Raw genomic sequence first — 55,226 nt, 5'->3', positions numbered from 1 at the left:
GCCGCCGGCTACGATGCCGATTTCACCATTGTCGACCTCCAGCGGCGCGAGACCATCACCAATGCGCAAGCCGGCTCCAGGGCCGGCTGGACGCCCTATGACGGCAAGGAAGTCACCGGCTGGCCGATCGGCACCATCGTGCGCGGCCGTCGCGTGATGTGGGAAGGCGAGATCGTCACGCCCGGGCAGGGCAGGCCGGTAGAGTTTTCCGAGGCGCTGCCGGCTTAGCGGTTTCTTGCTGCGTTGGATTTTTTAAGCGCTATCCACTACGTTAAGGGCATTATGAACGCAGATATCGCGCCCATGATTGTCCCTGCCGAGTTTCCGGAGCTCCAGGCGCTCGCCTGGAACCGCGATGCGGCACGCCCGATTCCGGCCGAAGAGGCATTTGCGCTGTATGAGCGTAATTGGCGGTTTGTCGATCAAAAGCGTCTTACTGTGCGTGAGAAGATGCTTATCCAAAGTTTGGCAGACAAATTCGGTCACGGCGTGCTCTTGACCGCCGGCTGATTTCCCTCACCTGATCGTTCCTCGCAGCCGGAATATCAACAGGACACACCGCGAGCGTCATGATGGAATTCAAGAGGCCCGAGCACCAGATCATTGCCGAAGCGCTCGGGTTGATGGATCGCCATTTCCTGACCGCAAACCAGTGCTGGTTCGGCGGTGGCACTGCGATCGTTATGAAATTCGGGGAATATCGCCGCTCACTGGATGTGGACTTCCTGTGTGCCGACAGTGATGGCTATCGCGAATTGCGGACCTCCGCAGCCGAACGTGGCGTCAGAGCATTCTTTCCTGAGCCGGTCGAGGCTGTTCGGGACTTCCAGATCGATCAATATGGCTTGCGGACGATCGTGCGGTTGAAAGGCCAAACGATCAAGTTTGAAGTCATACGCGAAGGCCGCATAAAACTGCGAGGCCATTTCGACGACGATCTGAATGTATCCGCCCTGGTCCCGGCGGATATGTTTGCCGAGAAGTTGCTGGCGAACGCGGATCGATGTCAGGACCGTGCAATTGCATATCGCGATGCCATCGATCTTGGAGTGCTGGTTGGCATCTATAAGGAAATCCCGAGCGACGCTGTTGGCAAGGCGAAGGCGGCCTATGGCGTGGATATCGAGCGCAAGGTGGCTTGGGTGGTAAACAGGCTGCGGGACAAGGAAGAATTGCGGCATGCCGCCGAGGTGCTGCAAATGGATCCCAACGCGGCGGTCGAAGCGATTTCGGCCCTTCGAAATGAAGGTATCCGCATATGGCCTGACACAGGCCTCGAGCTTTCTAGCCCTAGCCAGTAGCCATCCCTGGGGAATCGCCGTTCAATCCCCGGCGACGAAGAATGTCCACTGCCCGGCCGGCGTGATGCCGACGCGGTAGAAGATGTAGCCGCCGAACTGCTTCATGTCGTCATAGTCGCCGGCGGTGACGATCTTGAACAGTTCGACCCGCTGCCTGGCGTTGAGCTTGTCCAGCGGCAGGGCGAAGAAATATGGCCAGACATAGAGTTCCTGCGGTGTGCCGACGTCTACATGGACATAGCCGGCATTGAGCACCTCTTCCAGGATAGCGAGGATTTCCTGACCTTCCTTGTCGCCCGATAGCCCTTTCAGGAAGGCGATCGGGTCGCCCTCGATTTCGCCCAGCGACAATTGGGTCATGGTGTCGCCCTTGCCGATCAGCGGCCGCAGCTTCTCGATGTCGCCGCTTACGCAGGCCTCGACCATCAGATCGCGCATGCGCCTGACGGGCTCGGGCAATTTGGAAAGGTCATAGACGACTTCGGGCACCGGCGCTTCTGGATCGGCACGCGGGTTGGCCACGCCGCCATCGTTGGCGGGGGCTTCCGGTTGGCTTTGTTCGGGCTCCGTGGGCGATTTCGGCTGGCTGGCGGCCGGTGGCGCCGTGCCGGGCAGATCGGGCATTGGCACTGAATTTTCAGACGGCGCCGTCTCACCATTGGCTGGTGGCCCGGCAGGAGCTGGAAGCTCCTCGCGCTTGATCTCGCTCAGCGCATAGGCAGGGTTGCTGGTCAGGACAAGCGCCAGCGGAACCGCGGCGCAGGAAGCGGCAAGCCAGATGCTGAGGACCACGCCGCGAGGCCGGCCTGACATCGAAAAATTCACCGCTTGCCTCTCCTCGGGCCTAGGCTCTTCAGGCATGATGCCCAAACGACTCGCCGTCGTCAAAGAACCGGTAAGCTGGCAGTGCACCCTCTGAGACGCGCGACGCCTAGTGCCGAAACCGCTCCGGCTCGAAGGCGCCGGCGATCACCTTTTCACGCATGCGATCGAGCAGGGCAAGGGCCGAGGTTTCGCCATTGGCTCGCAGCATCTCGCCGAACGCGGTTTCAAGCGCTGCCTCGGCGATGATTTCAGGTTCTATGCCGGCCGACAGACCTTCCGCCCAGGCCTCGCTATGGCTTTCCACCGCGGTCAGGCGCTTTTCTTCCCTGACCAGCGCGTCGATGTCGTTGACGCCATGTTCCATTTGCGATGTCCACCTTTTCAAGCGGCGGTCCGACGGGTCGGATCCGGCTTGGGCTGCCCCTATCTCACGCAGGCTAAGTAAGTATCTGTAAATACGACATTTTTTTGATCGTCTTTACAAATTTCGTCGCCTGCGTTCGGTCCGATTCAAACTTAGCCGATTAGACCGGTGAGCGGGATGAAAACCTTCAGTTTGAGTTAATTCCGCATTCGCGCGCTAACGTTTCGTTAATACTGTTGCGCAAGTGCAACACCAAGATTGCATCAACGTGCCGTGGATACAAGGCGGATGCTCGAAAAGGCGTTGGCTAAACGCCGTCTGGCACGCGTCAGTTGCCGTAACGCGAGGCGATGTCGCGCGACAGCGTCTCGCCTTCCTTCATGTAGCGGCTGATGGCTTCGGTCGCTGACGGCGTGCATTGGGTATAGGTGCCGCCGAAGGAACGGTAACCGCGGTTGAAGCTGGCGATGAAGCGGGCACGCCGCTCCGGATCGGGATTTTCCGAATCGATCAGCTTTTCCATCTCGGTGCGCCACTGGTCGCCCTTTTCGCCGCACAGATTGCGCAGGAAATGCAGCGACCCCAGCACCTCGGCCAGTCGCATCAGCCCGGGCTCGAACGGCGACTCGGCGGCCAGCGCCGGCTGCACGCCAACAGCCGTGGCGGCGGCGAGGCATGCGGCAAGGAACAGCGAGGTGCGGGTCATAAGTCTATCTGGCGAAACATTTTGTCGCCTGCAAGGCGATTCACGGAGGGGCGGATACCGGTTTGCTTCAGGCCAAAAGCTCTTCAGCCACCTCCACGACGTCACCCGCGAGCGGCAGCGTCGCCATTTCATCAAGACTATAGAAGGCGGCGGTCTCGGCATCGTCGCTGGCCGTCGCTTCGCCGCCGGCATAAACGGCGCCGAACACGGTCAGCAGATAGTCGACCGGGTGATTCTCGCCGCTGCCGTCGATGTGGATGTCGCGAAGCGGACGATAGTCCTGCGCCCGCAGCCCGGTTTCCTCCAGCAATTCGCGCGACGCTGCTTCTTGCAGCGTCTCGCCGGGCTCGACCTTGCCGCCGGGAAAGGCATAAAGCCCCTGCGACGGCGGCCGCGCCCGCTTGACCAGCAGCACCGTCCTGCCGCGCACGACGGCGACCGAGACTGCGGGAAGTGTCTTGCGCTGCTCGTTCATCGATATCGATCCGCTTATGTGAGGCCCACCCTGTGGACCGGCTGGCAGCGAGCAGCTTTAGCGGTTGCGCAGCGCCGGTTCCATCGCCACGTTCGCGATCGGATCAATTCATCGAGCTTGCCAATGTGCGGACGCTTTGCCCTGACCGCGACGCCCGACCAGACCGCCGCCTTGCTCGGCCTGGCGGAGCTGGAGGATTTTCCGGCCCGCTACAACATCGCGCCGACGCAGCCGGTGCTGATGGCGCTGTCGGGGCCGCCGCGCATGCCGGGCTCGAAGTTCCCGGATCGCCAGGCGATGCTGGTGCGCTGGGGGCTGATCCCCACCTGGGTCAAGGACACCAGGGAATTTCCGCTGCTCATCAACGCGCGTTCGGAAGGCGCCATTGAAAAAGCCTCGTTCAAAGCCGCCATGCGCCATCGCCGTGCCTTGGTGCCGGCCTCCGGCTTCTATGAGTGGCAGCAATCCGGCAGCGGCAAGAAGGGCCAGCCCTACTGGATACGGCCGCGGCATGGCGGGTTGATCGCCTTTGCCGGGCTGATTGAAACCTATGCCGAGCCGGGCGGTTCGGAAATGGACACCGGCGCCATTCTTACCGTCAACGCCAATGCCAGCATCGCCCATATCCATGACCGGATGCCGGTGGTGATCGCGCCGGAAGATTTCGCCCGCTGGCTGGACTGCCGCACGCTCGAACCGCGCGTCGTGGCCGACCTGCTCAAACCCGCGCTGCCCGATTTCTTCGAGGCAATTCCGGTCTCCGACCTCGTCAACAAGGTCGCCAACACCGGGCCGGAGATACAGGACATGGGCATCGTCGAGCCCGGCAAGGTCAGGCGCCAGAAGCCCGGCGCGGACGACAGTCAGATGACGCTGTTTTAGAGCGCGTTCCCAAGAAGCCAGGTCCGGTCTTCGGGAAGAACCTGCTCAATAGGAAGAGCTGTTGTTTCAGGCGCGCTATAGGCGCCTCAGCCTTCCGTTCCGGCGCACGCCTTGTCGGCGGCCGGCACGATGCCTGTTCAGGCAGCGCGGGGCGAAGTGATTTTCGGCGCCGGCTTTTTATTCTTCGCGGTGTGGAGAAGGGCGGCGACGATCGCGGCCGGGCCGATCGCACGGTAGTGGTTGGCGAGCGCCGGTTGCTTGGCGCGGCTCGATTCCTGCTTGGTTCGTGACATCGATCTCTTCCCTGTAACATTTCCGTGTCTGCGTTTGCCGGCCGAATCTGACCGAATCGTGACCTATGGTGAACTAGCCGGCGAATGTTTCATGACTGTGCCGACATGTTTAATAAAATGTTTCAGCGGCTCCTGACCTATGAACCAGCGATGCTTTTGCCGGAAGTTGCGACTTGACGGCAACACCGGCCAAGGCGATAAAGCCGCCGATGAAAACGTTTTTCGCCATTTGTGGCATTTGCATTATTGGCTAGCTTCGCGCTGGTCCGGACGTTTTCGCCTCATCTTTCCCCAGAGTGGACAAACGCCCCGGCCAGCAGGCTGGAGCCCGATTTGTGCCTTGGCACAGGTAAGGCTCTCTCCAGAACTTAACGGACCGGAAGGGCACGCATGTCTGACGCATCGAAGGGTCTCAGCCTCTACAACACGCTAACGCGGACGAAGGACGTGTTCGTCCCGATCGACCCGTCGAATGTGCGCATGTATGTCTGCGGCCCAACCGTCTACGACTTTGCCCATATCGGCAATGCGCGTCCGGCGATCGTCTTCGACGTGCTGTTCCGTTTGCTGCGTCACCTCTATGGCGAGGCTGGTGTCACGTATGTGCGCAACATCACAGATGTCGACGACAAGATAAACGCCCGTGCGCTGCGCGATTTCGGCGCCGAGATCGCGTCGGGAAGCCTGACGCTCAACGAGGCGATCCGCCGCGTTACCGAAAAAACCGCCGACCAGTACCACAAGGATGTCGCCGCACTCGGCTGCTTGCCGCCGACGGTCGAGCCGCGCGCCACCGAGTTCGTCGCGCGCCGCGCCGACGGCAAGGTTGACATGATCACCCTTATCGAACGTTTGATCGAACGCGGCCACGCCTATGTCGCCGCCGGCGAAGTGCTGTTCGACACCGCCTCGATGCCGGATTATGGCGAGCTGTCGAAGCGCAATCTCGACGAACAGCAGGCCGGTGCGCGAATTGCCGTCGACGCTCACAAGAGGAGCCCGGGGAATTTCGTGCTGTGGAAATTGTCGTCACCGGAGGAGCCCGGCTGGGACAGCCCATGGGGCAGGGGCCGGCCCGGTTGGCATATCGAGTGCTCGGCCATGTCGGCCGCCTATCTCGGCGACGTCTTCGACATCCATGGCGGCGGCCTCGACCTGATCTTCCCGCACCATGAGAACGAGATCGCCCAGTCGCGTTGCGCCCACGGCACCGACGTCATGGCCAATGTCTGGATGCACAACGGCTTCCTGCAGGTCGAGGGCCAGAAAATGTCGAAGAGCGTCGGCAATTTCTACGCGATCGCCGAACTGCTGGAGACCGACACTTTCGGCGGCCGCAAATGGCCGGGCGAGGTGCTGCGGCTGGCGATGCTGATGACGCATTACCGCGAGCCGATCGACTTTTCCGTACGCAAGCTGGAAGAGGCCGAGAATACGCTACGCAAATGGAAGCGCGCCGCCGATCTCGCCCCGTCGGCAGGGCAAGTTCCGGCGGAGGTTGTGGCGGCGCTGTCTGACGACCTCGCCACCTATGCCGCCTTCCAGCAGCTCACGCAGCTTGTCGGTGAGGCCGCGGAGGGCAACGAAGCGGCCGCATCGCTGAAGGCATCGCTGTTGTTCCTCGGCTTCGATATCGGCGCGGCCGCCGTGGATGAGGACAGCGTTGCCAAGTCGATCGCGCAGCGCCTGGAGTTCATCGCCGCCAAAAACTGGGCCGAGGCCGACCGCATCCGCGACGAGCTTCTGGAGCAAGGCGTGCAGCTGAAGGACGGCAAGGATCCTGTCACCAACGAACGCGTGACGACGTGGGAGGTGAAGCGGTGAGGGTGGCGCGAGACACCGTTGTAAGATTGGCGAAGGCGGCAGCGACAGCCAATCTCCCCCCTTGCGGGGGAGATGTCCGGCAGGACAGAGGGGGGTGTGAAGGAACGCCAGCGTTCCTTCTTGCCCACTTTCATTTCGGCCACTTTCTGAGAACGCAATGGCTGCCGGTTGAGACGCTGGCGGGACAGCACCCCCCTCTGTCCTGCCGGACATCTCCCCCGCAAGGGGGGAGATCAGCTCTCGCCTCGGTTTTCGCTAATCGCCAGCGCGGAGTGGCCTGAGCATGGGTCACGACCTCGTTCCATCGCGTCAGCGCAAGAATGCAAAGTCCATGCGTCGCGTCATGACCGATGCCGAGCTGAAACTGTGGAATGAGTTGCGGGCTCACCGGCTGATGGGGATGAGCTTTCGCCGACAGGTACCGATTGGACCCTACATTGTCGACTTCGCCTGTTCGGCCCACCACCTCGTAGTCGAGGTTGATGGCAGTCAGCATGCCGACGTAGAAGATGCAGAACGCGACAAGGCACGCAGCGCTCAATTGAGTGCCAGTGGCTGGACCATCCTGCGCTTCTGGAACGACGACGTCATCCGCGATATCGACAATGCCTGCCAGCACATCGTCATCGGGGCCGGCTTGGCCGGCGCCGACGTGCCGGCGCCAGCAAGGGAGGAGCTTGTTGCATGATCGACCATCTCGGCATCAATGTCGCCGACTTCGACGCGTCGAAAGCCTTTTATGACCAGGCGATAGCGCCGCTTGGCGCCTCGCTGATCTACATGGTGCCACTGGAATATACCGGCGGCGCCAAGGTCGGTGGCTATGGCCGCGACCGGCCGGTGTTCTGGCTGCAGGCCAGCGATGACAGGCCGAGGACCCATCAGCACGTCGCCTTCACCGCGCGCAGCCGCGCCGAGGTCGACGCCTTCCATGCCGCGGCGCTCGCCGCCGGCGGCAAGGACAATGGCGGGCCGGGGCTGCGCCCGCATTATCACCCGGACTATTACGGCGCCTTCGTCTTGGATCCCGACGGCAACAATGTCGAGGCCGTCTGCCATGCGCCCGAATGACTATGAAACGGAGTGAGACGCCATGAGCCTCGACAACCGGCCGATCTACACCGGCGGCTGCCAGTGCGGCGCGGTGCGCTTTCGCGTCGAGGGTGCGCTGGGTGACGCCTCGATCTGCCATTGCCGCATGTGCCAGAAGGCGTTCGGCTCATTTTACGCACCCCTGGTCTCGGTGCGTGGCGCCAAACTCGACTGGACGCGCGGCGAACCGAAATATTTCGCCTCGTCCAGCCATGTCGATCGTGGCTTTTGCGCGAATTGCGGCACGCCGCTGACCTTTACCGCGCCCGACGGCATCGGCCTCGCCATCGGCGCCTTCGACGATCCGGCTGATATCGTGCCGCTGATCCAGTGGGGCACCGAGGCAAAACTGCCTTATGTCGACACCCTTCCGCAATTGCCGGGCGAGGACACGATGGCCGACATGTCGTCGGCGCCTTATCTTGCCGAGCTTGTCTCCTACCAGCATCCCGATCATGACACCGAACAATGGCCGCCAGAGGAAAAGTTATGACCGATGAAGTTCGAACCGGCGGCTGCCAGTGCGGCGCCGTGCGTTTCCGCATCAAGGGCAAGCTTGGCCGGGCGTCCATCTGCCATTGCCGCATGTGCCAGAAACAGTTCGGGTCGTTTTTCGGCGCCCTGGTGACAGTGCCCAAGGATGGCGTCGAATGGGTGCGCGAGGAGCCGACCTACTTCCAGTCGTCGGTCAACATCGATCGCGGCTTCTGTGCCCGCTGCGGTACACCGCTGACCTATCGCCAACCTGGCGCACTGGAGATCGCCATCGGCGCCTTCGACGACCGCTCCGATCTGGCGCCGCAGATCCAGGTCAACTACGCGGTCCGATTGCCTTGGGTGGAAACGATCTTCGACCAGCCCGTGCATCAGGATCCGGATTTCTACTCCCGCCAGGAGCAGATCATCTCGTTCCAGCATCCCGACCACGAAACCACGGACTGGCCCGCGCACGGCCTGAAGATATGAGCAATGAAATGAACAGTGAACTTCGTACTCTTTATCCCGAGATCGAGGCCTTCGAGTCCGGCATGCTCGATGTCGGCGACGGCCATCATATCTATTGGGAGCGCTCCGGAACCAGGGGCGCCAAGCCGGCCGTGTTCCTGCATGGCGGTCCTGGCGGCGGCTTCTCGCCAAAACATCGGCAATTGTTCGACCCGAAGCTTTACGACGTCATCCTGTTCGACCAGCGCGGCTGCGGGAAATCGACACCCAATGCCTCGCTCGAGGCCAACACCACCTGGCACCTGGTTTCCGACATCGAGCGGCTGCGTGAGATGTGCGGCTTCGAAAAATGGCTGGTGTTCGGCGGCTCGTGGGGCTCGACGCTGGCGCTGGCCTATGCCGAGACGCATCCTAATCGCGTCAGCGAGCTTGTCGTGCGCGGTATCTACACGCTGACCCGCGCCGAACTCGAATGGTACTATCAGTTCGGCGTCTCCGAAATGTTTCCCGACAAATGGGAGCGTTTCCAGGCGCCGATCCCTGAAGCCGAGCGCGGCGACATGATGGCCGCCTACCGCAAACGGCTTGTTGGCTCCGACCGCAATGCGCAGATGGAAGCTGCCCTTGCCTGGAGCCTGTGGGAAGGTGAGACGATCACGCTACTACCGGAGCCGGAGACCAGCGACAAGTTCGGCGAGGACGACTTCGCCATCGCCTTTGCCCGCATCGAGAACCACTATTTCGTCCACGCCGGCTGGCTGGAGGCGGGGCAGCTTCTGCGCGATGCCCATAAGCTCGCGGATATTCCCGGCACAATCGTCCACGGCCGCTACGACATGCCGTGCCCGGCGCGCTATGCCTGGGCCCTGCACAAGGCCTGGCCGAAGGCGGATTTCCACCTCATCGAAGGCGCCGGCCATGCCTATTCGGAGCCGGGGATTCTGGATCGGCTGATACGCGCGACGGATGGGTTTGCGGGGAAGAAATAGTTGATGCACGGCGTCCCGTCACACCCCCCTCTGGCCTGCCGGCCATCTCCCCCGCAAGGGGGGAGATTGGTTTTCGCCGCCGTTTTCGCCAATCGGCGACGTTGCAAGAGCAGCACCGTCGGCAAAGCTGCTGATCTCCCCCCTTGCGGGGGAGATGTCCGGCAGGACAGAGGGGGGTGCTCAAGCGCCTTGCCATCATGACAAAACAACGCCTCTATCTCTTCGACACAACCCTCCGCGACGGCCAGCAGACGCCGGGCATCGATTTTTCCGTCGAGGACAAGATCGCGATTGCCAAGCTGCTCGACGAGTTCGGCATCGACTATGTCGAAGGCGGCTATCCCGGCGCCAATCCGACCGACACCGCCTTCTTCCTGCAGAAGCGCACGGCTAAGGCAAAGTTCGTCGCCTTCGGCATGACCAAGCGGGCAGGCGTGTCGGCGTCCAACGACCCCGGGCTGGCGGCGCTCGTGCAGTCCAAGTCCGACGCCATCTGCTTCGTCGCCAAGAGCTGGGACTATCATGTCCGCGTTGCGCTCGGCTGCACCAATGAGGAAAACCTCGACTCGATCAACGCGTCGGTCGAAGCAGCTGTTGCCGCCGGCAAGGAAGCGATGGTCGATTGCGAGCATTTCTTCGACGGCTTCAAGGCCAATCCCGACTATGCGCTGGCCTGCGCCAGGACCGCCTATGATGCCGGCGCGCGCTGGGTGGTGTTGTGCGACACCAATGGCGGCACGCAGCCCTCGGAAGTGCGCGCCATCGTCGACAAGGTCATTGTTTCAGGCATTCCGGGCGGCCATCTCGGCATCCATGCCCATGACGACACCGGCCAGGCGGTGGCCAATTCGCTCGCCGCCGTCGAGGCCGGCGTGCGCCAGATCCAAGGCACGCTGAACGGTATCGGCGAGCGCTGCGGCAACGCCAATCTGGTCTCGATCGTGCCGACGCTGGCGCTGAAGCCGGCTTTCGCCGATCGCTTCGAAACTGGCATCTCGGTTGAAGCGTTGACCGGTATTTCACGGCTTTCCCGCGCCTTCGACGAATTGCTGAACCGCGCTCCGGAAGCGCAGGCGCCCTATGTCGGCGCCTCAGCCTTCGCCACCAAGGCCGGCATCCATGCCTCCGCACTGGCCAAGGAGCCGGCGACCTATGAACATGTGCCGCCCGAGGCGGTAGGCAACCGCCGCCGCGTTATGGTTTCGGACCAGGGCGGCAAGGCCAATTTCCTCGCCGAGCTGAAGCGGCGCGGCATCGATGTGCCCAGAGACGACCATCGTCTCGATGAGCTGATCTCGGTGGTCAAGGAGCGCGAGGCCGAGGGCTACGCCTATGAGGGGGCCGATGCCTCCTTCGAGCTGTTGGCGCGCAAAATGCTGCACGGCCTGCCGGAGTTCTTCAACGTCACTTCGTTCCGCTGCATGGTCGAGCGCCGCTTCGATGCCAACGGCCAGTTGAAGACGGTCTCCGAAGCCATCGTCAAGGTGATGGTCGAGGGCGAGGAGAAGATGTCGGTGGCCGAAGGCCACGGCCCGGTCAACGCGCTCGACATCGCGTTGCGCAAGGACCTCGGCAAATTCCAGAGCGAGATCGCCGACATGGAGCTCGCCGATTTCAAGGTGCGTATCCTCAATGGCGGCACCGAGGCGATCACCCGCGTCCTGATCGAATCGCATGACGGCACCGGCGCCCGCTGGTGGACGGTCGGCGTATCCGAAAACATCATCGATGCGTCCTTCCAGGCGCTGATGGATTCGATCGTCTACAAGCTGATGAAGAACCGCGACATGGCGGGATTGGTCGCGGCGGAGTAAGCTTGCAGGACTTGGGTTCCTCGCCCCCCGAAGTGGGGCGAGGAACTGGCCGCGCCCCTTGAACCATCAGCGGAAGTCCATTGATCCATCATAATTTTGCGATGGTTTTGGATGGCCCACTGGGCCATAGCGTTTGCCATGGCCAGCGACACGATCCAGCCCGACGCCGACTCCAAAGCCCGCAGCGGCTTTCTCCTCGCGCTCGGCGCTTATCTCTTGTGGGGGCTGTTGCCCTTCTACATGAAGGCGGTCGCGCATTTGCCGCTGATCGAGGTGATCGCCCACCGCATTATCTGGTCGGTGCCGATTGCCGCCGCGGTGCTGGTCTGGGCCGGTCGGACCGCCGATTTCAAGGCGGCAATCCGCTCACCACGCAGCATCGCCATGGCGGCGTTGACGGCGACCCTGATCTCCGTCAATTGGGCCATCTATGTCTGGGCGATCTCGGTCGACCGCACCGTCGAGACCGCGCTCGGATATTACATCAACCCATTAGTTAGCATCGTCGTCGGCGCGTTGTTGCTCGGCGAGAAGCTCGACCGGCTGCAGATCGCGGCCGTGTTGCTGGCGGCGGTCGCAGTTGCCGTTCTGACCGTCGATGCCGGCAAATTGCCTTGGGTGTCGTTGGCGCTGGCGTTTTCCTTCGCTGCCTATGGGTTCTTCCGCAAGACGCTGCCGATCGGCCCGAGCCAGGGCTTTCTGCTCGAAGTGCTTTTGCTGTCGGTGCCGGCGCTTGCCTACATCGTCTTCCTGGTCGTCAACGGCCAGGACCATTTCATCTCCAGCAACGGCACCGATATGGCTTTGCTCATCGGCTGCGGCCCAGTCACCTCGGTGCCGCTGCTTCTGTTCGCCTTCGGCGCCAAGCTTCTGCGCCTCTCCACCATCGGCATCATGCAGTACATTGCACCGACCATGGTGTTCCTGATCGCCGTGCTGATTTTCGACGAGCCGTTCGGCACCACGCAAGCAATTGCCTTCGCGCTGATCTGGGCGGCATTGGCGATGTATTCCTGGTCGATGTTTCGTGGCCGTGAAATCCGCCCGGTGGCGTTGGCCCCGAAGTAGGGAGCCTTGCATATCGCCAACAAGAACTATTCGTCATGGTCGCTGCGGCCATGGTTGCTGATGCGCACCCTCGACATTCCGTTCGAGGAGCAATTGACGCCGTTTCCGACCGGGCCTAGTTTCGATCTCTACCGGGCGTTCTCGCCCAGCGGGCGCGTGCCTTGCCTGGTGGATGACGGCTGGGCTGTCTGGGATTCGCTGGCTATTGCCGAGTATCTCGCCGAGCGCCACCATGGTGTGTGGCCTGCCGAGGCCAAGGCGCGAGCCTGGGCGCGCTCGGCCGCCGCCGAAATGCATTCTGGTTTCACGGCCTTGCGCGGCGCATGCCCGATGAATTGCGGCTTGCGGGTAAAACCGTTGCCGATGTCGGACGCGCTTAAGCAGGATCTGTTCCGTTTGGGCGATCTCTGGAACGATGGCCTTGCCCGGTTCGGCGGGCCGTTCCTTGCCGGCGGCCATTTCACCGCAGTCGATGCCTTCTTCGCCCCGGTGGCGTTCCGCGTCCAGTCCTATGGATTGTCTTTCGAAGGTGCTGCTGCCGCCTATCCCGCGCAATTGCTCGGCCTGCCGGCGATGCAGGACTGGTATGCGGCGGGTCTCGCCGAGACCTGGCGGGAGCCGGACCATGAAGCGGAGGTCGCTGCCTCCGGCACTATCGTCGAGGATCTTCGCGCTACGGCGTGATGGGCAGCGGGGCCTCTCTCACTATTCACTATCACATCTTATCAATCACCGACTGCACGCCTTCCGTCGGGGCATCGACCGACGACCCCGCCACCATGATGGCGGCGACGATTGCCTCGGGGTCTTCGACCACCAGCGGCCTGACCCGCTGTGCGGTGTGGATGAAGCCTTCGCTGGCCATATGGTCGAGCAGCGCCAGCATCGGATCCCAGAACCCTTGAACGTTGGCGAAGACGATCGGCTTGCGGTGATGGCCGAGCTGGCCCCAGGTCATGATCTCGACGATTTCCTCGACCGTGCCGATGCCGCCGGGCAGCGCCACAAAGGCGTCGGATTTCTCGAACATCTTGTGCTTGCGCTCGTGCATGTTGTCGGTGATCAGCAACTCGTCGAGCCGGTCAAGCGCGGTTTCGGTCGCCTCCTTGTTGATGAGGAAGCGCGGAATGATGCCCGTTACCTTGCCGCCGGCCTTGAGCGCGCCTTCGGCGACTGCGCCCATAATGCCTTTGGTGCCGCCGCCATAGACCAGCCGCAGGCCGGCTTTGGCGAGCGAGCGGCCAAGCAGGTGCCCGGCCTTGGCATAGATTTCATCGCGGCCCGGAGACGAGCCGCAATAGACGCAGACGGATCGAATCGTGTTCATTCGTGATTGGTGATTGGGTCTGAATGCGGGGTCAAGCCCCAAGGGCTGACAAGCCCGGGCTTTTTCTTGTCGGTGCCGGCAAAACACGCTAGACCGGCTTCAGGTGGCTAAGGGGTAGGGGAAATATGGCTGTTAATCCATTGAAGGCGTTTCTGTTCGCGGCGGGTGGGACCGTCGCGGTCGTCGGAACCGCCTATGTATCGGGCGCACTCGACCCGTATCTGAATCCCACGCCGCCTGCGGCGATTGCATCGCTGACGCCGCCGGCTGAAAAGCCGGCCGATCCGGGGACCGAGGGAAGGCTGCCGCCGGCGCCCGCCGCGCCCACCGATGCCAAGGCTCCCGCAGCACCCGCGCCTGCCGACGCAACGGCTCCCGCGACCGAAGCTGCGGCTCCGGCGGCACCTGCCGCGCCCGCTGCTGCCCCAACAACCCCAGCGCCGGCCGCGGCCGGCCCGGTTGCGCCGAGCTTCGACGTCGTGCGCGTCGAAAGCAACGGCTCGATCGTCGTTGCCGGCAATGCTGCGCCCAATTCGAAGATCGAGATCCTCAACGGCTCCTCGGTGCTTGGCTCGACTGTCGCCGGTCCGGACGGCGCCTTCGTCATCGTTCTCGACGATCCGCTGAAGCCCGGCGACTATACGATTGCGTTGCGCGCGACGGCCGGCGATGTGGTTACCCCTTCCGTGCAGACCGCCGTCGTTTCGGTTCCCAAGGACGCCGCCGGCCAGGTGCTGGCGATGGTCGAGGAACCCGGCAAGCCGGCCGAGCTGCTTAGCGTCCCGGCGCCTGAGACCAAGCCCGCGGCACCGGCCGCCGGCGATCAGGCCGCTGCCCCGGCCGCTGAGGTGCCTGCTACGGCTGCGCCTGCCGTGGCCACGGCAGCGCCTGCCGCTCCCGCTGAAACAGCACCTGCTGCTCCGGCTGTGGAAGCCGCAACTGCCCCTCCAGCGCCAGCAGTACCTGCAGCGCCGCCGGCGGCAGGCGTGGCTGCACCCAAGATCGTCGTCGAGGCGGTCGAGATCGACGGCAACAAGATCTTCGTCGCCGGTCTGGCTGACGCCGGCCGCAAGGTGCGCGCCTATGCCAATGATATCCTGCTTGGCGATGCGGTGACCTCGCCCGACGGTCATTTCCTGGTCGAGGCGACGCGCGACATCCCGGTCGGCAGCTACACCATCCATGTCGACGGTCTCGACGCCGACGGCGTGAAGGTCGTGGCCCGCGCCGCCGTGCCGTTCGAGCGCGAACCCGGCGAAGCGATCGCCGCCGTGGCGCCCGCGGAGGCCAAGCCCACCGAGACCAAGCCCGCCGAAGCAAACCCTGCTGAGCCGGCCGCACCGGCTGCTGCCGAAGCACCGGCCGCTCCGAAGCCTGCGGCGCCAGCCACTATCGCGGCTGCCCCTGCGAAGCCCGCACCGGCTGCTGCCGCATCCGCACCAGCCGCACCGGCAGCGCCCGCCGCTGAGGCTCCAGCCGTCGTCGCGGCGGCAACGCCCGACCTGCCCGAGACGGTGGCGCCAAAGCTCGAACATGCAGACGGCGCGGTCATCATCCGCAGGCACGACACGCTGTGGCGGATCTCACGGCGCGTCTACGGTCACGGTGTGCGCTTCTCGACCATTTATCTCGCCAACCAGGACCAGATCAGCGATCCCGACCGCATCTGGCCGGGGCAGGTGTTCAAGGTTCCGGAAAAGTCCAAGGAAGGCGAAGCCGCCGACCTCAAGGCGATGGGCGAGCAGGTGACAACGGCGCCGGTGAAGACGCAGTAGCGGCCGAGCGCTTGATCTCCTCCCTTGAGGGGGAGATGGCCGGCAGGCCAGAGGGGGTCGCCGCGCATAGAACGCCGACCTTCTCTTTGCTGCAAACGACGTTGCATCAGGACGTACCGACCCCCTCTGTCGCCTTCGGCGACATCTCCCCCTCGAGGGGGGAGATTAGGTCGCTCTACCCATCGGGTTAGCTTGCCACGCACCCGTTCATCGTCTATCGCCGATGAACGATGGCAGACTCGCTCACTGAACCAGACCACGCAAACTGCGCACCGCCCCAAAGCCGCGCCGTTGCCGCGAGCTTCGCCGCACTCTCGCACCCGGCGCGCATCGAGATCCTTAGACATCTCTCGGCCAGCAATTCCTGCTGCTGCCGCGAGGTGGTCGATCATCTCGATCTGGCGCAGTCCACCGTGTCCCAGCATCTGAAGATCCTGGTCGAAGCCGGGCTGGTCCGCTTCGAGCCCGACCGCCAGCGCTCGCGCTATCAACTCGACCGCGCCGCGCTCGCCGACGTTTCCGCATCGCTGACCGCACTCGTCAATTCCTGCTGCTCCGGCCGCTGATTTCTCACCCAAAAGGCAAGACAAGTGGCAGAAAAAACCGTTTCCGATAGCTCGACCTTCAGCACCTTGCGCAATCTGTGGCCCTATATGTGGCCGGCCGACCGCGCCGATCTCAGGGCACGCGTCACCTGGGCAACGCTGCTTCTGGTCGTTGCCAAGCTGACACTGGTTGCCGGGCCGTACTTCTTCAAATGGGCGACCGATTCTCTGGCCGGTGACGCCAAATCGCCGCCGCCGCTGCCGTCCTTCCTGCTGGCGCCGGTGATGCTGGTCGTCGCCTACAATGTCGTGCGGCTGGTGCAACTCGGCTTCAACCAGCTGCGCGATGCGCTGTTTGCCCGTGTTGGCCAGTATGCGGTGCGCCAGCTTGCGTTCCGCACCTTCGTTCACATGCACCAGTTGTCGCTGCGCTTTCACCTCGAGCGCCGCACCGGCGGCCTGTCGCGCATCATCGAGCGCGGCACCAAGGGCATCGAGACGATCGTGCGCTTCATCATGCTGAACACGGCGCCGACCATCCTCGAATTCGCGCTGACCACCGGCATCTTCGCCTACACTTATGGCTGGAAATATGTGGTCGTGGTGGCGGCCACGGTGTGGCTCTACGTCTGGTTCACGGTGCGCGCCAGCGACTGGCGCATCTCGATCCGCCGCGACATGAACGACAGCGACACCGATGCCAACACCAAGGCGATCGACTCGCTGCTCAACTACGAGACCGTCAAATACTTCAACAACGAGGGTATGGAGGCTGAGCGCTTCGACCGTTCGATGGCGCGCTATGAAATGGCGGCGACCAGGATATGGACCTCGCTCGGCTGGCTGAATTTCGGCCAGGGCATCATCTTCGGTCTCGGCACCGTCATCGTCATGTGCATGTCGGCGCTGGAGGTGCAGGCCGGCACGCAGACGGTCGGCGATTTCGTCTTCATCAACGCCATGCTGATGCAGCTTTCGGTGCCGCTCAATTTCATCGGCTTCATCTACCGCGAAATCCGCCAGGGGCTGACCGACATCGAGCAGATGTTCGACCTGCTCGATGTGCCGCAGGAAATCACCGACAAGCCGGATGCCAAGCCGCTCACTGTTACAGCCGGCAAGGTCGAGTTCCGCGACGTGCACTTCGCCTACGACCCCAGCCGCAAGATTCTGAAGGGCGTCTCCTTCGAAGTTCCGGCCGGCAAGACGGTGGCCATCGTGGGCCCGTCCGGCGCCGGCAAGTCGACGATTTCGCGGCTCTTGTTCCGCTTCTACGACGTCCAGGGCGGTCAGGTGCTGATCGACGGCCAGGATGTCCGTGATGTGACGCAGGCGAGCCTGCGCGGCGCCATCGGCATGGTGCCGCAGGACACCGTGCTGTTCAACGACACCATCGCCTATAACATCCGTTACGGCCGCATCGGCGCCAGCGAAGAGGATATGCAGAAAGCCGCCGAGCTTGCCCAGATCGGCCCGTTCATCGAACGCCTCCCCGATGGCTATCGCTCGATGGTCGGCGAGCGCGGGCTAAAACTGTCGGGCGGCGAAAAGCAGCGCGTGGCGATCGCCCGCACCATCCTGAAGGCGCCGCCGATCCTGATGCTCGACGAGGCGACCTCGGCGCTGGACAGCCACACCGAACAGGAGATCCAGGCCGCCCTCGACCTGGTCAGCAAGGGCCGCACCACCATCGTCATTGCGCATAGGTTGTCGACGGTGATCACCGCCGACGAGATCATCGTGCTCAAGGACGGCGAGATCGCCGAACGCGGCACCCATGCCGAGCTGATGCGCCAACACGGCCTCTACGCCTCGATGTGGGACCGCCAGCGCGAAGCGACGGAAGCCGAGGAGAGGCTGCGCATTGCCAGGGAGAGCGATGAGCTGGGTGTGGTTGTGCGCAGAAGGACTTCGGAGGTGAACTAGGCGGCGAGCGCCAATCTCCCCTCTTGAGGGGGAGATGTCGCCGAAGGCGACAGAGGGGGTCACCGCGCGTGGAGCGCTAACCTTCATCGGTCGCAAGGGGGCCCATCCAGTCGACCGACCCCCTCTGGCCTGCCGGCCATCTCCCCCTCAAGGGGGGAGATACGCAGCGTCGTCGCCATCATCACCACCGAAAATTTCCCCTTGACCTCAACCTAAGTTGAGATCGCAAACCCGTTCCTGAGCCACCGAACCCAAGTCGTTCAAGAACGGAGACAGATTCAAATGGATAAACTTGCCGAGGCAGCCGTGTTCAGGGTCGACAAATTCGTCGTTCCTGCCGAGGCCCGCGAAGAAATCCTCAGCAAAGTTCGAGCGACTCATGAATTGCTGCGTCTGCAGCAGGGCTTCGTCCAGGATTTCGTGCTCGAGCAATTTTCGGGACCGGGCGAATTCAACCTCGTCACCATTGTCGAATGGGAAAACCAGGCGGCCGTCGACAATGTCGTGCCGATCGTCAAGGCGGCCCACGAGCGGGCGGGCTTCAACCCGCAGGAGACCATCGCCCGGCTGGGCGTGAAGGCCGATATCGCCAACTATCAGCGTCTGCCTGAACTATAGCCGGGCCAGCCCGTGCCAGGTGCTGGCGCCTCGACGCTCAGCACCTGGCCGGTGCGGGCATCGCTGATCATGTTCTCGAAACCACGCCATTCGGCGGCGACGATGAACAGTGTCGTGCCATCCGGCCCGCCCAGCATGCAGGCAAAGCAGCCGCGATCGGCATCGACTGTCTGCAAGACCTCGCCACCTTCGCGCACCCGCACACAGCGCTTGTTGGGAACATCCGCATACCAGGCAGTTCCTTCGGCATCGAGGCAGACGCCGTCGGGAAAGCCATCGAGATCGGCCCAGACCCGGCGGTTGGAAAGCCCGCCATCCTCCGCGATATCGAAGGCGGTCAGCCGGTTGGCATGCGACTCCGCCACGATCAGTGTCCTGTTGTCCGGCGTCACCGCCATGCCGTTGGCGAAAGCGATGTTCTCGGCCACTTGTCGAACCGAGCCGTCCGGCGTGATCAGCACGATGGTGCCCGGCCCGAAATGCTCGCCCGCAGCCGGCGCCGGCCCGCCGCCATTGACATAGATGTTGCCGCGCCCGTCGACGACGATCTCGTTCCACGGGCTTTTCGACAGCGTCCGAAGATCGGCATGGGTGACGAGGCTTCCATCCGCCTCCTGCCGCAACAGAAGCCCTTCCTGGCCCGAGACGATCAGCAGCCGCCCATCCGGCAACCAGTCGATGGAATAGGGCAGGATGGCCGGTATTTTGAGCATGATCTCGCTGTTGCCATCGGCATCGATGGCGACGATCTCGCCGGTGCCCCAGTTGCAGACCCACAGGCGTCCGTTATGCCAGCGCGGCGATTCCCCGAAAGCGAGGCCGGTGGCAACAAGACGCGTTTGGTTCTGCATTTGGGGAAACTCCTTGTTGGGAGCGCAATCATGGCAAGGGCCATGATCGGCGCTGTCTCACCAAGGACGGGCGAGGGGGTGGTTCCCCGACAGCGGGTTTACTGTTTTTCGGTCAGGAAGAACGTGCCATCGGCATGGCCGTTGGCGCCGCATGACGGCGGCTCCGTTCTGTCATCCTTGCCGGTGCCGCTCTGCTCGACGACAAGCGCATCGCCATCGCGGCGAAAGGTGAAGACAAAACCGGTTGGGTTGTCGTTGTCGTCGGTGTCGACCAGTCGCAGAGTGTTGCGCTTCTCGACCGTGCCGTCGATCTCGCATGACCCACTTCCCGAGACTGGATTGGAAACGACCTCTTCCGAGATCTCGACCTTGCCTCCGCCAACAGCCTTGATGTCGACGCTACCGCGCACGCTGCTCCATGTGCCGATCAAGCCGCCATCGGCCGGCTTACGGATGCCGCCCAGGAAGGTCGCGCGGTCATGCAGGAATTCGCCGAGATCGAATGTCTGCTGGTCCTTGGGCGTGTTCTCGTTGAAACCGGCGATCTGATCGCGATAGGCGATGAAATCGCTTTGGTCGTCCCGCAGCGCCTTGCCGGCATGAGCATCGAGCCTCTTCAGCAGCGCGGCATAATTCTTCTCGACCTCGGCATCGGCCTGCGCCAGGGTCGGATCGGCGCATATGGCCTTTTCCGCCACGCTGGCGGCCTTGGCGCAATCGAAGGATGGCTTGCCTTGCGCCGCTGCGTGGTCGCTCGCTGCCAGGAATACGGTCAAAACGGCACCCATGGCTGCCAATCGTATGGCAACAAGGTACGCTTTGCCTGTGTTTGGCATCATGGGCGGTCGGCCTTTTCGCCGCGCACTGAGCCAGCGGCGGTATGAACGCTGGCGGCAAAGCAGCCGACAGGCAAGCACGTCACCGTTCCTGCCGGCTGCGGACGATGCGGCCTTGCCCAATGTTGCGTTGCGGCAGCGGAGCCTTTCCGGTATTGAGGCCGGACCTGAAACAGGGACCGCCCCCATCCCATGAGCTCCAGCCAATGAGCCTCGTCGATTCGATCAAGAATGCCTTCGTTCCGATCCATCGCGAGGGCTATCCGTTCATTGCCGCCTTTGGTGCGGGCACGCTGTTCCTCGGCTATTTCTCCTCGGTGCTGTTCTGGATCGGCCTGATCCTGACCGCCTGGTGCGTCTATTTCTTCCGTGACCCCGAGCGTGTCACCCCGGTCGATGACAGGCTGGTGGTCAGTCCCGCCGACGGCGTCATCTCGGCGGTCGGCCCGGCCGTGCCACCGCGCGAGCTCGGCCTCGGCAACACCGAAATGACCCGCATCTCGGTGTTCATGAATGTCTTCTCCTGCCATGTGAACCGCGCTCCGGTGCGCGGCCGCATCACCAAAATCGAGCACCGGCCGGGCAAGTTCCTGAATGCCGAACTCGACAAGGCAAGCTCGGAGAACGAGCGCAACGGGCTGGTCATCGACAGTCCCAACGGCATCGTTGTCGCCGTGCAGATCGCCGGCCTGGTGGCACGCCGCATCGTCTGCTGGGCCGAGACCGGCGGTTCGATCGCCATCGGCGAACGCTTCGGCTTGATCCGCTTCGGCTCGCGCGTCGATGTCTTCCTGCCTTCGACCGCGGTGCCGCGCGTCGCCGTCGGCCAGACGGCGGTCGGAGGTGAAACCGTGCTCGCCGAATTCGGCGGCGTCTCCGCAACCCCGCTCGTCAGGATTTCGTAAGCGGTGGGCGCGCCGTTCAAAAAGTTCGAGGCCCATGGCAGCGGCGGCCCGCGCATCCGCGAGATTCCGATGCGCATGGTGCTGCCCAATCTGGTCACCGTACTTGCCATCTGCGCCGGCCTGTCCGGCATCCGCTTCGGCTTCGAGGGCCGTTTCGAGCCGGCCGTGGTGATGGTGCTGCTCGCCGCCTTCCTGGACGGCATAGACGGGCGCCTGGCGCGCATGTTGAAGGCGACATCCAAATTCGGCGCGCAGATGGATTCGCTGGCCGACATCGTCAATTTCGGCGTCGCGCCGGCACTGGTGCTCTACGCCTTCCTGCTCGACCGCGCCGGCTCCTTCGGCTGGATCGCAGCTCTTCTGTTCACCATCGCCTGTGGCCTGCGGCTGGCGCGCTTCAACGTGCTCGACGAAGACCATGACCGGCCGATCTGGCAGAGCGAATACTTCGTCGGCGTGCCGGCGCCGGCCGGCGCCGTGCTGGTTATGCTGCCGCTCTATCTGTCCTTCCTCCGGCTCGGTCTCGAGCCGGACCGCCTGACGGCATTCGTCGCCACCGGCTTCACTGTGCTGGTCGCTTTCCTGCTGGTCAGCCGGCTGCCGGTCTATTCCGGCAAAAGCCTGAAAGTGCCGGGCGACAAGGTGCTGCCGATCATCCTGGCGGTCGTTCTATACGTCCTGCTGTTGATGACCTATCCCTGGTACACGCTGACCGCCTCTGTCGCAGGCTATCTCATCTTCCTGCCTTTCAGCGTGCGGGCGTATTCGAAGCGCGCCAAGCGCGAGGGCGAAAAAGTGCCGCCGTCGGATATTGGGTAGTTGTTATCTCCCCCCTTGATGGGGAGATGTCGCCGAAGGCGACAGAGGGGGTCGGTACGCCCCGGACGCGACCTCGTTTGAGCGAAGAGGACGTCGGCGCTTCACGCGAGGCGACCCCCTCTGGCCTGCCGGCCATCTCCCCCTCAAGGAGGGAGATACGCTAAGCCGCCAGGCCCAGCCCCAGCTTCTCGATCGCCAGGTTCCGCGTCGAGACATAATCCGTCTTACCGGAACCCAGCACCGGGATCTCCTCGACCTTGACGATGTCGTTGGGCACCATCAGTTCGGCCGCACCTGCCTTCTTGCCGAAGGCGCGCAGTTCTTCCGGATCGGCGTCGTCGGCGGTGGTGACCAGCACGATGCGCTCGCCGCGCCTCTTGTCCGGCACCGCCACCGCGGCGTGGCGCTCTTCCGGCCACAGCGACTGCACCAGCATCTCGACGGCGCCCAACGACACCATCTCGCCAGCGATCTTGGCGAAGCGTTTTGCCCGCCCGCGAATGGTGATGAAGCCTTCGCGGTCGACCGAGACGATGTCGCCGGTGTCGTGCCAGCCGTCCAGCGGCTGCAATTCGCCGGGCCGGTCAGCGGTCATGTAGCCCATCATCAAATTCGGCCCGTCGAGCCACAGGCGGCCGGCACCCTCGATACCCTCGACCGGTTCGAGCTTCATGCGCATCGCCGGCAACAGCCGTCCGACCGTGCCGTCGCGACCATGGATGGCGGTGTTGACGGCGACGACGGGAGCGGCCTCCGTCAGCCCGAACCCCTCGATGATCGAGGCATCGAAGCGCTCGCGATAAACGCGCCGCGTCTCCGGCTTCACCGCTTCCGCGCCGGCGACGACGAAGCGCAGGCTTGAGAAATCGCCATCCTTGGCGGTGCGGGCATAGTTGGCAAGGAAAGTGTCGGTGCCGAACATGATGGTCGGCTTCACCTTGCGGGCGATCTCCGGGATGATCTTGTAGTGCAGCGGTGACGGGTAGAGGAACAGTTTCACCCCGGTCACCAGCGGCAGGATGGTACCGCCGGTCAGGCCGAAAGAGTGAAAAACCGGCAGCACGTTGAGCAGGATGTCGGACGGCGAAATGGTAATGCGCGCCTCGGCCTGCATGGCGTTGGCGTGGAGATTGCGGTGCGACAGCACCACGGCCTTGGGCGTGCCTTCCGAGCCTGAGGTGAACAGGATTGCGGCGGGCTTGGCCGCATCCTGCCGCTGCAGCGGGAACCGCCAGAGCACCGCTGCTGCGAGCTTTTCCAGCGTCGTGACGCTTGCGCGCACATCCTCGAGCCACAGCATTTTGGCGCCGCCGGCCTCGATCGCGGCGATGATGTCGGCAAGCGCCGCCTTCTCGACGAACGCGCGCGAGGAAACCACCGTTCGGATGACTGCCGTGCGCACCGCGGCGGTTACGCTGGCCGGCCCTGCCGTGTAGTTGATCATCGCCGCTACCCGGCCGGCCGAGAGCAGGCCGACGAAGGACAGCACCACGCCATTGGCGTTGGGCAGCAAAACCCCGACCGCTTCGCCGGGCGCCGCCACCGCCTCGAAACGGCGGCCGAGCACGCGCGCGCCGATGAACATTTTTCGATAGCTGAGCGAGCCGCTGATCACATCCTCGATGATCGGGTGCGAGGCGCCGGTGCGATCCGCGGCATCGCGCATGGCCAGGAACAGGCCGCGATCGAGGTTGCTGCCATAAAGCCGCGCCTCGGCGATGCGGTCGAACAACGCATTGGTGTTGGAAGCCTGGTCGGGGTTGCGCGCCACCAGTTCGGCAATCGTCATTGGCTCCAGCACGCTGATCGAGAGTTTTGGGAACCAGTGGCGCGGCGCCCGGTTCTTTGGCGTCAAGGAAACCGGCAGGTCGCGCGAGCCGGTGACGAAGATCGGCACGATGCGGGCGTCGGCCTGCATGGCGATGCGGGTGACGGCGCGGAACAGGCGAAACGTCTTCACATCGGGCTCGACGTCATCGGGCAGATAGACGGCAAGCCGGCCTTTACCCTTCAGCACCCTGACCAGCCGCCGGCTGACGAAGAGATGCTCGGCGTTGAAGGCGATGGTGCGGCCAAGCTCGCGCCAAGGCTCCATCCAGGGCGAGCGCGCCGAGGCCTCGTCGAGAATGTGCAGCGTGTCGTCGCGCAGCAGCGACAGCATCAGCGCCGGCTCGAAGCGTGACTGGTGCGAGACCACATAGATCACCGGCGTCGGCGCGTTGCGGGCAATGCGGATGCGCCGGTCATCGATCCGGTAGGCGAGCTTGAACGGCACATAGAGCAGCGCCTGGGTAAAGCGCAGGTCGAGACGAAACGTCTCGATCGCGCCAATCAGCAGCCAGGCCAGCACGAGGCCTGCAAGCAGCGCCAGTGTCAGGATCATGCCGCGTCTCTCCCAACGGTCCGGTATGCGGCTCTTCGTCCGCTTGGAGAGCAGAGGGTAGCGCAATGGGGGGCAAGGTCAATGCGCGGGTGCGAGAGAGCGGTGTTCCACCTGACCTCACCAGGCAATGACCCAAACGCAGGCCTTGAAATGTTGCGACACGTGTCGTAAATAAAGCGACACGTGACGGAGAGGTAATATGGCCAGTTCCCCGCTGGGCTTTGCCGAGGCACCACATATGGAGCCGGAGTTCGAACGAATGGTCGACCTGTTTGGTGGACGGAAGGTTCTTGGATTCTCGGTAGCCAGTCCTCTTGAGGCACATGAAATGATCCTGCATGGAATTCCGGGCCAGGCGCTCGAAAGCCTCGTCAGGCATCTGATGGTCATTGATCCCGCCGATGCGTTTGAGACCGCATTCGGCATGAGCGAGCGGACATTTCAGCGGCACAAATCGGATCACTCCAAGACCCTCAGTCGGGAGCAAGGTTCCAGAACCTGGAACTTCGCCAAGCTCCTGACAAAGGCCACGTCCGTGCTCGGGACTCAGGAAGACGCGGAAAAATGGATGATCGAGCCTGCCATGGGTTTGGACAATCGCCGGCCGATCGATCTGCTGGCCACGGCGGCGGGCACTGCGCTTGTGCAGGAGTTTCTTGAGCGGCTCGACTATGGTGTCTACGCGTGATGCCTTGGCCGGGCTCCCTCGGAACAGGGAAGTTGTTGGGCTGGAGGCTTGATCACAGACGCTTCAAGGCGAGCTGGGACAGTGGCGAAGGAGCCTTCAAGCTTGGGGGAAGGTGGAACAGCAAAGGGATCAGAGCCGTATATGCGTCCATCGACCCATCGACCGCCATCTTGGAGGTGACGGTCCACAAGGGGTTTCGCACGCTGGATACTGTCCCTCACGTGCTGACGGCATTCGACATCGTCGATCCATCAGAGATTTATGTGGTCCAAACCGACGATATTCCGAACGCGAACTGGCTGCGTCCCGGCATCCCGGGCGCGGGACAGCAGCAGTTCGGCGATGGTCTGCTGGCAAAGCATCCGTTCTTTCTGATCCCCAGCGCGGTATCCCAGCACAGCTGGAACCTGGTGTTCGATCCCAACCGGGCGGCAGGCCTTTATAGCTTGCATCTCCGGGAGGATTTCGCGCTTGATACAAGGCTTCATCCTCCCGCTGGGTAACAATCAGGCCGTGGCCTTCAGCCGCCCACTGATGAACCGGAACTCCTGCGACTTGCCGCCATAACCGTACGCCGCGGCCGGGACTTCATGCACGAAGGCATAGCTTTCCTCGTGCACGCCACCCAGCAACTTACCAAAGGCCTCAAAGATCGCCTTCAGATAGGCTTCCAGCTCCAGCTTGGTGTTGGTGCCGCCGACCACCTTGATGTCGAGCCAGAAAGTATTGGCGCCATGCTCTGCCAGCGACTTGCCGCCGGCGAACCAGTGCTGCGGGTCGATATAGGTGACAGCGACGGCGGTGATCGTCGGGTCCTTGCGCAGATGGGTTGCGGTCAGGCCGGTGATTTCCTTGGCGATTCTGGCGGACAGCTTGGCGTCGGGCTTACCGGTGACGCTGATGTTGATGATGGGCACTTTTCTCTCCTTCGTTTGAGCGGCGTTGGAGAGACAATGCCACCATCTTTGGGTCAAAAAAATCGAATTGTCTCTAACATAAGGTTCTGTATTATCGAAGTATGCAAGCTCTCGATCCCGATCTGCTCAAAACCTTCCTTGCCTTTGTCGATGGCGGCTCGCTGGCTCAGGCTGCGTCTGTTGTCGGCCGCTCGCCCTCGGCGGTGACCGCGCAGATGCAGCGCCTGGAGGAGATCGTCGGCGAACCGCTGCTGGTGGCGCAGGGGCGCGGGCGCGGGCTGACGCCGGCCGGCGAGGATCTTGTCGGTCATGCCCGCCGCATTCTTGCCGTGCACAGCGAGGCCTGGCTGGCGCTCAAGGGCGCGCGTGCCGCTGGTCGCGTCGCCATCGGCACGACACAGGATTTCGCTGATAGCGGCCTGCCGGAGCTGCTGCGCACCTTCGCGACCAGCCATCCGCGCGTCAGGGTCGAACTGCGCGTCGGCCGTTCGGCCGAGCTTGGCGAGGCGCTGCAGGCCGGGCAGCTCGATCTGGCCGTTGTCATGCGCAAGACGCCGGCCAATGACGAAGTCGGGCTGTTCAGTGAGCCGATGCTGTGGCTGTGCTCGCAAAAAGGGCTTGCCGTGCGGGAAGAGGAATTGCCGCTGGCGCTGCTCGACCCCTATTGCGGCTTTCGCGAAGCAGCACTCGCGGCCCTCGATGCTGCCGGCCGCCGCTACCGCATTGCCGCCGGCAGCGCCAGCCTTGCCGGCTTGCGCACGGCGGTCAATGCCGGCATCGCGCTGACCTTGCGCACCGCCCGCTTTGCCCATTCAGGCATTGCCGAAGCACCGCGCGAATTCGCCCTGCCGCCGGTGCCGACAGCGCAATTCGCGATAAAACTCGGCCAGGGCGCCGAGCGGCCGGCGCGCGATCTTGCCATCCTGCTCAGCGACAACCTCGCCTTGCCCGGCTTTGCCGGCTGATGTCCAAAGAAAAAGCCGACCTTTACGGTCGGCTTTGAGGAAGACGGGTCGAGGGGTTTGGGGGGACTTGGGGGTGACCCGTCGCACATAAAACTGCCTGATCCGCATGATGGTTCCATGACTTGGAAAATAATTATTGGGTTGCCGCACTTTTTCTCGCGGCCAGCCAGTCGCGCCCCGCATGGGCGAAAACCGCGCACAGTACTATGGCGCCGCCGACCAGGCTGGCGGCCGGCGCGATCTCGCCGAGGAACAGGAAGGCGAACAGGATCGCAAACGGCACTTCGGCGGCACCGAGAAGGCCGGACTCAGGCGCAGGGATCAGCCGCGAGCCTTCGGTCCACAGGATCGACGCCGCTGCGAACGATCCTCCGAAGGCGACGAGCAGCACGGCGTCGCGAGCAGAAATCGCCAGGGGGTCGGTGACGAACCAGCCGAGCACGAACAGCAGAAGCGCCGAGACTGCGCCCGCCCACACCACCGGCGTGTCGCGGAAGGCGCGCACCATGATCATGTAGAGCGCGCTGCCGGCGGTCATCAGCAGCGCGAGCCCATCGCCAAACAGATGACCGCTGCCGAAGCCGGAGCCGACCATCATCGCCACGCCGCACAGCGAAACGGCGGCGGCGGCAAGCGTCTGCGCCCGGAACGGCTCGCGCACCAGCACGAAGGCGAGCAGCGCGGTGATGAAGGGCGCGGTGGCGTAGATGACAGCGACATTGGCGACATAGGTGAATTTGAACGCCGAGATGAAGGCGATGCTGGCCGCGGCGCCCTCAAGGGCCAGCAGCCAGCCGCGCCAGCCAAGCCGCAAGCTTTCCCGCCCGCCGGAGCGGCGCCGGCGCCACAGCACATAGAAGGTGATCAGGATCGCGCCGACAAAGCCGCGCCAGCAGGTGATGGTCAGCGGGTCGGCGTGGATCGATTTGGTCAGCACGCCGGTGAGGGCGAAGAAAGCCGCCGAGGCCGCCACCAGCATGATGCCGAGCGTACGCTCGGCAGCGGTATCTGTGGTGCCTGGGCCGTCGAGCGCTTCCGTCATCTCAGCAGCCTATCCGTCTTCTCCTGCCACCATGCTGTCAGCACGGGGTACTCATAGCCGCTTGCGGAAATGCTCGTTGCCGATGATCAGCAGGCCGGCGCCGACGATCAACGCCGCCCCCAGAAACACCTCGCGACGCGGCACGTCGCCCCAGATCGCAAAGCCGAGCCCGAAGGCCCAGACCAATGAGGTGTATTCGAACGGCGCCACGATCGACACCGGCGCCCGCTTCATGCCTTCGAACAGCATAAATTGCGCCACGCCGCCGAGCGCGCCGACGCTGATCAAAAGCAGCAACTGGCGCCAGTCCGGCATCTGCCAGACCAACAGCGCCGGCACCGTGGAAAACACCAGGAAGTAGAAATTGTTGAGCACAAGCTGGATCAGCGTGCGCTCGGCCAGCGCCGTCTTGCGCAACAGCACCACGGCAATGCCCCACAGCACTGCCGCAGCCAGTACCAAGAGCATCGGCACGGACAAGCCGAGACGAGTGGGATCACAGGCGATGAAGACGCCGACGAAGCCGATGAACACCGCCAGCCAGCGCAACAGAGGCACCTTTTCGCCAAGCATCACCACCGACAGCACGGTGACGATGATCGGGGCGGCGTAATAGATGGTGGTGAGTTCGGCCAGCTGCAGGGAGCGGGCCGCGTTGTAGTAGCAGAGCCAGGCGCCGAGCGTGAAGGCGCTGCGCACCAGCATCGGCCGCACGATGGGCGAGCGCATTGTGTCGGCAAAGATGGGCGGTCCGCCGATTGCAGCACAGCCGATAAGCACAGCGATCGAGCGGAAGAACATGATCTGCCAGACGCTGATGCCGACGACCAGAAGCTTGATCGCGGCGTCCTGCGTCGAAAACAGGAAATAGGCGCAGCCGGTGAACAGGATGCCGGCAAGCACCCTTTCGCGGGTTTCCAGAATGGCAATATCGGCCATGCGGCGTGTCCGGCGCTGTCAAGAGGACGAAGAAGAAGCCTGCCCCAATCAGGCTCCCATTGCAGGCTATACGGGCGAAAGCCTGCGGGGCGCTACGCCAGTGGCAAGCTTGCGTTGGCGCAGCCTGGCCGACAGCATGGGCACGCCGTTCACTGTGTTGCCTGGTAGAGCTCCGAAGCGGCCTCCTTCAGGGCGCGCCGGCCGCCCGGCCTGAGATACATCATGTGGCCGCCCTCGATGACGTCGAGACGGATGGGTTTTGCCGCGCCCAGCGTCGGGATTTGGCTCACCAGATAGCGTGAGGCCAGATAGGGCGTGACCAGATCGGTGTCACCGTTGACGATCACCACGCCAAGCCCCGGGTTGAGCGAGCGCGCCCGCTGCAGATCGTCCATCACCCCGGCATAGCCTTGCCGCGAGCCGCCATAGTCCCAGGCGTGGGTCACATCGCCATTGAGCAACCGGTAGCTGACATCGGTGCGAAAATTCAGCTCGTCGCGCGCATAACCGACAAAGGCTGAGGTCAGCGCCGGCACGCTGCGGTCGAGCACCGGATCCGGGCCGGCGCTGCGGGCGCTCTCCGGGGCGATGTCGCTGGTGGCGATGGTGCCGTCATACGGGCTGAGCACTTTGCCACTGGCGCGCTGGAATTCGCGCGCGAACAGGCCGGTCGGGATGCGGGCGAAATTGCGCTGCACGAGGTCGAGCGGCAGGCCGGTGATCTCGGCCACGCGCTGGCTGGCCAGCCGCCCGCCCTGTTCCAGCCCGCCGGTCAGAGCCGTGAGGTAGTCGCCCAGCGCATACTTTTCGACCTCGGCGAGCTTTTCGCGCAGTGCTTCGCCGCTGAGGCCTTCGCTGCGCAGGCGCACCGCCGCCAGCGAGGGCAGTTCCAGCGCCCAATGCAGTGGCTGGAATTCGTCGGGCAGCACCAGCGTGAACTCCAGTGCAGGCGAGATCAGCACGATGCCGTTGGGGCTCAGGCCGACATCTTCCTGCAGGGTCCTGGCGAGAAGTGCCGCGCGGAACCCGCCATAGCTTTCGCCGGCGAGGAAGAGCGGCGATCCGGTGCGGCCGTTCTGGGCGAGATAGAGCCGGATGAAAGCGCCGATCGAACTGGCGTCCTGGCTGACGCCCCAAAAATCTTTCGTGTCCTGGCCGGGGGCCTCGCGGCTGTAGCCGGTGCCGACCGGATCGACGAAGACGAGGTCGGTCATGTCGAGCCAACTGTCGGGATTGTCGATCAGCTTTTGCGGCGGCGGCAGGAATTGGCCATCGGCGCCGGTCGCGACGACACGCGGGCCGAGTGCGCCGAGATGCAGATAGGCGGATGCCGCGCCCGGGCCGCCATTGAAGACGAACGTGATGGGGCGAGCCTTCTCCGCGCCCGCCAGTGGCGGCAGCGTGTAGGCGACATAGAAGATTTCCGCGGTGACCTCGCCCTTGCCGGATAGCAGCGACAGCGTGCCGGCCTTTGCCTGATAGTCCAGCTTGCGCCCGGCAATGGTGATTGAATGGCTGGTCGTCTGCGGTGCCGGCAGCAGCGACAGCACGCCGCCTGCCGGGGCGGGGCGCTCGGGCGTTTCGGCGAGGACGGGCTGCGCGAAGGCTGCAAGCACCAACAGGGTAAGCGAGATCAGTTTCAGCTTGAACGGCATGATGCCTCCGCGGGAATGACTCTGCTTAGGTATGGCTCGGGCGGTCGAAGTCAAAGTAACTCTTCGCGAGCTAGCGTTCCTTCACGCCCCCTCTGTCCTGCCGGACATCCCCCACAGGGATGGAGATTGGATGTCGCGACCGCCTTCGCTAATCGCCGGCGTAGAAAGCGCCATCGGCGGAGCTGCAGATCTCCCCCTGTGGGGAGGTGGCCGGTAGGCAGAGGGGGGCGCTGTCTCGCCGGCATATCAGTGCTATCAAAGCGCGACGGACTCGAAAAGGAATGCAACATGGACGCCACCGCACTCAAGGCCATGCAGGCACCGATCAAGGAGGCTTATCGCGACGATTCCTCTCGAGCGCTGATCACGCTTCGCGCCAAAGGCTCCATCGACGACCAGTCGATTGCCTGCAAGGGCGAGACGGGCTGGGCGCGGGCGGTCGCCGGCCTGCAGCCGGCGACCGGCGGTTCCGGGCTCGAATTGTGTTCGGGCGATATGCTTTTGGAGGCGCTGGTGGCGTGCGCCGGCGTGACGCTGAAGGCAGTGGCGACGGCGCTGGAATTCAGGCTTGGCGCAGCCACCGTCGAGGCCGAAGGCGATCTCGACTTTCGCGGCACGCTGGGCGTGGCCAAGGACGCCCCCGTGGGCTTTCGCGCCATCCGGCTGAATTTCAACCTAGACACGGATGAGCCGCAGGCGCGCATCGATTCGCTCATCAAGCTGACCGAACGCTATTGCGTGGTGTTCCAGACCATCAACAGCAAGCCGGAGCTGACGGTGAGTGCGCGCGCCTGATCTCCCCCCTTGAGGGGGAGATGTCGCCGAAGGCGACAGAGGGGGTCGGGCCGACTGGACGCGACGCCCTTTGTGCGGAAGGAGGTTGGCACTCTACGCGAGGCGACCCCCTCTGGCCTGCCGGCCATCTCCCCTCGAGGGGGGAGATTGCGCTACTGCGCCGCCGGCTCTTCCGCATCACCCTCATCGGTGAAAGGCGAGGCGCTCGGCACGCAGTTCACCGCCCAGCCGGCCGGCGTCGGCTGCTTCTGATATTCGGTGATGGCGTTGGTGCACTGTTCGCGGGTGTCGAAGGTGCTGGGCAGCACCACCATGCCGCCTTGCGGGCCGGCGATCACCAGGTACCAGACCAACGCTACGCTGGGAGCAGCCATGGGAATTCCTCGCTTTGCTGGGTGTCGGAGTCGGTTGACCCTAGCAACTCCCGGCTGATGGCGAAAGCAGGGCGATGGGGGAGCGGCTCGCCGGACCATCACAGACCCGTGAACAGAACCGCTCCCGAGCCCGCTTAGTTCGCGGCAAAGCAGTAGAACAGGCCGTCGCCGCCGGTGCCTTTCAGCGCCTCCTGGCTGCAGCCGCCGCGCGAGGCATGCGAGGAGTTCCAGGATTTCGCCGCCGCCGACTCGTCAAGGCCGGTGCGGTCGTGGTGGCCCATCATCGCCGCGCCCTCCGCCCCGCTCAAGGTCCAGTCGCCGCAGGTCTGGTCGGCGATCTTGGTGCCGTCGGGCTTCGAGCCGGTCAATATGTCGTGCCGGTTCGGCTTGTCGCCGCGGCCGTTGACCACCTCGCCCTTTTCGTTGAGCGCCGTCTGCTTGGTGATGGCGTTGGCGTCGCTGTGCAGCGAGGCGACGTCATCGGCAATCTTCTCGCCCTTGGCGTTGACCCAGGGACCCTTGCCGATACGGTCGCGCGCATCGACATTGGCGCTCGAGAGATAGGCGTGCCATTCCTTGCCGGTAACCCCAGCCGCTTCCGCCAGCGAGGCGCAATGCGCGTCGGCACCCTTGAGACCGCCGAGATCGGCGCCTTTGCCGGAACCGACGCTGGTGACGAAGAAACTTATCTTGGCGTCTTGCGCCAGCGCCACGCCAGCTGTGGCGGCAATCGCGGCGGCGGCAACGAGAAGAAGTCTACGCATGTCGGTCCTCCGGTTTCGAATGTCCTACATTCGAAGAAACGTAACTGGAGGCCTGTTTAATCCCGCTACAACCCGGTTTATTCCGGCTGCCGGTAGGCGACGAAGCGGTTGTTCTTGACCTGGAAGATCAGCCCCGTCTCTTTCAGCTCGGGGCTCGCCAGCGGCACGATGCGTTTTGCAACCTCTGAGGGGTGCGGCAGCGTTTCCGGATCCTCGCCGGGCGCGGCCTGTGCACGCATGGCGGTGCGGGTGGCACCGGGGTCGACGGCATTGATGCGGAGCGCCAGGCTCTGCGTCTCATGCGCCCAGGAACGCGTCATGGCTTCCACAGCCGCCTTCGACGCCGCATAGGGCGCCCAGAAGGCGCGCGCCGAATGCGCGGCCCCGGACGACATGAGAATGGCGCGGCCGGCGTCGGACAGCCTGAGCAGCGGGTCGACCGAGCGGATCAGCCGCCAGGTCGAGGTGACATTGATGGTCATTACCTTCTCGAAGGTTTTGGCCTCGACATGGCCGATCGGCGAGATGACGCCGAGCACACCGGCATTGGCCACCAGAATGTCGAGCTTGCCCCAGCGCTCGTGAATGGCGCCGCCCAGCCGGTCGATGCCGGCCATGTCTGAGAGGTCGAGAGGCACCAACGTCGCTTCGCCCTTGCCGGTTTTCGCGCGCTCGGCCTTGATCTGGTCGTCGAGTTCTTCCAGCCCGCCGACGGTCCGGGCAACCGCAATGACATGCGCGCCGGCGGCGGCAAGTTCCCTGGCGATGAAGTAGCCGATGCCGCGCGAGGCGCCGGTAACCACCGCGACGCGGCCGGAGAGGTCGAGGGTCATGCGAGCGCTTTCAAGGATAGCAGTTGGGCTTTACGCCCCGTTGTTCGCCAGCAGCGACAGCGTGCGCACATTGTCGTGGCCTTCGAAGTCGAGCAGGCGGGTCGGGTACTGGCCGGTGAAACAGGCGTCGCAGAATTGCGGCTGCTCATTGTCGCGGCTGGCTTCGCCGACGGCGCGGTAGAGCCCGTCAATGGTGAGGAAGCCGAGCGAATCGACACGGATGAACTCGGCCATTTCCTCGATCGACATGCGCGATGCCAAAAGCTTCGACTTCTCCGGCGTGTCGACGCCGTAGAAGCACGACGCGCTGGTCGGCGGCGAGGCGATTCGCATGTGCACTTCCTTGGCGCCGGCGTCGCGCACCATCTGCACGATCTTCTGGCTGGTGGTGCCGCGCACGATCGAATCGTCGACCAACACCACGCGCTTGCCCTCGATCATCCGGCGGTTGGCGTTGTGCTTGAGCTTGACGCCCATATGGCGGATCGAATCGCCGGGCTGGATGAAGGTTCGGCCGACATAGTGGTTGCGGATGATACCGAGTTCGAAGGGGATGCCTGCCGCCTGGGAAAAGCCGATTGCCGCCGGCGTGCCGGAATCCGGCACCGGCACGACGATATCGGCCTCGACCGGGCTTTCCTGCGCCAATTCGGCGCCGATACGCTTGCGCACTTCGTAGACATTGCGGCCTTCGACCGAGGAGTCCGGGCGGGCGAAATAGACATATTCGAAGATGCAGAAGCGGGTCTTCTGCGGCTCGAAGGGGAACAGGCTCTCGATGCCCTTCGAGGTCACCACGACCATTTCGCCGGGCTTCAGGTCGCGCACGAAGCGGGCGCCGATAATGTCGAGCGCGCAGGTTTCGGAGGCCAGGATCCAGGCGCCGTCGAGGTCGCCGAGCACCAGCGGGCGGATGCCGAGCGGGTCGCGGCAGCCGATCATCTTCTTGGAGGTCATCGCGACCAGCGAGAAAGCGCCTTCGACCTGACGCACGGCGTCGATGAAGCGCGAATTCAAATCGCGTTCCTTGCTGGTGGCAACGAGATGCAGCAGCGTCTCGGTGTCGGAGGTCGACGAGAAGATCGCGCCCTGTTTCTGCAGCGCGCGCTGCACGGTCATGGCGTTGGTGAGATTGCCGTTATGGGCGACGGCGAAGCCGCCATCGGCGAGTTCGGCGAAGAAGGGCTGGATGTTGCGCATGCCGGCGCCGCCGGTCGTGGCATAGCGCGTGTGGCCGATGGCACGGTTGCCTTGCAGGCTGTCGATGACGTGCTGCTTGGTGAAGGTGTCGCCGATCAGGCCGACATGGCGTTCGACATGGAACTGCGTGCCGTCATAGGAGACGATGCCGGCCGCTTCCTGGCCGCGATGCTGCAGCGCATGCAGGCCTAGCGTGACGATGGCCGCAGCGTCCTGCCGGCCGAAAATGCCGAACACGCCGCATTCGTCGTGGAAATGATCGTCTGCTTCGGCGGAAAGCACGTCGTCCGCGTCTGCCTTCGAAACTGCCATGGGGCTCAAGCTCCGCTAAAATGGCCATATAGTGCGATAGCACCGCGAAAGCAACATAGTCAGGCCGGAACTGCCGGGATGGCGCCTGTCCGGCACCATCCGTCCGTATCAGTTTGCCGGCGCGGCCGGAGCCGGAGCAGCGGGCGCGGGTGCGTTATCGGCCGGAGCGTCGGTCTCGTCGTCGGGCGCCGGCGTATCGTCACCGGTTGCCGGAGCATCCGCCGCCGGTGCATCGGCCGCCGGAGGCGTCTCGGCTGCCGGCTGATTCGGATTGAGCTTCTTCAGGATGGCGTTTTCCGGATCTTCGGGCAGCAGGCTTTCCAGCTTGGCGCCGATGGTCTCGAGCAGCGGCTTCGACTTGGCGTTGGCGATCCAGGCAGGGGCCTTGGCGCCGGCCAGCCAGTTGAAGAACAGCAGCGCCACGGCGACGACGAGGACGCCGCGCGCGGCGCCATAGAGGAAGCCCAGCGTACGGTCGAGCGCGCCGATCCTGGAATCGATGATCCAGTCGGCTAGCTTCATGGTGATGACGGAAACGACGATCAGCGCGATGAGGAAGACGATGCCGGCGGATGCCGCCATGGCGATCTTGTCGCTTTCGACATAGGGCTGAACGTAAGGCAGCACCGGCTTGTAGAAGAAGAATGCCGCCGCGGCGGCAGCCGCCCAGGACACGACGGACAGGATTTCGCGTGACAGGCCGCGAACCATGGCGAGCATCGCCGAGACCAGGGTGAAGCCGACGAGAATTCCGTCCAGCAGCGTAATCGGCATGTCATTCGCCCCACTCAGATTGTCTTTTCACGGCTCGGGCGAGCCGCGTCAATCTTCCACGTCGACACGGCTGCGCCGTGAGCCGGCTATGCGTGCGACGAGATCGGCAAGTTCGGTCGGCTGGAAAGCGCCGGCCCCGATCCCCCCGACAACCTCCTCGCTGCCCAAGGGCAGAACCGCACTTCCAAAACCCAGCTTTTCGGCCTCTTTAAGGCGCTGCTGCGCATGCGCAACCGGCCTCACTGCGCCCGACAGGCTGATTTCGCCGAAATAGACGCAATCGGCGGGAAGGGCAAGACCGGTGAGCGACGAAACCAGTGCAGCGGCAACCGCCAGATCGGCCGCCGGCTCGGAAATCCGGTAGCCGCCGGCGACGTTGAGGTAGACATCGTGGGTGCCGAAGCGCACGCCGCAATGGGCTTCGAGCACGGCAAGGATCATCGACAGCCGTGCGCCGTCCCAGCCGACGACGGCACGGCGCGGCGTGCCCAATGTGGACGGCGCCACCAGCGCCTGGATCTCGACCAGCACCGGACGTGTCCCTTCCATGCCGGCAAATACCGCGGCACCCGGCGATTTTGCGTGGCGTTCGCCGAGGAACAGCTCCGACGGATTGGCGACCTCGCGCAAGCCCTTGTCCGACATCTCGAAGACGCCGATCTCGTCGGTCGGCCCAAAACGGTTCTTCACCGTGCGCAGGATGCGGTAGTGATGGCCGCCTTCGCCTTCGAAATAGAGAACGGCGTCGACCATGTGCTCGACGACGCGCGGACCGGCGATCTGGCCTTCCTTGGTGACATGGCCGACCAGCACGATGGCAGCACCGGTGGATTTGGCGTAGCGGATCATCGCTTGCGCCGAGGCGCGCACCTGGGTGACGGTGCCGGGCGCCGAGTCGGCCATGTCGGTCCACAGCGTCTGGATGGAATCGAGGATGACGAGGTCCGGCCTTCTGCCGTCGGCTATTGTTGCCAGGATATCCTCGACATTGGTCTCGGCGGCAAGTTCGACCGGCGTGTCGGCGACGCCAAGCCGCTGCGCCCGCAGCCGGATCTGCGCGACAGCCTCTTCGCCCGAGACATAGACGATGCGGTGGCCTTTTGACGCCAATGCTGCTGCGGCCTGGGTAAGCAGCGTCGACTTGCCGATGCCGGGATCGCCGCCGACCAGCAGCGCCGAGCCGCGCACGAAACCGCCGCCGGTGGCGCGGTCGAGTTCGCCAATGCCGGAGATGATCCGCGGCGCATCCTCGATGTCACCGGACAGGCTGGTCAGCACCACGGCGCGGCCCTTGCGCGCATTGCGCGTGTTGGCCGGTCCCGAGCCGATGCCGCCGGACGTGCCTTCCTCGACGAGTGTGTTCCACTCGCCGCAGGCATCGCATTTGCCGGCCCAGCGCTGATGCACCGACCCGCAATTCTGGCAGATGAACTGGACGCGCGATTTAGCCATGGAGTGATGCTGCCTGCAAATGACCGAAGGAGGGTGATCTTGCACACCCCCCTCTGTCCTGCCGGACATCTCCCCCGCAAGGGGGGAGATTGGCTATCGTCGCTGCTTTCGCCAGTCCCCAACGTCGCAAGATGAGCGTCGTCCGCAAAGCTGCTGATCTCCCCCCTTGCGGGGGAGATGGCCGGCAGGCCAGAGGGGGGTGTGACGGAGCGCTGCGGTAGGCCAAAAAGCTACTCGAACCTCTCCGCAATATGATGCTCTTCGGCGAGGTCGGAAAACCGTGTGAACTCGCCATGGAAGGCGAGGCTGACCGAACCTGTGGGGCCGTGGCGCTGCTTGGCGACGATGACTTCGGCCTTGCCGCGCATCTCGTTCATCTCGTGTTCCCACTTGATGTATTCGTCGGTGCCGGGCTTCGGTTCGCGGTTCTTCAGATAATATTCCTCGCGGTAGACGAACATCACCACGTCGGCGTCCTGCTCGATCGAGCCGGATTCGCGAAGATCGGACAGCTGCGGGCGTTTGTCTTCGCGGCTTTCGACCTGACGCGACAGCTGCGACAGCGCGATGATCGGAACGGAGAGTTCCTTGGCCAGCGCCTTGAGGCCGGTGGTGATCTCGGTGATTTCCTGCACCCGGTTCTGTGACGATTTCGCGCTCGACCCCTGCATCAGCTGGATATAGTCGATGACGATGAGGTCGAGGCCGCGCTGACGCTTCAGCCGCCGCGCCCGCGCCGACAGCTGCGCGATCGAGATACCGCCGGTCTGGTCGATGAACAGCGGGATCTTCTGCATGGTCTGCGAGCAGGCGACCAGCTTTTCGAAATCCATCTCTGAAATCTCGCCGCGGCGGATTTTTGACGACGAAATTTCCGTCTGTTCGGAAATGATGCGGGTGGCGAGCTGCTCGGACGACATTTCCAGTGAGAAGAAGCCGACGACGCCGCCATTGGCTGCCTTGAATGAGCCGTCGGCCTGTTGCGCCGGCTCATACATCTCGGCGATGTTGAAGGCGATGTTGGTGGCGAGCGATGTCTTGCCCATGCCCGGACGGCCGGCAATGATGATCAGATCCGACGCCTGCAGGCCACCCATGCGGCGGTCGAGATCGCGCATGCCGGTGGCGAGGCCCGACAAATGGCCGTCGCGCATATAGGCGGCGTTGGCCATGTCGACGGCGGTCTTGACCGCGTCGGTGAAGCTCTCGAAGCCGCCGTCGTAGCGGCCGGTTTCGGCCAGTTCGAACAGCCGCCGCTCGGCATCCTCGATCTGTTCGGACGGCGCCATGTCGACCGGCGCGTCATAGGCGATGTTGACCATGTCCTCGCCGACGGTGATCAGTGCCCGGCGCGTGGCCAGATCGTAGATGGCGCGGCCATAGTCGGTGGCGTTGACGACGGTGACGGCTTCGACCGCCAGACGAACCACGTATTGCGCCACCGTCATGTCGCCGACCTTCTCGTCGGCCGGCAGGAAGGTTTTCAGCGTGATCGGCGTCGCCACCTTGCCCATGCGGATGAGCTCGGCCGCGACCTCGAAGATTTTCCGGTGCAGCGGCTCGTAGAAATGGCCGGCCTTGAGGAAGTCGGAGACGCGGTAGAAGGCATCGTTGTTGACGAGGATGGCGCCGAGCAGCGCCTGCTCGGCCTCGATGTTGTTCGGCGCTTCACGATAAAGCGGCTGCTGCTCCGCCACGCCGAATTTTCGCGCTGCCTCTGCCATGATGTCCCCGATTTTGATCCCGGCTTCTCGATATCAGAACGAGATAAATCGGTGCTGACCTTTCTGCATCACCGCACGACCAATCAACCTTGATGCCCCGTTGTTCACAGGGGCGGCAAACCGTCCACAGAAGAGTGTTTCCGCGCCCCGATTCCGGTTGACTCAGAAAGGCGCTGACTTTTATCCGAGTCGTTGGAACAGAGCAAGAACAATCTCGGTGATTATCTGCTTCTTCCGTCCAATGTATCACCCCAGTCCAGCCGCCGCGCTGCCTTGAACAGCTCGCCCTCGCGCTTGGTGAAAAGTGTCTCGCCGGCGCCGCCATCCGGCTGGCACAGTTTGAGCAGCACCTTGCCGGAGCCCGATTTCGGCGGCGCAATCACGCGCGGCCGACGTGCAGGCGCGGGTTGCCGCGAAGCCGCGACGTAGATGAATTTCTCGTCCTCCCACGGCACGTCGGCGTCCTTGGCCAGGCGATGCAGGCGCGAGCGGGCGACGCGGCGCGAAAAATGACACCAGTCGGGGGGCTCAAGCGGGCAGGGCGCCTCATGCGGACAAGGCGCCAGCACATGCGCGCCGGCCCCGATCAGCTGCCGGCGCACAGCCAGGATGCGCTGCCAGCCGGCCGGCGTGCCAGGCTCAATGATCAGCAGTGTGTCGCCTGTCAATTGCCAGAGCCGGCCGACAAGCTTCGGCAGCGATGCCGGCGCGATCTCGTCCAGCACATAGGCGCAGGTGACCAGATCGGCAGGCTTGAGATCGGCAAGGTCGATGGTCACGTCGCCGGCCCGCCAGTCCATCCTGGTGGCGATGGTATCAAGGGCGAGCGACTGGCCAACCTTGCGCACCGCGGCGCTTGCTTCAACCAGAACCGCCTCTTCGAGGTCGGGCCACAGATCTGTAGCGGCCCAAAGCACCGTGCCGGGACCGGCGCCGACATCGAGCAAGCTCGTTGGCTGGAAATCGGGCCGCGCATAGGCGAGTTCGTCGAGACCGGCCCGTACCGCCGCGTAGGTCGCCGGCAGCCGCGTCGCCAGATAGGCTTTTACCGCCATCTCTTCGGCCATGTGCGGGCGGCCGTCGCGCAATTCGGCCCGGTAGCGGTCAGACAGCGTCTTCGCCGCCTGGCGCAGCACCGCCAGCGGTGTCGTTTCGAGCAGGCGCTCGACGCCTTGTCGCAGCGAAGCGGGGAGTTCCACGCTCAGGCTCCGCGTGGCGCGAGCACCGAGGCGCCGGCGAACTCGACAAGGGTGGTGGCGATGGTGGGCAGGCAGGTCATTAAAAAAGGTCTCGCGAGAACGAGACCTTTTTCAGTGTCAGAGCCGTCAATGGCAAGCGGCAATCGCAATCGAGGCGTTATTCGCGATCCGCCACCTTGCGACGGCGCGCTGGCTTGGCCGCAACGGACCTGACAGCAACGGACCTGGCAGGCACGGACCTGGCGACAGCAGGCTCGACGGCCGCCGTCTCCTGACGATGCCCCATTTCGCGCATTTCCAGCGCCTTTTCGCATTTGGCCATGTAGTCGCGCGTCATCGGCAGCGTGTCGTTCTTCTTGGCGACCTGGATCTGGAAGATGACCAGATCCTGCCAGCGGAAGGCGGCTTCCGAAGCCGCCAGATAGAACTCCCACATCCTGCAGAAGCGCTCGTCATAGATGGCCTTAGCCTTGTCGCGGTTGGCGGCAAAGCGCTGGCCCCAATGCTTCAGCGTATCGGCATAGTGCAGCCGCAGAATCTCGATGTCGGTGACCACAAGGCCCGACTTCTCGATCGCCGGCATCACCTCCGACAGCGAGGGAATGTAGCCGCCCGGAAAAATGTACTTGCGGATGAAGGCGCTAGTCGCCCACGGCACGCCGGAGCGGCCGATCGTGTGCAAGAGCATGACGCCGTCGGGCTTCAACAACGTCGCCGACTTGTCGAAGAAGGTGCGGAAGTGGTTGACGCCGACATGCTCGAACATGCCGACCGAGACGATGCGGTCGAAGCGTTCGTTGAGTTCGCGGTAGTCCTTGAGGTCGAAATGCACGCGGTCCTGCAAGCCTTGCGCATGCGCCCGGTCGGTGGCGACGCCGTGCTGCTCGGTCGACAGCGTCACGCCTTGGACGTCGACATCGAAAGCCTTGGCGAGATAGAGGCCGAGCCCACCCCAGCCGGAGCCAATATCGAGCACGGTCTGGCCGGCCTTCAGCCTGAGCTTGGCGGCGATATGGCGTTTCTTGGCCATCTGCGCCTCGTCGAGCGTCATGTCCGGCTGTTCGAAATAGGCGCAGGAATACTGCATGTCGTCGTCGAGGAAGAGCCGGTAGAGGTCACCCGACAAATCATAGTGGCGCTGCACGTTGCGGCGCGCCCGTGATGCGGTGTTGATCTGCTGCAGGCGGCGAAAGGCGTGGCGCAGACCCTCGATGGCCTTCGACCAGGTGGCGTCGATACCGCCGCTGCCCATGTTCTGGAAGGCGATGCGCATCATACCCAGTACGCCGCCCTCGATGATGTCGAGTTCGCCGTCCATGTAGGCTTCCGGCACGGCCAGCATCGGATCGAAGGTAATGGCGCGCTCGGCATGCGCGGTCTTGATGTGCATATGCACCGGCTCGCCGCTGCCGTCGCCGAAAACCGCTGTCGAGCCCTTCGGCCCGGTGACTTTCAGATTGCCCGTACGCACCAGGCGGTCGAGAACGCGCTTCAACAGAATATTCATCACCAAATGTCCCCTCCGGTCAGACTGGCGGACCAATTCTGCAACAATATATAGGGGTTCGAAAAGTTCCATTTGGCACAAAAATGCCCGGGCGAGAGGCCCGGGCATTGGTCCAGAAAGGCTGGATGACGAGGAAGTGATTGGAGCGCTGCTCCCTCGCTTCCCGATCAGGCCCAGTGCGGGATCAGGCGTTGTCTTCTTCGCCGCCTTCGAACTCGGTGTTCGGGTCGAAGAAGTTCTCCGGCCGTGCGTTGTCGTTGATGTCATCGCCATAGATGGCTTCGGCGGTGGTCAGCGTCTCGCCCTTGGCCTGGCGCTCGGCTTCGTCGGCCGTGCGGGCGATGTTGAGGCTGATGGTGACCTCGACTTCCGGATGCAGCGCAATCGCCACATTGGTGACGCCGATGGTCTTGATCGGCTGGTTGAGCTGGATCTGGTTGCGGTTGACCGAGAACCCTTCGGCGGTCAGCAGGTCGGCGATGTCGCGGGTCGACACCGAACCGTAGAGCTGGCCTGTCTCGCCGGCCGAACGCACGGCGATGAAGCTCTTGCCGTCGAGCTTTTCGGCAACCTGGCTGGCTTCCGACTTGCGCTCGAGGTTGCGCGCTTCGAGCTGCGCGCGCTGCCCTTCGAACTTCTTCTTGTTGGCTTCGTTGGCGCGCAGCGCCTTGCCCTGCGGCAAGAGGAAGTTGCGGGCAAAGCCGTCCTTGACCTTGACGGTATCGCCCATCTGGCCGAGGCGGGAAACGCGTTCGAGAAGAATCACTTGCATGGTTTTGTTCCTTCGTCTGGGGGCACCGACCGCGGGATCGGCGCCGAATTGAATGGAACAGGTCAGGAAGCTCTGAGCGCCTTGGCGCCGGTGTCGCTGTCCTGCCTGTCGCGGCAGTTAGAGGCTTTTCACCTCAACTCGGGATTTCAGTGCATGTCGCCAAAAGTGGTCCCGGTTTTGGGACAACGACATGCATCATCAAATTACCCCTGCGGCGCCCGTCGCCGTGGGAGAAGGAAGCAGGCGGCGAACCGCCTGCTTCGGAGATCTTAGCGAACCACGTAGGGCAGCAGGCCGAGGAAGCGGGCGCGCTTGATCGCCTTGGCGAGTTCGCGCTGCTTCTTCTGGCTGACGGCGGTGATGCGCGACGGCACGATCTTGCCGCGCTCGGAAATGTAGCGCTGCAGAAGACGCACGTCCTTGTAGTCGATCTTGGGCGCATTGGCGCCGGAGAACGGGCAGGTCTTGCGGCGGCGATGGAACGGGCGCCGGGTCGGGATCTGATTGATGTCGACCATTATTCTGCACCTCCTTCAACGCCTTCGCGCGGACGGCGCGGACCACGATCGCCACCGGCATCGCCAAATGAGCGCGGCGGACGATCGCCACGGTCGCCGCGATCACGGTCGCCGAACGAGCGCGGACCACGATCGCCACGGTCGCGGTCGCCGAAGCCGCCGCGTTCCGAGCGCTCTTCGCGCTTCTGCATCATGGCCGACGGGCCTTCCTCATGCGCCTCGACCTTGACGGTCAGGAAACGCAGCACGTCCTCGGACAGGCCCATCTGGCGCTCCATCTCGTTGAGCGCTGCCGGCGGGCAGTTGAGGTCCATAAGCGTGTAGTAAGCCTTCCGGTTCTTGTTGACCCGGTAGGTGAGGGACTTCAGTCCCCAGTTCTCGACCCGGCCGACGGACCCGCCATTTGCGGAGATGACGCCCTTGTACTGTTCGACAAGCGCATCGACCTGCTGCTGCGAGAGGTCCTGCCGGGCAAGGAACACATGTTCGTATAGAGCCATAGTGGTTCAGTGCCTTTCTTCGTTTCTCTCCCGGATCCTCGCGGCAAAAGCCTCTGCAACTTCTCTGACCCGCTGATCCCGAAGGGGCGGGGAAGAAAGGAGCATTTCGAGACGGTCGAGAGCGGAGACACGGGAGGCGGAAGCGCTTCTGGCTTCACACGAAGGTTTTGGATAAAACCTCCGGCCCTCCGTTCAGCCCCCAGCAAGGACCGGCAGATTGCGGGCGTCTATATAGCAATTTGGCTGGAAGGCAAGGGTAACGCATGCTCCGGACAGCGTCCTGGCGTCGCAGGGTTGGAAAGACCAGGCATCAACTCGTATGCGGGGTACGACCGTTGATCGTTTCGGGGAAGAAGTCCGGAGCCGCCTTACGCTTGCCGAACATCATATCGTATTGCAGCAGGCGGAAATCGTTGATCGCCGGATCGATGTCCTTCTGCCGCGCCCAGTCCGCCGTGGCCTCACCTGACGGTGTCAAAAGCAGATTGCGATCCACGACGCGATAGCGTTCGCGCAGCGCGCCTAAGAAGCCGGTATAGTAGGGGTGCGTGATCCCGGCCGTGGTAAGGATATGGTAGGGCAGGAAGGCCGGGCTCACCGCGCCCATATCCTGCGCCGGACCGGTGCGGTTAGACCAGATGACCAGCGGCGTCTGATGATGCTCCAGTGCCGCCTCCGGCGTCGGTTCCTTGCGCGGCGCGACATTGTCTTTCAGGTAACCGGTTTCGACATAGACGGGGCCGAGCGGCGGCAGATGGTCGCCGAAGAAGGCGATGACCGTCGGCCGCTCGCGCTTCTTCGCCCATTCGATCAATCGTTCGAGGCCACGGTCGGCATCGGCGGAGCCTTCGGCGTAGCTGAGCAGCGATTCCCGCGCCCATGTGCTGATCGGCGCCGCGACCTTGTGGGTCGGATTGTAATAGCGGTACGGCTCGTAGGGACCGTGGTTCTGCAGGCTGACGGCGAAGAAGAACACCGGCCGCTCGCTGGCGTCGGCCTCTGCGATGATCTCGTCGGTCATCGAGGCATCGGAAGCCAGCGGCCCGCGCTTTTCCAGTGGCGGCAGCGTCTCTTCCGAGCGGAAATCGTTGAAGCCGAAATCGGCATAGACGGCGCCCCTGTTCCAGAACCAGTTGGTGCCCGGATGGATGGCGCGCGCCCGGTATCCCTCGCTTTTCAGGAAGGTCGCCAGCGACGGCGTCGGCGTGCGCACATATTGCTGATAGGGGATCGAGCCCGCCGGCAGGAAGGCATTGGAAAAGCCGGTCAGCGCCTCGAATTCGATGTTGGCGGTCATGCCGCCGAATTCCGGCGAGAACATATAGCCGGAACGCAGCGCCCGCACATTGGGGATCGGGTCAGGCGTGATTGTGACGCCGGGCAGCTTGGTCGGATCCCAGAAAGATTCGCTCATCACCACGATGATGTCGGGTTTCTCATCCGGTACCGAGGCCGCCACATCAGGCCTGTCGATCGCGTCGATCGCCTTGTCGGAATAGCCCGCCGGCGCCGAGACATGCGCCATCGGCACGTTGAGCGCGAAGGCCAGCGCAAACCCGTTGGAGGCGTAGTTCTCCTTCTGGTCCCACATGATCGGGATGATCTGCAGCCGGTCGCGGGTCCACGAGAAGGTGGCGTAGTCCATGATCGAGACGAAGAAGGCGAGCAGCGGCACTGCCAGCGTCAGCCGCGCCAGCCGCCCTTTGCGGCTGAGGATCGGAACCTTGCGGCGCCACAACCGCCAGCCATAGATCAGCAGCGACAGGCCGGCGACGATGCCGACCGCCATGGCGAGCGCCGTCCAGGGCCGCTCGCGCACCAGGAGCGGCATCAGTGCCATGATCTGGCGCGAATAAAGAAAATCGGTTGGGTAGAGCGGATCGCCGAGATAATGCGACTTCTGATGCCCGACAAAGGCCAGCGCCAGCGTCAGCGGCGCCACGATCATCAGGCTCTGGTGACTGCGGCCAAGCACGGCGTCCAGTCCCATCAGCACCAATGCAAAGACAATGATGGTGGTCCAGCCCGGCTTGAATGGCTGCAGGAAGAAGTCGACTGTGCCGAAGAAGTCGCCGCGCACGATCCATTCGATGGCGAACACCAGGATGGCGGAGGCAAGCAGCGTGACCAGACCGTAGCGGATGACCGGCCATCTGCGCCCCGGCAGGTAGCCGGTGGACGGATCGTCTTCCAAGAACTGTGGCGCTGGTACGGCCGCGCCCTTCCTGATCCTAGCCACGTCTCTTCCCCCGGCCCAAGCAACGCGCATTTCCACTCGCGCCACCGTTCTGTCATAGAACTGTCATGCAAAAGCTAGCGCCTGTGGCGAAAATAAGAAGAGCCAGCAAACGATTCGTGAGCGGTTTTCATCAGGTGTGATCGGCAAAAAGCCTTTGGGAACAGGGACTCGAGGTCAGCTCCGGTTCAAGCGAGAGCCGAAATGCCGCCTCCGGGCTTGACTTGGCGGTCCGCCTTGCGTCACAGGCAGGAAAAATCAGCCGCTGGAGAGCGCCCAAATGGCCGTCGCATTCACCTTTCCGGGACAGGGCAGCCAGGCTGTCGGCATGGGGAAGGACCTCGCCGACGCCTTCCCCGAGGCACGCAGGGTGTTCGAGGAAGTCGATGATGCGCTGGGCGAAAAGCTGTCGAAACTGATCTGGGAAGGCCCGGAAGAGGCGCTGACCCTGACTGCCAATGCCCAGCCGGCGCTGATGGCGGTCTCGCTGGCGGCGATCCGCTCGCTGGAAGCGCGCGGCTTTTCGCTGAAGGACAAGGTTGCCTACGTTGCCGGTCATTCGCTCGGCGAATATTCCGCCCTTGCCGCGGCCGGTTTCGTTTCGGTCGCCGATGCCGCCCGGCTGCTGCGCATCCGCGGCAACGCCATGCAGGCGGCGGTGCCGGCCGGCGAGGGCGCCATGGCGGCGATCATCGGACTGGAACAGCCCGACGTCGAAGCCGCTTGCACCGAGGCCGCAACGGGATCCGGCAAAGTCTGCCAGATCGCCAACGACAATGGCGGCGGCCAGCTGGTGATCTCCGGCGCAAGGGCGGCGGTGGAACTCGCCGCGAAACTGTGCACCGAAAAGGGCGCGAAGCGGGCGCTGATGCTGCAGGTCTCGGCCCCCTTCCATTCGGCGCTGATGGCGCCGGCGGCCGATGTCATGCGCGAGGCGCTGGCCGGCGTGACCAAGAATGCACCGGTGGTGCCCGTCGTCTCCAACGTCACTGTAGTCCCGACCAGCGACCCCGACGAGATCGCGCGCCGCCTGGTCGAGCAGATCACCGGCCGCGTGCGCTGGCGCGAAACGGTGGAGTGGTTCGGCGCCAATGGCGTCGCCACGCTCTTTGAGATCGGCGCCGGCAAGGTGCTTTCCGGCCTGGCGCGGCGGATCAACCGCGACATCGCCACGTCAGCCGTCGGAACGCCGGCCGATGTCGAGGCGGCGCTGGCCGCGCTTGCATAATCCACTGGCGATTCAACCCCTCCCGTGGGAAGGGTGTTCTCTTAAGATCAGGAGACGAAAATGTTCGAACTGACCGGCCGCAAGGCGCTCGTCACCGGCGCATCCGGCGGCATTGGCGAGGCGATTGCCCGGGTGCTGCATGCGCAAGGCGCCATTGTCGGCCTGCACGGCACCCGCATCGAGAAACTGGAGACCCTGGCCGGCGAACTCGGCGACCGGGTAAAGCTGTTCCCGGCCAATCTTGCCGACCGTGACGAGGTCAAGGCGCTTGGTCAGAAGGCCGAAGCCGAACTCGAAGGCGTCGACATACTGGTCAACAATGCCGGCATCACCAAGGACGGCCTGTTCGTGCGCATGGCGGACGCGGATTGGGACAGCGTGCTGGAGGTGAACCTCACCGCCGTGTTCCGGCTGACCCGCGAGCTGACCCATCCGATGATGCGCCGCCGCCATGGCCGCATCATCAACATCACCTCGGTGGTCGGCGTCACCGGCAATCCTGGCCAGACCAATTATTGCGCCTCCAAGGCCGGCATGATCGGCTTTTCCAAGTCGCTGGCGCAGGAGATCGCCACCCGCAACATCACCGTCAACTGCGTCGCCCCGGGCTTTATCGAATCGGCCATGACCGACAAGCTCAACGACAAGCAGAAAGACGCGATAATGGCCGCGATCCCGACGCGCCGCATGGGCACGAGTGTTGAAGTGGGGTCGGCCGTCGCCTATCTCGCCTCCAACGAGGCAGCCTACGTCACCGGCCAGACCATCCATGTCAACGGCGGCATGGCCATGATCTGACGGGATACTGCCGGGTGATAAGAAGACATGGCCGGCTTGTGAAAAGAGACCATTTCGCCTTGGACCTCAGCCATTTTTCGTGTAATGCGGCCCGCAACCCGGCGGTTCGGGCAAAAACCGGTCCGGCATCGTTGCGTTTCCGGCAGGACCATCTTTCAGCTTGATTAGCGGCATTCTGCCCGCTAACGAAGACAGACAAACAAAAGACGAGGATGCCCCAAATGAGTGACACCGCAGAGCGCGTCAAGAAGATCGTCATCGAACATCTTGGCGTCGATGCCGACAAGGTGACGGAGCAGGCGAGCTTCATCGATGATCTGGGCGCGGACAGCCTCGACACGGTCGAACTCGTCATGGCCTTCGAAGAAGAGTTCGGCGTCGAGATCCCGGACGATGCGGCCGAGACCATCCTGACCGTCGGCGATGCCGTGAAGTACATCGACAAGGCTTCGGCCTGACAATATCCGCAGTCATCACCGGGGAGGACCTGCGATGAGGCGTGTCGTCGTCACGGGCCTTGGCCTGGTTTCGCCGTTCGGCATGGGCTTCGAGCACAGCTGGAAGGAACTTCTGACCGGCCGCAGCGCCGCCAAGCGCGTCACCGAGTTCGAAGTGGAAGATCTTGCCTGCAAGATAGCCCACGTCATTCCGCGCGGTGACGGCACCAACGGCACGCTCAATCCCGAAGCCGTGCTCGAGCCCAAGGAACTGCGCAAGATCGGCGACTTCATCCTTTACGGGATTGCGGCCGCCGACGAAGCGCTGAAGGATTCCGGCTGGGAGCCCAGCACCGAAGCCGAGCGCTGCGCCACCGGCGTCATGATCGGCTCCGGCATTGGCGGCCTCGAGGGCATCGCCGAGAACGCTATCATCCTGAAAGAGCGCGGACCGCGCCGTATCAGTCCATTCTTCATTCCCGGCAACATTATCAACCTGGTATCTGGCCAGGTATCGATCCGGCATGGGCTGAAAGGCCCCAACCACGCCGTCGTCACCGCCTGCTCGACCGGCGCGCACGCCATTGGCGATGCCGCCCGGCTGATCATCTTCGGCGATGCCGACGTGATGCTGGCCGGCGGCGCGGAATCGCCGGTGACCAGACTATCGCTTGCCGGCTTCGCTGCTTGCCGGGCACTGTCCACCGACCGCAACGACACGCCTGAGAAGGCCTCGCGTCCCTATGACCGCGACCGTGACGGCTTCGTCATGGGCGAGGGCGCCGGGGTCGTCGTGCTGGAAGAACTCGAACACGCCAAGGCGCGCGGCGCCAAGATCTATGCCGAGGTCACCGGCTACGGCCTGACCGGCGATGCCTATCACATCACTGCACCGGCCGAAGACGGCGACGGCGCCTTCCGCTGCATGACGGCGGCGCTGAACCGGGCCAAGCTGACGCCCGCCGACGTCGACTACATCAACGCGCACGGCACCTCGACCATGGCCGACACGATCGAACTCGGCGCCGTCGAGCGGCTGGTCGGCAACGCCGCCTCGAAAATCTCGATGTCATCGACCAAGTCGTCGATCGGCCATCTCCTGGGTGCCGCGGGCGCCGCCGAGGCGATCTTTTCGATCCTCGCTATCAGAGACAACATCGCGCCAGCCACCATCAATCTTGACAACCCGGAACGCGAAACCGCGATCGATCTTGTTCCGAACACGCCACGGCATCGCCAGGTCGACGTGGCGCTGTCCAACTCCTTCGGCTTCGGCGGCACCAACGCTTCGCTGGTATTCCAGCGTTATACAGGCTGATTGCGGTATCGACCGGCGCGCCAGCGGTCTGTCGTCAATTTTGCCATATTCAAGCCTACTCTGCCGCTGGGGATTCGTCGCATCGGCCTGAAACCGAAGGCGCTTTTTTTAAAAGCACGATGCGTAGGCTTGAAATGTTAGGGCACGCTGTGCGTCCAATCGGGCGCATGGTCGCTCTCAGAGATCAGATGGTAGGGCGCTAATGAACACCAATCCGGGCGGCAGCGGACAATTCGGACAAAACCAGCAGACCGGCCCGATCGTGCCGAAGACCGCGGCCGAAGCTTTGCGCCCGGAAGCCGGCACACCACCACCAAAGCGCTCGCGCGCCTCGCGCAGCCAAGTCGTCGTGTTCATGAACTTCGTCATCTCCGCGGTGATGTTGATGATCCTCGCCGCCGGCGTTTCGCTCTATTTCGGCAAGCAGGCATTCAACGAACCGGGCCCGTCGGTGGCCGGCGACACCTTCCTGGTCAAGCCGAGCACCGGCGTCCAGGATATTGCCGACCAGCTCGAACGGCGTGGGCTGATCAGCGATGCCCGCATCTTCCGCATCGCCGTGCGGGTCTATGGCAATGATTCAGCGCTGAAGGCAGGCGAATACGAGATAAAGCCGCGCGCCTCCATGCGCGACATCATGGAGCTTCTGAAGAGCGGCAAGTCGGTGATGTATTCGCTGACCATTCCCGAGGGCCTGACGGTCGAGCAGGCGCTGCAGCGCATCGCCGAGCAGGATGCGCTGACCGGCGACATGCCGGCCGCCAAGCCGGCTGAGGGCAGCCTCGCCACCGACACGCTGCGCTTTACCCGCGGCGCCACGCGCCAACAGATGGTCGACAAGCTGCTCGCCGACCAGAAGAAGTTGGTCGACGAGGTCTGGCAGCGGCGCGCGCCCGACCTGCCTCTGGCCAATGTCGACGACTTCGTCACCTTGGCCTCGATCGTCGAAAAGGAAACCGGCCGGGGCGACGAGCGCTCGCGCGTTGCCGCCGTCTTCCTCAACCGTCTGGCCAAGGGCATGCGGCTGCAATCCGATCCGACCATCATTTACGGCCTGTTCGGCGGCAAGGGCAAACCCGCCGACCGGCCGATTTATCAATCTGACATCCAGAAACAGACGCCTTACAACACCTATCTGATCAACGGCCTGCCGCCGACGCCGATCGCCAATCCCGGCCGCGCCGCGCTCGAAGCCGTCGCCAACCCGTCGAAGACCGATGATCTCTATTTCGTCGCCGACGGCACCGGCGGCCACGTCTTTGCCACCACGCTTGCCGAGCACAATGAGAACGTTGCCCGCTACCGGGCACTGCAGAAGAAGCAGGCTGAAGACGCCGCCAAGGGCGCCAAGACTCCGGGCCAGACCGATGCGCCGGCGGATGGCGACGACAACGGTGACGCAAGTGGCGATGCCGCCGGTGACAGCGGTGATGCCGGCGGCGATACGGGTGCCGCCCAGTAGCAGGTCGGCGCTTTCAGACGGATCGACCTTAAGCAACGCGGACAGAGGCGGACGCGCTGCTGCTTGAACGAACAGCGCGGTTCGAAGCGTTTTCGGTCTTGCTCGGGTGCCTCTGCTTCTCGATTTCAGCCCTGCGAGATCGAAAACGACAGCGGAAATCAACATCTTGCCGGTATTGCGATTCTGACATTCGCGCCGCCCGTGATATCGAACGCATGCGCAATTTGTAGAATCGGACCATCAGGGAGACACGAGCCGCATCATGAATTTGCAGAGCATGACCGGATTTGCACGCACTGTTGCCGAACATGACGGCGCCTCGATCGCCTGGGAGGTCAAGTCGGTCAACGGCAAGAGCGTCGAGGTCAGGTTGCGGTTGCCGCAAGGTTTCGAGCGGCTCGAACCGACTGTGCGGCAGACGCTGCAGAAGCGCTTTTCGCGTGGCAATTTCCAAGCGACGCTGACCGTCGGCCGCGCCGCCGGCCAGCAGGCGCAGCCGGTGGTCAACGAAGCCTTCCTCAGGGATCTGGCGGGCTTGGCCAAGCGGCTGCAGGACCAGTTCGGTGTTGGTCCGGCAACTGCCGACGGTCTGCTTTCCCTGCGCGGCGTGCTCGATATCCCTGAAACCAGCGAAACCGAGGAGGTGCGGGCAGCACTCGACGCGTCAATCCTGTCCGCGCTGGAAACGGCGCTTACAGGTCTCGAGCAGGCACGCCAGAACGAGGGCGAAGCGCTGCGTTCGCTGCTTTCCGGCCATATCGACGCCATTGAGGCGCTGACGCTTCAAGCCGAGGCCGACCCGTCGCGCGAACCGGCGGCGATCCGCGAGCGGATCGCCGAACAGGTGCGGCTGCTGATGGATGCGTCGGCCAATCTCGATGCCGGCCGGCTGCACATGGAAGCGGCGTTCCTGGCCACCAAGGCCGATATCCGTGAAGAGATCGATCGGCTGAAGACGCATGTGGCGTCGGGCAGAGCGCTGCTGGCAAATGGCGGCGCCATCGGCCGCAAGCTCGATTTTCTGGCGCAGGAATTCAACCGCGAATCGAATACGCTGTGTTCCAAGTCGAACGCCGCCACTGTCACCGCCATCGGGCTGGAACTGAAGGCGGTGGTCGACCAGTTTCGCGAACAGGTCCAGAATCTGGAGTAAACCCGAATGGGTGGCAAGGAGCCGATGATTGCCAGGGATCTCGGATCCCGCATTCGCCGCCGCGGGCTGATGCTGGTCCTGTCGTCGCCGTCGGGCGCCGGCAAGTCGACGATCGCGCGCAACCTGCTGGAAAGCGACGGCAGCCTGGAATTATCGGTCTCGGTCACTACCAGGCCACGCCGCGGCTCGGAGATCGAGGGCGTCCACTATCACTTCCGCACCACGCGCGAGTTCGAGCGGCTGCGCGATTCCGACGCATTGCTCGAATGGGCCGAGGTGCACGGCAATTGCTACGCGACGCCGCGCGAGCCGGCCGAACTGGCGCTGGCGCAGGGCCGTGACATGCTCTTCGACATCGACTGGCAAGGCGCCCAGCAGCTCAAGGAGAAGATGCGCGCCGACATCGTCTCGATCTTCATCCTGCCGCCGTCGATGAAGGAATTGAAGTCGCGCCTCAAGCGCCGCGCCGAGGACCAGGAGCACGTGATCGAGACCAGGCTGAAGAACGCCCGCAACGAGATCGAGCACTGGAAGGAATATGACTTTGTCATCGTCAACGACGATCTCGACCGCGCCTTCGCCGAAGTGCGTGGCATCGTGACGGCGGAAAGGCTGCGGCGCGACCGCCGGCCCGGGCTGTTCGATTTCGTCTCGGGGTTGCTGGACGAGAAGACGGAATAGGCAGCTGTCGTTCCGATGGCCGGCTGTCCCATGAAGGCGTCTTTGGCAAACGATCTGGCAATATGGACGCTGTGGGCATCTGTTACTGGCTGGCGATATCTTTTATGAGTTCTGCCAATGGGGTTTCCTCGCCGGCAAAGCTCTCAATCATCGCATTCAGGACGTTTTCGCGACCGAGCATATCGGCATTGAATGGGAATCCCGCATTCTCCATCAGCATTGCCAGAAAGGTAAGCTGCGTGCGGCCGTTGCCTTCGCGAAACGGGTGGACGGCATTGATTTCGGCCAAAACATGCGCGGCCCGAACGGCGAAGGCGTCGAGGTCGAGTTCGCAGAGATAATCACCGTCGGCGAGTTCGCCGAAAATTCTATGCATTTCCTGGTTGATATACTCAGGATAGCAGAACCAGTTGCCTCCCTTGCCGATGCGGATGGCGGGAACCTCTCCCGCCCATTCATAAACGTCCTGGAACAGGTGATGATGGACAGCCTTGTAGTGCTCGAAATCCAGACGGCCTGCGGGGATATGTTCGTCGGCCCTGGTCAGGAAAAGTGCCAACTCGAATTGATCGAGTTGGGCCTGGTCTTTGATATTCAGCCTGTTGCGGAGAACGGTCGTGCCTGGGTAGCACAGCGGATCATGTTCAGCGGCATAGACCACCTGCCGATCCTACTTCTTGCGGGTTACTTGGTCCTTGATAAGCGCCCTGCGCTCATCCCCGCTCAGGCCGCGCTCACGGCTTTCCTTCAGAATGAAGCCCATACGTTGCGATAGCTTCAAGCCTTCAACCGCGCTGATTTTTTCGCCCCTGCCGCTGGTCAGGACAAACTGGCCATTTTGGGTCGGCCGGAGGCTTGAGGTACTCTTTTTCATATGACGACAATATCACGCTCGGCGACTCACCGGAACTGCATGCCGCTATATGCTGCTTGTCGTCGCTGTCACACAGGATGCGATTTGGGTCCACGGCCGACCAGCGCCGCCGGTCAAACCGCGTTTGTCAGCCGCACGAATTCCTCGACGCTGAGCGTCTCCGCACGCCGGGTCGGATCGATGCCGGCGCGCGTCAGCAGTGCCTCGCCACCCAGGCTCTTCACGCTCTGCCGCAGCATTTTCCGGCGCTGGCCGAAAGCGGCTTCGGTGACGCGACCGAGTTTTTTCACGTCGGTTGACAAAGGGCTGGCGCGCGGCACCAGATGCACCACCGAGGACGTTACCTTGGGTGGCGGCGTGAACGCTTGCGGCGGCACGTCGAAGGCGATCCTCGCCTCGGTCCGCCAGCCCGCCAGCACGCCGAGCCGGCCATAAGCATTGCTGCCGGCACCGGCGACAATGCGCTCGGCCACCTCGCGCTGGAACATCAGCGTCATCGATTGATAGAAGGGTGGCCAGTCCGCCACGGTCAGCCAACGGATCAACAGCTCGGTGCCGATATTGTAGGGCAGGTTGGCGGCAATCCTCACCGGGCCGTCTTGTGACGCGGTCTTGGCAAGAGCGGCAAAATCCGTCTTCAGCGCATCGCCTCTGATCACCTCGAGCCGGCCCGGATAGTGGTTGGAGACCTCGGCCAAGGCCGCAAGGCAGCGTTCGTCGCGCTCGATGGCGACGACGCGGCCGGCACCGGCAGCGAGCAGCGCCCTGGTCAGCCCGCCGGGGCCGGGGCCGACCTCGATCACCGTGCTGTCGCTGAGGTTGCCGGCGACCCGCGCGATCTTGCCGGTCAAATTGAGGTCGAGCAGGAAATTCTGGCCAAGCGCCTTCTTTGCCTGCAGTCCATGGCGCTCGATCACCTCGCGCAGCGGCGGCAGCCCGTCAATGCTCATGAATTTGGCTCATGATTTTGGGCTCATGATTTTGGGCTCATGCAGCTGCGGGCTTTGCGCCGGTATCGGCCAGCCGGCGGGCCAGCTTCAGCGCCGCGATCAGGCTGTCGGGACGTGCGATGCCCTTGCCGGCGATGTCGAAGGCTGTGCCGTGATCGGGCGAGGTGCGGATGAACGGCAGGCCAAGCGTGACGTTGACGGCCTCGTCGAAGGCCAGCGCCTTGGCCGGGATCAACGCCTGGTCATGATACATGCAGACCGCCACGTCGTAGCCGGCGCGGGCGCGCGCATGAAACATCGTATCGGCCGGCAGCGGCCCGAAGGCATCGATGCCTTGCGCCCGCAACATGTCGACCGCAGGACGAATGATGCGCTCGTCCTCTGTCCCCATGGCGCCGCTTTCGCCGGCATGCGGATTGAGGCCGGCAAGCGCGAGCCTCGGCCTGGCGATGCCGAAACGGCGTGCAAGATCGCCGGCGGTGATGCGCGCGATGGCAACGATCAGCTCCGTCGTCAGCGTCTTCGGCACCTCGGCCAGCGCGATGTGGATGGTGACAGGAACGGTGCGCAATTCGGGGCCGGCGAGCAGCATCACC

General features: G+C 63.6%; 60 protein-coding genes (2 of these 60 cut by a window edge). 30 read left to right on the top strand and 30 right to left on the bottom strand.

Translation table 11 applies throughout. The features are described from left to right. The 3 genes from NKI06_RS10545 to NKI06_RS10535 all read left to right on the top strand — a co-directional run. A protein-coding gene (locus NKI06_RS10545; protein WP_352985173.1) for a dihydroorotase crosses the window boundary here: on the top strand, positions 1-228 show its final stretch. The gene continues 1,104 nt to the left of window position 1, outside the view; 228 of the gene's 1,332 nt are visible here — the last part of the coding sequence; its start codon lies beyond the left edge, outside the window; the stop codon is at positions 226-228. 54 nt (positions 229-282) lie between these two features. After that, complete coding sequence (locus NKI06_RS10540) at positions 283-510, top strand: hypothetical protein (protein WP_027049982.1); 228 nt, start codon at positions 283-285, stop codon at positions 508-510. Between the two features lie 62 nt (positions 511-572). Then, positions 573-1,301: a nucleotidyl transferase AbiEii/AbiGii toxin family protein gene (locus tag NKI06_RS10535; protein ID WP_023684480.1), complete on the top strand. Its 729-nt coding sequence runs from the start codon at positions 573-575 to the stop codon at positions 1,299-1,301. Between the two features lie 21 nt (positions 1,302-1,322). Here the strand turns inward: NKI06_RS10535 and NKI06_RS10530 are convergent, their stop codons facing one another. The 4 genes from NKI06_RS10530 to NKI06_RS10515 form a co-directional block, all read right to left on the bottom strand. Further along, complete coding sequence (locus tag NKI06_RS10530) at positions 1,323-2,126, bottom strand: hypothetical protein (protein WP_352985171.1); 804 nt, start codon at positions 2,124-2,126, stop codon at positions 1,323-1,325. Positions 2,127-2,232: 106 nt separating this feature from the next. Further along, positions 2,233-2,490, bottom strand: a complete 258-nt coding sequence (locus tag NKI06_RS10525) for a hypothetical protein (protein ID WP_023673564.1) — start codon at positions 2,488-2,490, stop codon at positions 2,233-2,235. 328 nt (positions 2,491-2,818) lie between these two features. Further along, positions 2,819-3,196: a TIGR02301 family protein gene (locus NKI06_RS10520; RefSeq protein WP_023684478.1), complete on the bottom strand. Its 378-nt coding sequence runs from the start codon at positions 3,194-3,196 to the stop codon at positions 2,819-2,821. 67 nt (positions 3,197-3,263) lie between these two features. Next, positions 3,264-3,671, bottom strand: coding sequence for an NUDIX hydrolase (locus NKI06_RS10515; RefSeq protein ID WP_031245137.1), 408 nt, complete (start codon positions 3,669-3,671; stop codon positions 3,264-3,266). Between the two features lie 123 nt (positions 3,672-3,794). On the opposite strand from NKI06_RS10515, the gene NKI06_RS10510 reads away from it, so the two are divergent. After that, on the top strand, positions 3,795-4,553 hold the full coding sequence (locus tag NKI06_RS10510; RefSeq protein ID WP_352985168.1) for an SOS response-associated peptidase: 759 nt from the start codon (positions 3,795-3,797) through the stop codon (positions 4,551-4,553). Between the two features lie 137 nt (positions 4,554-4,690). Here the strand turns inward: NKI06_RS10510 and NKI06_RS10505 are convergent, their stop codons facing one another. After that, complete coding sequence (locus NKI06_RS10505; protein ID WP_023673568.1) at positions 4,691-4,846, bottom strand: hypothetical protein; 156 nt, start codon at positions 4,844-4,846, stop codon at positions 4,691-4,693. Positions 4,847-5,236: 390 nt separating this feature from the next. Between NKI06_RS10505 and cysS the strand changes: the two genes are divergently transcribed. The 9 genes from cysS (at position 5,237) to NKI06_RS10460 (ending at position 13,262) form a co-directional block, all read left to right on the top strand. After that, positions 5,237-6,670, top strand: a complete 1,434-nt coding sequence (gene cysS / locus NKI06_RS10500; RefSeq protein ID WP_352985167.1) for a cysteine--tRNA ligase — start codon at positions 5,237-5,239, stop codon at positions 6,668-6,670. Between the two features lie 283 nt (positions 6,671-6,953). Then, positions 6,954-7,358, top strand: coding sequence for an endonuclease domain-containing protein (locus NKI06_RS10495; RefSeq protein ID WP_023742614.1), 405 nt, complete (start codon positions 6,954-6,956; stop codon positions 7,356-7,358). Then, the gene (locus NKI06_RS10490) at positions 7,355-7,741 is read left to right on the top strand and encodes a VOC family protein (protein ID WP_352443830.1); all 387 of its coding nucleotides are present in this window, start codon (positions 7,355-7,357) and stop codon (positions 7,739-7,741) included. The genes NKI06_RS10495 and NKI06_RS10490 overlap by 4 nt, the downstream gene beginning before the upstream one ends. A 22-nt stretch (positions 7,742-7,763) precedes the next feature. Beyond that, positions 7,764-8,255 (top strand): GFA family protein, encoded by a 492-nt coding sequence (locus tag NKI06_RS10485; RefSeq protein ID WP_352841402.1) that lies wholly within the window; start codon positions 7,764-7,766, stop codon positions 8,253-8,255. Next, a complete protein-coding gene (locus NKI06_RS10480) occupies positions 8,252-8,728 on the top strand; it encodes a GFA family protein (RefSeq protein WP_023684470.1) in 477 nt (158 codons plus the stop codon). The genes NKI06_RS10485 and NKI06_RS10480 overlap by 4 nt, the downstream gene beginning before the upstream one ends. 8 nt (positions 8,729-8,736) lie before the next feature. Then, on the top strand, positions 8,737-9,696 hold the full coding sequence (pip, locus tag NKI06_RS10475; protein ID WP_352841401.1) for a prolyl aminopeptidase: 960 nt from the start codon (positions 8,737-8,739) through the stop codon (positions 9,694-9,696). Between the two features lie 197 nt (positions 9,697-9,893). After that, positions 9,894-11,510 carry a citramalate synthase gene (gene cimA, locus NKI06_RS10470; protein WP_352841417.1) on the top strand — a complete coding sequence of 539 codons (1,617 nt, stop codon included), beginning with the start codon at positions 9,894-9,896 and terminating at the stop codon, positions 11,508-11,510. 138 nt (positions 11,511-11,648) lie between these two features. After that, positions 11,649-12,578, top strand: coding sequence for an EamA family transporter RarD (rarD, locus tag NKI06_RS10465; RefSeq protein WP_352841415.1), 930 nt, complete (start codon positions 11,649-11,651; stop codon positions 12,576-12,578). A 6-nt stretch (positions 12,579-12,584) separates the two neighbouring features. After that, positions 12,585-13,262: a glutathione S-transferase family protein gene (locus NKI06_RS10460; RefSeq protein WP_352841399.1), complete on the top strand. Its 678-nt coding sequence runs from the start codon at positions 12,585-12,587 to the stop codon at positions 13,260-13,262. A gap of 31 nt (positions 13,263-13,293) precedes the next feature. On the opposite strand, the gene NKI06_RS10455 is transcribed toward NKI06_RS10460, so the two are convergent. Further along, positions 13,294-13,905: an LOG family protein gene (locus NKI06_RS10455; RefSeq protein WP_023705376.1), complete on the bottom strand. Its 612-nt coding sequence runs from the start codon at positions 13,903-13,905 to the stop codon at positions 13,294-13,296. 125 nt (positions 13,906-14,030) lie between these two features. On the opposite strand from NKI06_RS10455, the gene NKI06_RS10450 reads away from it, so the two are divergent. The 4 genes from NKI06_RS10450 (at position 14,031) to NKI06_RS10435 (ending at position 18,769) form a co-directional block, all read left to right on the top strand. Then, entirely contained in the window at positions 14,031-15,680 is a 1,650-nt protein-coding gene (locus tag NKI06_RS10450) for a LysM peptidoglycan-binding domain-containing protein (protein ID WP_352985163.1), read from the top strand. A 230-nt stretch (positions 15,681-15,910) separates the two neighbouring features. After that, on the top strand, positions 15,911-16,246 hold the full coding sequence (locus NKI06_RS10445; RefSeq protein ID WP_023693986.1) for an ArsR/SmtB family transcription factor: 336 nt from the start codon (positions 15,911-15,913) through the stop codon (positions 16,244-16,246). 24 nt (positions 16,247-16,270) lie between these two features. Continuing rightward, complete coding sequence (locus NKI06_RS10440) at positions 16,271-18,151, top strand: ABCB family ABC transporter ATP-binding protein/permease (protein ID WP_352985162.1); 1,881 nt, start codon at positions 16,271-16,273, stop codon at positions 18,149-18,151. Positions 18,152-18,433: 282 nt separating this feature from the next. Continuing rightward, the gene (locus NKI06_RS10435; protein WP_352985160.1) at positions 18,434-18,769 is read left to right on the top strand and encodes an antibiotic biosynthesis monooxygenase family protein; all 336 of its coding nucleotides are present in this window, start codon (positions 18,434-18,436) and stop codon (positions 18,767-18,769) included. On the opposite strand, the gene NKI06_RS10430 is transcribed toward NKI06_RS10435, so the two are convergent. Further along, entirely contained in the window at positions 18,748-19,620 is an 873-nt protein-coding gene (locus tag NKI06_RS10430; protein WP_023672698.1) for an SMP-30/gluconolactonase/LRE family protein, read from the bottom strand. The two genes, NKI06_RS10435 and NKI06_RS10430, sit on opposite strands and share 22 nt — an antisense overlap. Positions 19,621-19,718: 98 nt before the next feature. Continuing rightward, complete coding sequence (locus tag NKI06_RS10425; protein WP_352985159.1) at positions 19,719-20,408, bottom strand: lysozyme inhibitor LprI family protein; 690 nt, start codon at positions 20,406-20,408, stop codon at positions 19,719-19,721. 92 nt (positions 20,409-20,500) lie between these two features. Between NKI06_RS10425 and NKI06_RS10420 the strand changes: the two genes are divergently transcribed. Next, positions 20,501-21,361 carry a phosphatidylserine decarboxylase gene (locus tag NKI06_RS10420; protein ID WP_352985157.1) on the top strand — a complete coding sequence of 287 codons (861 nt, stop codon included), beginning with the start codon at positions 20,501-20,503 and terminating at the stop codon, positions 21,359-21,361. A 3-nt stretch (positions 21,362-21,364) separates the two neighbouring features. Then, positions 21,365-22,180, top strand: coding sequence for a CDP-diacylglycerol--serine O-phosphatidyltransferase (pssA, locus tag NKI06_RS10415; protein ID WP_023672701.1), 816 nt, complete (start codon positions 21,365-21,367; stop codon positions 22,178-22,180). Between the two features lie 160 nt (positions 22,181-22,340). Here pssA and NKI06_RS10410 read toward each other — a convergent pair whose 3' ends face one another. Continuing rightward, positions 22,341-24,563, bottom strand: coding sequence for an AMP-binding protein (locus NKI06_RS10410; protein ID WP_352985155.1), 2,223 nt, complete (start codon positions 24,561-24,563; stop codon positions 22,341-22,343). Between the two features lie 199 nt (positions 24,564-24,762). On the opposite strand from NKI06_RS10410, the gene NKI06_RS10405 reads away from it, so the two are divergent. Both NKI06_RS10405 and NKI06_RS10400 read left to right on the top strand, forming a co-directional pair. Beyond that, positions 24,763-25,251, top strand: a complete 489-nt coding sequence (locus NKI06_RS10405; RefSeq protein WP_352497162.1) for an Xre family toxin-antitoxin system antitoxin — start codon at positions 24,763-24,765, stop codon at positions 25,249-25,251. Continuing rightward, positions 25,251-25,754 carry an RES family NAD+ phosphorylase gene (locus tag NKI06_RS10400; protein WP_502900585.1) on the top strand — a complete coding sequence of 168 codons (504 nt, stop codon included), beginning with the start codon at positions 25,251-25,253 and terminating at the stop codon, positions 25,752-25,754. The genes NKI06_RS10405 and NKI06_RS10400 overlap by 1 nt, the downstream gene beginning before the upstream one ends. A gap of 3 nt (positions 25,755-25,757) precedes the next feature. Here NKI06_RS10400 and NKI06_RS10395 read toward each other — a convergent pair whose 3' ends face one another. Further along, positions 25,758-26,168 carry a tautomerase family protein gene (locus tag NKI06_RS10395; RefSeq protein ID WP_352985151.1) on the bottom strand — a complete coding sequence of 137 codons (411 nt, stop codon included), beginning with the start codon at positions 26,166-26,168 and terminating at the stop codon, positions 25,758-25,760. Between the two features lie 101 nt (positions 26,169-26,269). On the opposite strand from NKI06_RS10395, the gene NKI06_RS10390 reads away from it, so the two are divergent. Beyond that, positions 26,270-27,133 carry a LysR substrate-binding domain-containing protein gene (locus tag NKI06_RS10390; RefSeq protein WP_352985149.1) on the top strand — a complete coding sequence of 288 codons (864 nt, stop codon included), beginning with the start codon at positions 26,270-26,272 and terminating at the stop codon, positions 27,131-27,133. 133 nt (positions 27,134-27,266) lie between these two features. Here the strand turns inward: NKI06_RS10390 and NKI06_RS10385 are convergent, their stop codons facing one another. The 3 genes from NKI06_RS10385 to NKI06_RS10375 all read right to left on the bottom strand — a co-directional run bounded on the left by NKI06_RS10385 (position 27,267) and on the right by NKI06_RS10375 (position 30,769). Beyond that, positions 27,267-28,175, bottom strand: a complete 909-nt coding sequence (locus NKI06_RS10385; protein WP_352985148.1) for a DMT family transporter — start codon at positions 28,173-28,175, stop codon at positions 27,267-27,269. A gap of 51 nt (positions 28,176-28,226) precedes the next feature. Next, entirely contained in the window at positions 28,227-29,114 is an 888-nt protein-coding gene (locus tag NKI06_RS10380) for a DMT family transporter (protein WP_023689123.1), read from the bottom strand. Positions 29,115-29,263: 149 nt separating this feature from the next. Further along, positions 29,264-30,769: a S10 family peptidase gene (locus NKI06_RS10375; protein WP_352985146.1), complete on the bottom strand. Its 1,506-nt coding sequence runs from the start codon at positions 30,767-30,769 to the stop codon at positions 29,264-29,266. Positions 30,770-31,057: 288 nt separating this feature from the next. Here NKI06_RS10375 and NKI06_RS10370 point away from each other — a divergent pair, with 288 nt between their 5' ends. Next, on the top strand, positions 31,058-31,564 hold the full coding sequence (locus NKI06_RS10370) for an OsmC family protein (RefSeq protein ID WP_352985144.1): 507 nt from the start codon (positions 31,058-31,060) through the stop codon (positions 31,562-31,564). A gap of 152 nt (positions 31,565-31,716) precedes the next feature. Here the strand turns inward: NKI06_RS10370 and NKI06_RS10365 are convergent, their stop codons facing one another. The 13 genes from NKI06_RS10365 to NKI06_RS10305 all read right to left on the bottom strand — a co-directional run bounded on the left by NKI06_RS10365 (position 31,717) and on the right by NKI06_RS10305 (position 45,762). After that, positions 31,717-31,938, bottom strand: coding sequence for a hypothetical protein (locus NKI06_RS10365; RefSeq protein ID WP_023689120.1), 222 nt, complete (start codon positions 31,936-31,938; stop codon positions 31,717-31,719). A gap of 134 nt (positions 31,939-32,072) precedes the next feature. After that, positions 32,073-32,702: a hypothetical protein gene (locus NKI06_RS10360; RefSeq protein ID WP_023711954.1), complete on the bottom strand. Its 630-nt coding sequence runs from the start codon at positions 32,700-32,702 to the stop codon at positions 32,073-32,075. A gap of 77 nt (positions 32,703-32,779) precedes the next feature. After that, a complete protein-coding gene (locus NKI06_RS10355; RefSeq protein WP_023689118.1) occupies positions 32,780-33,535 on the bottom strand; it encodes an SDR family NAD(P)-dependent oxidoreductase in 756 nt (251 codons plus the stop codon). Positions 33,536-33,565: 30 nt separating this feature from the next. After that, complete coding sequence (gene purF / locus NKI06_RS10350; RefSeq protein WP_023672714.1) at positions 33,566-35,047, bottom strand: amidophosphoribosyltransferase; 1,482 nt, start codon at positions 35,045-35,047, stop codon at positions 33,566-33,568. 108 nt (positions 35,048-35,155) lie between these two features. Further along, entirely contained in the window at positions 35,156-35,821 is a 666-nt protein-coding gene (locus NKI06_RS10345) for a CvpA family protein (RefSeq protein WP_023672715.1), read from the bottom strand. Between the two features lie 48 nt (positions 35,822-35,869). Then, positions 35,870-37,273 (bottom strand): DNA repair protein RadA, encoded by a 1,404-nt coding sequence (gene radA, locus NKI06_RS10340; protein WP_023672716.1) that lies wholly within the window; start codon positions 37,271-37,273, stop codon positions 35,870-35,872. 230 nt (positions 37,274-37,503) lie between these two features. Beyond that, positions 37,504-38,997, bottom strand: a complete 1,494-nt coding sequence (locus NKI06_RS10335) for a replicative DNA helicase (RefSeq protein WP_023672717.1) — start codon at positions 38,995-38,997, stop codon at positions 37,504-37,506. A gap of 221 nt (positions 38,998-39,218) precedes the next feature. Beyond that, positions 39,219-40,196 carry a small ribosomal subunit Rsm22 family protein gene (locus tag NKI06_RS10330; RefSeq protein ID WP_352985142.1) on the bottom strand — a complete coding sequence of 326 codons (978 nt, stop codon included), beginning with the start codon at positions 40,194-40,196 and terminating at the stop codon, positions 39,219-39,221. A gap of 157 nt (positions 40,197-40,353) precedes the next feature. Further along, complete coding sequence (locus NKI06_RS10325) at positions 40,354-41,703, bottom strand: cyclopropane fatty acid synthase (RefSeq protein ID WP_352985140.1); 1,350 nt, start codon at positions 41,701-41,703, stop codon at positions 40,354-40,356. 184 nt (positions 41,704-41,887) lie between these two features. Continuing rightward, the gene (rplI, locus tag NKI06_RS10320; RefSeq protein WP_023672721.1) at positions 41,888-42,475 is read right to left on the bottom strand and encodes a 50S ribosomal protein L9; all 588 of its coding nucleotides are present in this window, start codon (positions 42,473-42,475) and stop codon (positions 41,888-41,890) included. A gap of 269 nt (positions 42,476-42,744) precedes the next feature. Further along, the gene (gene rpsR, locus NKI06_RS10315) at positions 42,745-42,993 is read right to left on the bottom strand and encodes a 30S ribosomal protein S18 (RefSeq protein ID WP_006203718.1); all 249 of its coding nucleotides are present in this window, start codon (positions 42,991-42,993) and stop codon (positions 42,745-42,747) included. Beyond that, positions 42,993-43,493 (bottom strand): 30S ribosomal protein S6, encoded by a 501-nt coding sequence (rpsF, locus tag NKI06_RS10310; RefSeq protein WP_023672722.1) that lies wholly within the window; start codon positions 43,491-43,493, stop codon positions 42,993-42,995. Before rpsF ends, rpsR begins: the two co-directional genes overlap by 1 nt. Before the next feature lie 310 nt (positions 43,494-43,803). Continuing rightward, positions 43,804-45,762 carry an LTA synthase family protein gene (locus NKI06_RS10305; protein WP_031195194.1) on the bottom strand — a complete coding sequence of 653 codons (1,959 nt, stop codon included), beginning with the start codon at positions 45,760-45,762 and terminating at the stop codon, positions 43,804-43,806. 247 nt (positions 45,763-46,009) lie between these two features. On the opposite strand from NKI06_RS10305, the gene fabD reads away from it, so the two are divergent. From fabD to gmk, 7 genes are all read left to right on the top strand, one after another. After that, on the top strand, positions 46,010-46,957 hold the full coding sequence (gene fabD / locus NKI06_RS10300; RefSeq protein ID WP_023711935.1) for an ACP S-malonyltransferase: 948 nt from the start codon (positions 46,010-46,012) through the stop codon (positions 46,955-46,957). Between the two features lie 60 nt (positions 46,958-47,017). Beyond that, entirely contained in the window at positions 47,018-47,755 is a 738-nt protein-coding gene (gene fabG / locus NKI06_RS10295; protein ID WP_023693966.1) for a 3-oxoacyl-[acyl-carrier-protein] reductase, read from the top strand. 221 nt (positions 47,756-47,976) lie between these two features. After that, entirely contained in the window at positions 47,977-48,213 is a 237-nt protein-coding gene (locus tag NKI06_RS10290; protein WP_006203723.1) for an acyl carrier protein, read from the top strand. Positions 48,214-48,247: 34 nt separating this feature from the next. Next, positions 48,248-49,510, top strand: a complete 1,263-nt coding sequence (fabF, locus tag NKI06_RS10285; RefSeq protein ID WP_023685687.1) for a beta-ketoacyl-ACP synthase II — start codon at positions 48,248-48,250, stop codon at positions 49,508-49,510. Between the two features lie 202 nt (positions 49,511-49,712). Beyond that, positions 49,713-50,972, top strand: a complete 1,260-nt coding sequence (gene mltG, locus NKI06_RS10280) for an endolytic transglycosylase MltG (protein ID WP_023672727.1) — start codon at positions 49,713-49,715, stop codon at positions 50,970-50,972. A gap of 262 nt (positions 50,973-51,234) precedes the next feature. Next, complete coding sequence (locus NKI06_RS10275; protein WP_023685689.1) at positions 51,235-52,125, top strand: YicC/YloC family endoribonuclease; 891 nt, start codon at positions 51,235-51,237, stop codon at positions 52,123-52,125. A 6-nt stretch (positions 52,126-52,131) separates the two neighbouring features. Further along, positions 52,132-52,806, top strand: a complete 675-nt coding sequence (gene gmk, locus NKI06_RS10270; protein WP_502900583.1) for a guanylate kinase — start codon at positions 52,132-52,134, stop codon at positions 52,804-52,806. A gap of 82 nt (positions 52,807-52,888) precedes the next feature. On the opposite strand, the gene NKI06_RS10265 is transcribed toward gmk, so the two are convergent. The 4 genes from NKI06_RS10265 to pdxA all read right to left on the bottom strand — a co-directional run. Further along, positions 52,889-53,467, bottom strand: coding sequence for a Fic/DOC family protein (locus NKI06_RS10265; RefSeq protein WP_023693964.1), 579 nt, complete (start codon positions 53,465-53,467; stop codon positions 52,889-52,891). Positions 53,468-53,476: 9 nt separating this feature from the next. Further along, on the bottom strand, positions 53,477-53,680 hold the full coding sequence (locus NKI06_RS10260; protein ID WP_023693963.1) for a hypothetical protein: 204 nt from the start codon (positions 53,678-53,680) through the stop codon (positions 53,477-53,479). A 113-nt stretch (positions 53,681-53,793) separates the two neighbouring features. After that, positions 53,794-54,630: a 16S rRNA (adenine(1518)-N(6)/adenine(1519)-N(6))-dimethyltransferase RsmA gene (gene rsmA / locus NKI06_RS10255; RefSeq protein ID WP_352985136.1), complete on the bottom strand. Its 837-nt coding sequence runs from the start codon at positions 54,628-54,630 to the stop codon at positions 53,794-53,796. A 37-nt stretch (positions 54,631-54,667) separates the two neighbouring features. Next, on the bottom strand, positions 54,668-55,226 hold the 3' portion of the coding sequence (gene pdxA / locus NKI06_RS10250) for a 4-hydroxythreonine-4-phosphate dehydrogenase PdxA (RefSeq protein ID WP_031195193.1). 470 nt of this gene lie beyond the right edge of the window; 559 of the gene's 1,029 nt are visible here — the last part of the coding sequence; its start codon lies beyond the right edge, outside the window; the stop codon is at positions 54,668-54,670.

Source organism: Mesorhizobium sp. M0772, assembly GCF_040320135.1.
GTDB lineage: Bacteria > Pseudomonadota > Alphaproteobacteria > Rhizobiales > Rhizobiaceae > Mesorhizobium.
The sequence above is the reverse complement of the archived record's forward strand: the minus strand, read 5'-3'. Positions and strand labels throughout refer to the sequence as shown.

Bases quoted from the DNA above. Each gene is read 5' to 3' on its own strand.
- NKI06_RS10540 (WP_027049982.1), top strand. From the start codon at position 283: ATGAACGCAGATATCGCGCCCATGATTGTCCCTGCCGAGTTTCCGGAG.
- NKI06_RS10535 (WP_023684480.1), top strand. From the start codon at position 573: ATGGAATTCAAGAGGCCCGAGCACCAGATCATTGCCGAAGCGCTCGGG.
- NKI06_RS10525 (WP_023673564.1), bottom strand. From the start codon at position 2,490: ATGGAACATGGCGTCAACGACATCGACGCGCTGGTCAGGGAAGAAAAG.
- NKI06_RS10520 (WP_023684478.1), bottom strand. From the start codon at position 3,196: ATGACCCGCACCTCGCTGTTCCTTGCCGCATGCCTCGCCGCCGCCACG.
- NKI06_RS10515 (WP_031245137.1), bottom strand. From the start codon at position 3,671: ATGAACGAGCAGCGCAAGACACTTCCCGCAGTCTCGGTCGCCGTCGTG.
- NKI06_RS10510 (WP_352985168.1), top strand. From the start codon at position 3,795: ATGTGCGGACGCTTTGCCCTGACCGCGACGCCCGACCAGACCGCCGCC.
- NKI06_RS10505 (WP_023673568.1), bottom strand. From the start codon at position 4,846: ATGTCACGAACCAAGCAGGAATCGAGCCGCGCCAAGCAACCGGCGCTC.
- cysS (WP_352985167.1), top strand. From the start codon at position 5,237: ATGTCTGACGCATCGAAGGGTCTCAGCCTCTACAACACGCTAACGCGG.
- NKI06_RS10495 (WP_023742614.1), top strand. From the start codon at position 6,954: ATGGGTCACGACCTCGTTCCATCGCGTCAGCGCAAGAATGCAAAGTCC.
- NKI06_RS10490 (WP_352443830.1), top strand. From the start codon at position 7,355: ATGATCGACCATCTCGGCATCAATGTCGCCGACTTCGACGCGTCGAAA.
- NKI06_RS10485 (WP_352841402.1), top strand. From the start codon at position 7,764: ATGAGCCTCGACAACCGGCCGATCTACACCGGCGGCTGCCAGTGCGGC.
- NKI06_RS10480 (WP_023684470.1), top strand. From the start codon at position 8,252: ATGACCGATGAAGTTCGAACCGGCGGCTGCCAGTGCGGCGCCGTGCGT.
- pip (WP_352841401.1), top strand. From the start codon at position 8,737: ATGAACAGTGAACTTCGTACTCTTTATCCCGAGATCGAGGCCTTCGAG.
- cimA (WP_352841417.1), top strand. From the start codon at position 9,894: ATGACAAAACAACGCCTCTATCTCTTCGACACAACCCTCCGCGACGGC.
- rarD (WP_352841415.1), top strand. From the start codon at position 11,649: ATGGCCAGCGACACGATCCAGCCCGACGCCGACTCCAAAGCCCGCAGC.
- NKI06_RS10455 (WP_023705376.1), bottom strand. From the start codon at position 13,905: ATGAACACGATTCGATCCGTCTGCGTCTATTGCGGCTCGTCTCCGGGC.
- NKI06_RS10450 (WP_352985163.1), top strand. From the start codon at position 14,031: ATGGCTGTTAATCCATTGAAGGCGTTTCTGTTCGCGGCGGGTGGGACC.
- NKI06_RS10445 (WP_023693986.1), top strand. From the start codon at position 15,911: ATGGCAGACTCGCTCACTGAACCAGACCACGCAAACTGCGCACCGCCC.
- NKI06_RS10435 (WP_352985160.1), top strand. From the start codon at position 18,434: ATGGATAAACTTGCCGAGGCAGCCGTGTTCAGGGTCGACAAATTCGTC.
- NKI06_RS10430 (WP_023672698.1), bottom strand. From the start codon at position 19,620: ATGCAGAACCAAACGCGTCTTGTTGCCACCGGCCTCGCTTTCGGGGAA.
- NKI06_RS10425 (WP_352985159.1), bottom strand. From the start codon at position 20,408: ATGGGTGCCGTTTTGACCGTATTCCTGGCAGCGAGCGACCACGCAGCG.
- NKI06_RS10420 (WP_352985157.1), top strand. From the start codon at position 20,501: ATGAACGCTGGCGGCAAAGCAGCCGACAGGCAAGCACGTCACCGTTCC.
- NKI06_RS10410 (WP_352985155.1), bottom strand. From the start codon at position 24,563: ATGATCCTGACACTGGCGCTGCTTGCAGGCCTCGTGCTGGCCTGGCTG.
- NKI06_RS10405 (WP_352497162.1), top strand. From the start codon at position 24,763: ATGGCCAGTTCCCCGCTGGGCTTTGCCGAGGCACCACATATGGAGCCG.
- NKI06_RS10400 (WP_502900585.1), top strand. From the start codon at position 25,251: ATGCCTTGGCCGGGCTCCCTCGGAACAGGGAAGTTGTTGGGCTGGAGG.
- NKI06_RS10390 (WP_352985149.1), top strand. From the start codon at position 26,270: ATGCAAGCTCTCGATCCCGATCTGCTCAAAACCTTCCTTGCCTTTGTC.
- NKI06_RS10385 (WP_352985148.1), bottom strand. From the start codon at position 28,175: ATGACGGAAGCGCTCGACGGCCCAGGCACCACAGATACCGCTGCCGAG.
- NKI06_RS10380 (WP_023689123.1), bottom strand. From the start codon at position 29,114: ATGGCCGATATTGCCATTCTGGAAACCCGCGAAAGGGTGCTTGCCGGC.
- NKI06_RS10375 (WP_352985146.1), bottom strand. From the start codon at position 30,769: ATGCCGTTCAAGCTGAAACTGATCTCGCTTACCCTGTTGGTGCTTGCA.
- NKI06_RS10370 (WP_352985144.1), top strand. From the start codon at position 31,058: ATGGACGCCACCGCACTCAAGGCCATGCAGGCACCGATCAAGGAGGCT.
- NKI06_RS10365 (WP_023689120.1), bottom strand. From the start codon at position 31,938: ATGGCTGCTCCCAGCGTAGCGTTGGTCTGGTACCTGGTGATCGCCGGC.
- NKI06_RS10360 (WP_023711954.1), bottom strand. From the start codon at position 32,702: ATGCGTAGACTTCTTCTCGTTGCCGCCGCCGCGATTGCCGCCACAGCT.
- NKI06_RS10355 (WP_023689118.1), bottom strand. From the start codon at position 33,535: ATGACCCTCGACCTCTCCGGCCGCGTCGCGGTGGTTACCGGCGCCTCG.
- purF (WP_023672714.1), bottom strand. From the start codon at position 35,047: ATGGCAGTTTCGAAGGCAGACGCGGACGACGTGCTTTCCGCCGAAGCA.
- NKI06_RS10345 (WP_023672715.1), bottom strand. From the start codon at position 35,821: ATGCCGATTACGCTGCTGGACGGAATTCTCGTCGGCTTCACCCTGGTC.
- radA (WP_023672716.1), bottom strand. From the start codon at position 37,273: ATGGCTAAATCGCGCGTCCAGTTCATCTGCCAGAATTGCGGGTCGGTG.
- NKI06_RS10335 (WP_023672717.1), bottom strand. From the start codon at position 38,997: ATGGCAGAGGCAGCGCGAAAATTCGGCGTGGCGGAGCAGCAGCCGCTT.
- NKI06_RS10325 (WP_352985140.1), bottom strand. From the start codon at position 41,703: ATGAATATTCTGTTGAAGCGCGTTCTCGACCGCCTGGTGCGTACGGGC.
- rplI (WP_023672721.1), bottom strand. From the start codon at position 42,475: ATGCAAGTGATTCTTCTCGAACGCGTTTCCCGCCTCGGCCAGATGGGC.
- rpsR (WP_006203718.1), bottom strand. From the start codon at position 42,993: ATGGTCGACATCAATCAGATCCCGACCCGGCGCCCGTTCCATCGCCGC.
- rpsF (WP_023672722.1), bottom strand. From the start codon at position 43,493: ATGGCTCTATACGAACATGTGTTCCTTGCCCGGCAGGACCTCTCGCAG.
- NKI06_RS10305 (WP_031195194.1), bottom strand. From the start codon at position 45,762: ATGCGCGTTGCTTGGGCCGGGGGAAGAGACGTGGCTAGGATCAGGAAG.
- fabD (WP_023711935.1), top strand. From the start codon at position 46,010: ATGGCCGTCGCATTCACCTTTCCGGGACAGGGCAGCCAGGCTGTCGGC.
- fabG (WP_023693966.1), top strand. From the start codon at position 47,018: ATGTTCGAACTGACCGGCCGCAAGGCGCTCGTCACCGGCGCATCCGGC.
- NKI06_RS10290 (WP_006203723.1), top strand. From the start codon at position 47,977: ATGAGTGACACCGCAGAGCGCGTCAAGAAGATCGTCATCGAACATCTT.
- fabF (WP_023685687.1), top strand. From the start codon at position 48,248: ATGAGGCGTGTCGTCGTCACGGGCCTTGGCCTGGTTTCGCCGTTCGGC.
- mltG (WP_023672727.1), top strand. From the start codon at position 49,713: ATGAACACCAATCCGGGCGGCAGCGGACAATTCGGACAAAACCAGCAG.
- NKI06_RS10275 (WP_023685689.1), top strand. From the start codon at position 51,235: ATGAATTTGCAGAGCATGACCGGATTTGCACGCACTGTTGCCGAACAT.
- gmk (WP_502900583.1), top strand. From the start codon at position 52,132: ATGGGTGGCAAGGAGCCGATGATTGCCAGGGATCTCGGATCCCGCATT.
- NKI06_RS10260 (WP_023693963.1), bottom strand. From the start codon at position 53,680: ATGAAAAAGAGTACCTCAAGCCTCCGGCCGACCCAAAATGGCCAGTTT.
- rsmA (WP_352985136.1), bottom strand. From the start codon at position 54,630: ATGAGCATTGACGGGCTGCCGCCGCTGCGCGAGGTGATCGAGCGCCAT.